Raw genomic sequence first — 50,922 nt, forward strand, 5'->3', positions numbered from 1 at the left:
CGCTATTTCCCAAACATCCCAGCGTGAGTACAAAAATTACAGCTATTTTAAAATATTTTTTCATAATATACATCAAATCAAACAATTCTGTTGCGTTAAAATACACAAAAAGCAGCAACATTATAGCGCCGCTTTAGGAACATATTTCATTACTTTTTGCAGCTTTATTTCAAGTTCTTTTATTTTTTTCTGCGTTAACCTGTTTTCTTTCTTTTCCTCTCCTCTCCTATTTCTTTAATGCCCTGGTATCTTCCCATTTTGCCACTCAGGTAGATATTAAAACCAATGATCGCAGCCAATAATCCACCTATAAACCCAAATACAGACCAAAAAGTTGTATTTAAAGTACCAACTCCCTGGTCTAACCGTTTAACTTCCAATTTCAATGTGTTTTCTAACACTGTCAATTTCTGTTCAATACCAGTCATTCTCGTTTCAATGCGAGTCATCCTCTTTTCAATGCGAGTCATCCTCGTTTCCATCTCATTCACTCCTTTATCAATCTCCAGGAGTTTCTTATAAATTTGGGCGTTACTTACCTGCTCATTCGCAGAGGCATAATCGCTATTTCCCAAACATCCCAGCGTGAGTACAAAAATTACAGCTATTTTAAAATATTTTTTCATAATATACATCAAACAATTTGTAGCAACAATTTACTTATTGATAATAATTTTCTTAACGACAATTCTTTCCCCATCATCAATTTTGAGAAAATAAATTCCATTATTGAGATTATTCAAATCCAAAGTAAAATTATTATTTTTTATTTGCTTATATTCCTGAGAATAAGCAATTTGTCCTAATATATCAATCAGCGATAATTTAAGGAGGCCATTTACCTCGAAATTAAAGCCGATGTTTACAAAGCCATTTACAGGATTAGGATAAATGTTAACAGTGTTTTGGTTATTCCATTCAGAAATACTACTACTTACCTGATCTTTCAATAGAATACTAAAACTCCCTTGATCCCCATTAAAACCATCAACCTGAAGGAAGTAAATTTGACCAGGCGTCAAACCTGTAAAAGCAATTTCAGACATATAGTTACCGGCAGCGGTATCAATATCTTCATTGCATGTAAATGGAGTGAGCAGACCTGAGCATGTATTATCCGCTGAAACATACAACGTTAGCTGAGAATTTGTCATGCTACCGGCAATAGTAGTTGCTGTAATGTTTCCGGTAGCTGTGGCTATAAAACTAAACCATACACTATTATTTACCAGGTTATCTTCCCAGCACGATCCTGGGATTTCGCCTGGAGCAGCCGTTGCATTGGTATTGTCACTACTATCAGCAATATTAAAAAGTAACGAGTCGGCATTACATATATCATCATTAATTTGTGTTATTATACAATTGATATGGTGTATATGTGCATCATTAAAAGTGATTGTATCTGTACCTCCATTGGGATTGGTAGTATAAGCCTTAAAGATATGTCCTCCAAGCGAAATAGGGATTGCAGGCAGGTTGATATTGACAGTACCATTAGTAGCTAAATTACCCGTCCATGAGTACGTGTTTACCGGATCAGCATCTATTTGGTAGTTTATCGTTACGGATGTAAGTGTGTCAGAGGCAAAATTCTTAAGTGTTACAACCGGATTAATTGAATCTGCACAACCGGTTCCATCAGGTGTAAGGATACTAATGATGCCAGCATCTAAAAGCGGTAAAGAAGGAGGTATACAACCTTGAGAAGTTTTGATACTTGCCCTGGGTCCATTTAACGTACCCATCATTCTTGTTTTCTGCCCCTGAGTAAATATATTCATACAAGCGTCATCGGTATAGTCCATAAAATTTGATGTCATATCATTCTGGTCAACAGGGGTTTCGGTGCAGGTATTTTGAGTGCCAGGGGGGCAGCCCCAATTAAACGAAGAGGTTGGGGGGGTGTCGCATACTCTGTCACCCATTGAGAAACAGTTTGTTGAAGCGGTTCCTACACATCCTCCATCAAAGGTATGATATAAGGCAAACCAGTGGCCAATTTCATGTGTAGCGGTTCTTCCTTTGTTAAATGGCGGGGAAAGCGTACCGACCCTCCCGAAATAATTATAGCCACATACAACTCCATCCTCAGCAGCAGGTCCGGAATTAGGGAATGTAGCATATCCTAATAAACTTCCCCCTAAATTACCCACCCAGATATTGAGATAATCATTTTTGGGCCAGGCATCTGCGCCTAACTGGGCTGTATATTTAATGTCATCATTGGTCCATGAATTAACCGTGGTCTGGGTTCTGGTAATTCCATTTGTAGGATTGCCTGATGGATCCCGGAGGGCAAGGCAAAATTCTATGTCACAATCAGCAGCAACACCAACGAATCCGGATGGGGTAAGCGTAGAATCTGCATTCAGTCTTCTGTAATCTTCATTTAAAACATCAATTTGTGAAATTACCTGAGCATCTGAGATGTTTTGAGTTGCGGTTTCCCAAACTACGTGAACAACTACAGGAATTGTTATAACTACGTTATTTGTTTTTGAATTTGGATGGTTTTTCTTCCATTTCTGCACCTGTGTTTCAATCAAATTCATCCTCTTTTCAAATCCAACAGGGTCTGAGGTTTTTTGCTGCTCTAAGTAAGCCATCGTACCGCAGGTTCTTTTAATTACTTTATCTTTTTTACCCTCTCCTTTTACAACAATGCCTGGGCTGGACTTTAGCATTTTATGCTGAGCAAATAAATATGTTGCTGCAAGCATAAATAAAACGATAAGAAAAGTTTTTGTTCTCATTGTGTGTTTAGTTTATTTAATTTTTTTGCAAGTTAATAAAGATTAGGAAAACAACTAAAAATATATAAATATTTGTCTGCAAGCCGACAGTAGCCGAAATGAAGGATTAAACATTTAAATCTTGAGTCCACTCTAATAAGTCCAAAAAATAAAAATGCCACTAAAACACCAAAACACCAAATCTCATCCCGCATGTGCGGGACTGAAAATCAATCAGTTAATTTTTGGTGGAATTTTGTGTTTTGGTGCTTTTGTGGCAAAAAAGACTTTTTAGAGTGGACTCAATCTTCATTTAAGAACTGTGATCATTAATAGCTACAACTGCTTTTATCTCCGGCACTGCCTGTTTTATGGTTTCTTCTATACCTGCTTTCATGGTAATTTCTGATATAGAGCACGAGCTGCAGTTGCCAAGAAGCTCTACTTTTGCTACCATATCTTTTGTTACCTCTACTAACTTTACATCTCCACCATCAATTTCGAGGTAATCCCTGATAGATTCAAGTGCGTTTTCTATCCTATTCATTAAATCTTTATCTGATATAGTCTTTTCGGTATTCATTATACATCTTCCATTATTAAAGCGTTCTTTATTGCGATCTGCTGTGCAACAGATTCAGCAAGCGCTGTAAATACCCCGGAATTTACAGTATCCCCGGTATTATCATGATCTTTGCCATCCAATATTGCAGGATGGCCATTATCACCAGATTCTCTTATATTTTGAACTAAAGGAATACAGCCTAACAAAGGAATATTATTTCTCTTTGCCAGATCCTTACCACCATCTTTTCCGAAAATATAATATTTATTATCCGGCAATTCCAGCGGTGTAAAATAAGACATATTCTCTACAATTCCCAATACCGGAACATTAATCTGTGGCATCTGAAACATAGCTATTGCTTTTTGAGCATCATCAAGGGCAACTTTTTGCGGGGTGGTGACAATAATAGCGCCTGTGAGAGGCACTGTCTGGACCAAAGTTAAATGAATATCGCTTGTACCGGGAGGCAGATCAATAAATAAGTAATCCAACCCACCCCAATTGCTATCAGAGATAAATTGCTTTAATGCCGAACTTGCCATAGGGCCCCGCCACACAACAGCATTATCCGAAGGGGCTAAAAATCCTATGGAGATCAATTTTACGCCATATTGTTCAATGGGTGTGATCATGTTTTTGCCATTTACTGCTGTTATGCCCGGTTTTTTATCTTCAACATTAAACATTCCAGGTATAGAGGGGCCAAAAATATCTGCATCAATCAATCCCACTTTAGCCCCGGATATTGCCAATGCCACTGCAAGGTTCGCAGTAATGGTAGACTTCCCTACCCCGCCCTTACCGGATGCAACTGCAACAATGTTTTTTACTTTTGGCAATACCGGCCCCTCATCTGATCTTACCGATGTTACTTCAGAAGTAAAATTAACCGTTATATCCAAATCCTTATCTACCGTTTCTTTAATAGCTTCAATACAAGAGCTTTTAAGCAGCTCTTTTAAAGGACAGGCAGGAGTGGTTAATAATATGGTAAAGCTTACCTTCTTACCCTCAATTTTAATATCTTTGATCATATCAAGCGTAACAAGGTCTTGCTTCAGGTCGGGTTCTTCTACCTTGCTTAAGGCTTTTAGTATGTCTTGCTGTTTAATATCCATATTTAAAATAATAACTGACAAAGTTAACTATTTAAAAGTTTTATTCAAAACTTATTTTTAAAAAAATATTCTATAAAATTTGTTTTTTCAAATTAATTATTTATAACTTGCAGTTTGTTTTCTATGCACTTTTTTCTATTCTCTTCAAATTGTTAGCAAAAACGCTAGATTTTCAAGTATTGTTACTCAAATATTATAAATTATGAAAAATACTACAGCTGACGACCCCAAAAGAAAACTTCATTGCAAAATACATAAGTTACTGCTTTCAGCTTTCTTAATTACGCTGTTTATCAGTTCAGGCAAAGCTCAACCCATTGTTACAGAAGAATGGGTTGAAACTTTTAGCGGGCCGGATTCTATTCTTAATATTGCTACTGCAATAGATGTTAACGGTAATGTTTATGTTACCGGCACAACTACAAATTTAGCTACTGGCGAAGATTTTGGCACGCTCAAATATGATAAGAACGGAAATTTATTATGGGCGAAAATATATGACGGCCCTGCCAGTGGTTCAGATCAGGCAACTTCGATCGTAGCTGATCATGATTGTAATGTGTATGTAACCGGGAATAGTTACGGAGGTCTTGCAACCAGAGAAGACTGGGCTACTATAAAATATGATTCATTAGGGAATGTTCAATGGATTATTCGTTTTGATGGGCCGGCAAGCGATAGAGATGAACCAAGGGCTATTACGCTTGATAGTGCCGGCAATGTATATGTAACCGGCTTTAGTAGAGGTATAGGTACTAATGATGATTATACTACCATTAAATATAATTCTAATGGCGTACAGCAATGGGCGGCATTTTTTAATGGCCCGGGCAATGAAATTGATAGAGCAAATGCCCTGGCAGTGGATAATTTGGGTAATGTATATATAACGGGAAAAAGCAGAGGGATTGGTATTGAAAGAGAATATTCAACAATAAAATATGATGCAAACGGCATACAACTCTGGGAACAGCGATATGATGGTACCGGAACAGGTGATAGCGAAACAAAGGGGATAGTATTGGATGCAAATAATAATGTATATATAACCGGTTCCAGTACAGAAAACGGATCAGGGCTGGACTATACAACTATAAAATACAGTACATCAGGCATACAACAATGGATAAGCCAATTTAACGGGCCTGGAAATGGACAGGATCAGGCAAATGCAATTGCAATAGATGCTCATGGGAATATATTTGTAACAGGCAGCAGCTTTATTAATGCCAATCAAATACTTTTTATTGGCAATTTTGATTATACAACCATCAAATACGACACAAATGGCACAGAACAATGGGTAGCAAGTTTTAGCGGACCAATTGATGGTTTTGATAGAGCGAATGCTATTACGGTTGATAAAGATGGGAATGTATATGTAACAGGAGGCATAGCATCAGACACAATAGACCTTGGATTTTTTGTAGAGACAGTGTCTGATTATGCAACCATTAAATATGACAGCATCGGTAATGAAGTATGGGTACAAACGTTTAGCGGACAAGTTAAAGGAAATGATGTGGCTAATGATATTGCTTTAGATGATGATGGCAATGTATATATTACAGGTTTTAGCTTCAATGGAAATAATTTTGATTATGCAACGATTAAATATAGTCAAGAGATAGAGAATGTTATTTATTGTGTTTTTGATGAGCTGTTAGATCAACAATTACAAAAAGATCCTTTTCTTCAGGATCAGCTTAACCAACAAGAATTAATCATCAAAGACTTCATTGAAAAATGTAAGCTTAACCCTGATAGCTGCACTGAATTTATAATACCTGTAGTTGTACATATTATACATGCCCCTGCTGATTCAATACCACAAGATGGAACAAGTAATATTACAGACGCACAAATAGAATCACAAATTGATGCATTAAACGCTGCTTTTAGCAATGCCTCTGGCGCTCCTCCACCTGCAGATAGCATGCATATAAAATTTTGTTTTGCCACGATAAAACCTAACGGAGACACAAATTGGGTTGGCAGACCCGGTATTACCAGAACGGCATCTTCATTAACAAACCATCAAATAATAGAATCAGAATTGACACAATTGGCATTAATAGGCTACCCCCAGGTAGAATATTTTAATATATGGGTAGTTAGCTCTATTAATGACCAAAATTTAACTGGTACTATATTGGGATATTCAGTGCCCCCTTTTTCTGCTCCCCTTGATGGTGTAGTAATAAGGAACGATGTTTTTGGTGATAATACCCCTGTTGGTAATAATTACAATCTCCGCCCTTTTCATGACCAGGGCAAGGTATTGGTGCATGAGACAGGTCATTATTTAAATTTACTTCACGTTTTTAACGCTGGGTGTTCTGGTACTGATTCGAGTAATTGTCTTGATTTTGGTGATAGGGTATGTGATACACCTCCTGATAGTTTAGAGACCTATGGCTGCCCAATAGATACCCCCAATACATGCTCCGAAACTCCCCTTGACCTACCAGACCAATTTGAAAATCATTTGGATTATACTGATGATGCCTGTAAAACTACGCTTACTGTTGGTCAAAGAGAGAGGATGCACGCCATACTATCAACTGTTAGAAAAACATTAGCTTCTTTTGACAATTTAGTAAGCGTAGGTGTTGAATGTTTACCCCCAGGTTTTTATGCTACTATCAATGGTTCTACAAGCCAAAAATGTATAGGAGAAACTGCTACATTTAATTCTGCACAACCTAATACTGCCGTAAGTTATGAATGGACTTTTTTTGGAGGAAACCCATATACTACAAATGGCCCTGGACCACATACGATTACCTATGACACAGTAGGGGCTTGGGGAGTTAGTCTTACGGTTACAGATTCTCTCGGTACAATTATTACTAATTTTGAACCCAGTTTAGTTTTTGTAGATTCTTGTAATCCAATAGCAAGTACACAGGGAAATTGGTATTTTGGTTTTTTTACTGGTCTTAATTTTAGTAGTGGGAAAGCAGTTTCAGTAAATGGTGCTCTATTTACAAATGAAGCATGTGCAGCTATTAGTGATTCAAATGGAACTCTATTATTTTATACTGACGGAAGAAAGGTTTATGATATAAATCATGATACTATGCCTGGTGGAACATTAAATGGTAGTATAAATTCACCTATTGCTGGAGGTCTTTATTCTACTACTTCAGCTGCGCAAGGTGCATTAATTGTGCCAAATCCCGGAGATACTAATCAATTTTATATATTCACTGTATCAGATATTGGAACTAAGAATTTTGGATTAAGTTATACAATAATTGATATGACATTAAGAGGAGGGCTTGGTGACATAGATACAAACAATTTAAATATTTCTGCACCCGGAGTAAATCCTAAAACAACAGAGCATCTTGCAGCTATACCACATTGTAATGGAACAGATTATTGGATAATCGTTCATGGCGCAGAAGACCCTTTCCGTAATAAATTGTTAACTTATCTGTTAACTTCTTCTGGATTACAATTACCAGTAGTAAGTAATTCGTTCTCTGTACCTATCACAAGCCAGCAGGCCTGGGCTGGTCAAATAGACGTAGCACCCAATGGTAGAATGGTAGCAATGCCAAGTTTTTCTGGTGGAGGATGTTCTCTTTATGATTTTGATAAAGCCACTGGCATATTTACTAATATTAAAGTGTTTTCAGGTTATCCGTATAGTGCCAGTTTTAGCCCCAATTCCAAATTGCTTTATTTACAAAAAGCTACAGGCGATCCATCTACATCGCATGTTGTCCAAATTGATCTATCATTTATTAATTTTAACCTATTTCCAATAATTAATGTTATTGGTACAGGTAATGGATTTACAAATTCACTACAATTGGGACCTGATGGAAAAATATATATGACAAGGTGGGGTGAACCAAAACTTTCTGTGATCAATTATCCAAATAATCTTAATTCTATTAACGATCCTAATGCTTGTGGATTTAACTATAATGGAATAAATTTAACTGGTGGATCATATAGGGGACTTCCAAATATGATTGATGCATTACCAAGTAGGGCTGCTGATTTTCAATTCTTTATTACTAACTGTGGTACAGTAGAATTCCATAACATGAGTTGTGGAAATTCATTTTTCTGGGATTTTGGTGATGGTAATACTGATACGGTTGAGCATCCTACACATATTTACGTTGATACAGGTACATATATTGTAACAATTACTATTGACAGTATTTTGACCCTCTCACAAACTTTAGAAATAAAAATACCTGACTCACCAATCATTGCAGGACCATCAGTTGTTTGTGAAGGTTTGGTTGGTATTTATTCTACTAATGACCTGGGATTTACCTACGATTGGTCAGTAAATGGTGGTATTCCTGACGATACCACAAATATTACCAGTATTGATGTAATTTGGGGAGGATTAGGAGGGAAGGTTATTCTTATTGTTACAGATCAAAGCACAGGCTGTATAAACGCTGATACCTTGTTAGTAACATTTGTTTCACTACCGGTCAATGCAGGAACCGATTCAAATATTTGCTTTGGTGATAGTGTTGTAATTGGACCGCAAATTGTTGATACTACTTTGACCTATAGCTGGTTGCCAACAACTGGATTAAATGATCCAAATATACCAAATCCAACTGCTTCACCAAATGATACAACTGAGTACATTTTATTAGTAACTGACACGAATGGTTGTATTGGAACTGATAGTGTAATAATAAATGTAACGGGTGAATTCTCGTTTAATATGATTGCCTTTGTATATCCAAACGGATATAATATAAGTTGTAACGGAGCTTCAGATGGATCTGTAATTGGTATTGATACCTTTGGTGGAACACCACCAATTGATTTAGTTGAGTTTAACAATATCCCGCCTCCTGTAGCTCCCACCAATTTAAGTGCAGGGATATATACAGCAATTATTTCTGATTCGAACGGTTGTATTGCAATTGACTCTATAACCATAACAGAGCCGCCAAGTTCGATCACGGCAAGTGGTCCAACCATCTTTTGCGAAGGTGATTCAGTTGTATTAACATCTAATTCACCTACAAATAATCAATGGTATTTGAATGGAAACATTCTTCCGGGAGACACCAATCAAACCCTGATCGTTGATTCTTCTGGTTTCTATACTGTAATATCGACAATTCCTGATGCTTGTGGGATCACAGTTGAGGAAGTTGTATGTGATACCATTTCACCTGATTTGTGTGTAGATATTATTGGATCACAATTGGTGGGAAACTTTGCTTGTGAGAATCCTGTTGACTCGTTATGTATTTTTTGTGGTCCAATACAATATGAAGTTACTTATCAAAATTTTGGAACAACGATGACCACACCCTGTACCCTTACTGTTACCTTACCTTCCCAGGTTAGCTATATTTCATCAGACCCGCCTGTACCACCGCCTGATACAGTAATTATAGGGCCTCCCATACAGCTTATATGGACTTCTTTATGTGATACTTCATTTGATCAAAATATAGTTGGTAACAATCTCACTATAATAACAGAGATATCTTCGCAAATACCATCTTGTATTATCATACCAGATACATTAACTGCATCAGCAGAATTCACACCATTGGATGGAGGCTGTGATAATTTAGACGTGGATACTATAATATATAATGGCCCTTTTGACCCCAATGATAAAATGTTGGTAAGCCCGCAAGGTGTGGGTATTTGCCACACTATACTTAAAACCGATGTACTTATTTACCAGGTCAATTTTCAGAATGTAGGCACTGACCTCGCACATAATGTGGTTATTGTTGATACCTTAAACCCTGCAGTTTTAGATATTTTCACTTTCAATCTGCTTCATACCAGCCATCCTGCTGCTTTTACCCTTACACCCCAGGGAATTTTAACCTTTATTTTCAATAATATCAACCTGCCTGACAGCGCTGCTGATTTAGCAGGAAGTGTCGGTTTTGTAAAGTTTAGCATTCAACCCGTTTCAAACATTGCTCCGGGTACTGTTATTGATAATAAAGCAGCCATTTATTTTGATTCCAATGACCCCGTTATTACCAATACCGTAATGAATACGATTTTGGGTGAACCGCTTCAAATAACTGCAAATGGCCCAACAACTTTCTGTGCAGGCGATAGTGTAACTTTAACCTCAAGCACTGCCAATAGCTTTTTATGGACAAACGGAGACACTACGCAATCCATTACAGTTAATACTTCAGGTAACTTTAGCGTATCGGATGCCAGCGGTTGCCTGGCAAATTCCGAACCAGTTACAGTAACAGTTATTACAGCGCCAATGGTTGATGCCGGTGATGACCAAACCGTATATATTGGTTATACGCCTCAGGGATGTGCTGTACTTTCTGCTGTTGCTTCTGGTGGTGATCCTCCCTACAGCTACTCATGGAGCACTGGTGAAACCACACAAGACATTACTGTTTGTCCTGCTATAACTACTACCTATACCGTAACATTAACGGACGCAAACGGTTGTTTTTCTTCAGATGAGGTAACCGTAAATGTGATTGATGTTCGTTGCGGTAACAACCTGAATAAAGTACTAATATGCCATATTCCACCGGGCAATCCTGATAATCCGCAGACGATATGTATCAGTTCAAATGCAGTTCCTGCTCATCTCACTAATCATGGCGATTATTTAGGGCAATGTGTAGATTCTACTTTCACAGACACTACAAATTTTAAAGCAAAATTTTCAGCTATGTTATTAAAAATTTATCCAAACCCTTTTAAACATACTACAACTATAGAATATTGCCTGCCGGAAGAAACACAAAATGCAGAGATTCGTGTTTATGATATTATTTCTGGCATGAAATTAAAATCATACTATATTGATGAACCTGGTTACGGCAAATTGATCATAAAAGCCTCTGATTTTAATACAGGTATGTATATGTATGAGCTTTATGTGGACGGAGTTCCTATTTCATTTAAGAAGTTTTTTATCATTGAATAGTTAAACAAAAAACAAAATGACAAAGAAAAAGCTAATTTTTAAAATATTGATTTTTATATTAATTAACATCTGTTCAAAGTCATTTGCTCAATGGCAGACTATTTATTATCCTGATAGTGTTTATACACTACCTGTTCTCGAATCTGTATATTTTGTTGACTATAATAATGGCATGGCAGCAGGTTCGGGTGTTTCTACCTGGGTTAAAGCAATTATAATCAGAACAAAAGATAACGGGTTAACGTGGGATACTGTATTTTATTCAGTTGATTCTTCTACATTTGAGCAAATAACCTTTTCAAATAGTAATACTGCTTTTGCTGTTGGTATAAAAGTTTTCCAGCTTGGTCAAAAAGGAATGATTGCAAGAACTAATGATTTTGGAAATAATTGGGATACTACGATAACATCAGCAAAACTACATTCGGTATCATTCCCAAGCGATAGTATTGGTTATGCTGTAGGTAGTGGTGGAACTGTATTAAAAACTACTGATGCCGGCAACAACTGGTTTACTCAGAATTCAACGGTTAATGATTATCTTTATTCTGTATATTTTCTCAATGATACTGTGGGGTTCTCATGTGGAGATACTTTTGTTTTAAAAACAATGGATGGAGGTAATAGCTGGTCAAATATTAATATCGGGGGTCTTCCTGCTAATGGATATCCTTATCAACAGGTATTCTTTTCTTCTGATAGTGTAGGATATTATATGAGAAGTTCTGATGGTTTCATTACTTACGTTTATAAAACTATTGATGGTGGTATTAATTGGAATTTACAATCCACCCTTCCTTCTTTCGAAAATTATTCTGCAATGTTTTTTATAAATGATACAACGGGTTATATTATGGGATGGTTTTCAATGCTAAAAACTATAGATGGGGGGGCGAGTTGGAATATTCAAACATCCATTCCTGGTGGATTTTGGAATGAAATGCAAGATGTTTTCTTTTTGAATAAAGATACGGGGTTTGCTGTTGGCCCAGGTATGTTTCATAAAACAACAATTGGAGGAGAATGTGTAACTCCCGCTAGTTTTAGTTTTTCAGATTCATTATTAACTGTTTCCTTTTATGATTCAATGTTTAATTCAACAAGCTGGTACTGGGCTTTTGGAGACGGTGATACGAGCACACAACAAAACCCTATCCATACTTATGATAGTGCAGAGATATATAATGTATGCTTAACAGCAACAAGTATATGTGATACGGTTACAATATGTGATTCTGTTACTGTATCTTGTCTTAAACCAATTTCATTATTCAGTTATATAGATTCTTCATTATCAGTTAGCTTTTCAGATTCATCAACAGGTGCAACGAGTTGGCTGTGGGATTTTGATGATGGAGATACAGATACAATTCAAAACCCTGCTCACATTTATCAAAATCCGGGTACATATACAGTAATATTGATTGCTGGTAATGTGTGCGGTAGTGATACTATTATGCGGTCGGTTACAGTAAATGCATTAGGTATAAGTGAGTCGGTATTTAATGATTTTAAATTATATCCCAATCCAAATAATGGCAATTTTAAAATAGATTATCAATTATCTAAAGGAAAAAAGGGGAAGTTAACTATTTTCGATATAATGGGAAAAAAAATATTTACCTATCCTCTTGTAAATGAAACGGATAACCTTAAAATCAGCAAAGATGAAGTTTTGGAAAATGGTTTGTACTTTTATCAAATCATAATTAATAATAATATTGTTAGGAGAGAAAAATTGTTAATAATAAAATAATAGCAATTATTTTTTTCATTAAGATTGTATATTAATATTACATTGCGTACTTAACGAACCTGATATGCTTTGGCATTGTTACCATCCTGCTGCTTTTACCCTTACGCCCCGGGGAATATTAACCTTTATTTTCAATAATATCAACCTGCCTGACAGCGTTGCGGATTTAGCAGGAAGTACCGGTTTTGTGAAATTTAGTATTCAACCAGTTTCAAACATTGCTCCGGGTACTGTTATTGAAAATAAGGCAGCAATATATTTTGATTCTAATGATCCTGTTATTACCAATACCGTAATGAATACAATTTTGGGTGAACCACTTCAAATAATAGTGAGTGGTCCAACGACTTTCTGTGAACCGGATAGTATCACCCTGACTTCCAGCCCTGCTAACAGCTATTTATGGTCAACCGGTGATACTACACAATCCATTACAGTTAATACTTCAGGTAACTTTAGCGTATTGGATGCCAGCGGTTGCCTGGCAAATTCCGAACCGGTTATCGTAACAGTTATTACTGCACCAACAGTTGATGCCGGTGATGACCAAACCGTATATATTGGCTATACGCTTCAGGAATGTGCCGTTCTTTCTGCTGTTGCTTCTGGTGGTGATCCTCCTTACAGCTACTCATGGAGCGCTGGTGAAACCACACAAGACATTACTGTTTGTCCTACTGTAACTACTGCCTATACCGTAACAGTAACGGACGCAAACGGTTGTTCTTCTTCAGATGAAGTAACCGTAAATGTAGTTGATGTTCGTTGCGGTAACAAACTGAATAAAGTACTAATATGCCATATTCCACCAGGCAATCCTGATAATCTGCATACTATTTGTATCAGCCCAAATGCTGTTCCTGCTCATTTGGCACAACATGGTGATTATCTGGGGCAGTGTGTGGATACTTCATTTACCGATAGTTTAAATTTTCAGGTGCAATCTTCAGCGGCACTATTAAAAATCTCACCCAATCCGTTTAAAAACAACTCAACCATAGAATACTACTTACCACAAGAAGTACAAAACGCTGAAATTATAATATACGATATTATTTCGGACAAAAAATTAAGATTGTACCGTATTGATGAAAATGGTTATGGGAAATTGATCATAAATGCGTCTGATCTAAGGGCAGGTATGTATTGGTACGGGCTTCATGTAAATGGGAGTAATATTTCAATGAGGAAGTTTATTATTATTGAATAATTTAAGAAGCTATAAAATTTTCATATACATTTTGATATAATATACTCGTATACAAAACCTAATGCTAATGAAAACTTTTAACAAGCTATACTTAATTTTTATCCTTTGTATATTATTTTCTATCCATCTCTGTATAGCTCAAACATGGCAATGGGGAGAAAAAATAGATATTATTAGTTTATGGCCTCAAGGTCCTCGCATAGCAGTAGATGATTGTGGTAATAGCTATGTTACCGGTAACGGTATTGGAGGAAGTGCTGATATATTCTTGGCAAAATATGATCCTCATGGAAATCTGATTTGGATAAAACAACCAGAAGGTTCCGGCATTGATAAAGCACTTGAAATTACCTTAGACGAATCAAACAATATTTATATTACAGGTTTTTTTAATTGGTGGATTTCTGGAACTGATAGTGGTATTGTAATATTTGAAGACGATACCTTAATAAGTAAAGGTAATGCTGATATTTTCATCGCTAAATATGATTCGGATGGTAATATGTTATTGGTTAAACAAGCCGGAGGTAAATATCAGGATCAGGGATCCGCAATTAGTGTTGATTTATTAGGTAACATTATAATCACCGGCTCTTTTAATGATACCATTATTTTTGATAACTCAGATACTTTGATTTCAGATTCATCTGATGTATTTGTGGCAAAATACGATTCAATTGGGAATGTCCTTTGGGTAAGACAATTTGGTGGTAAATACTATGATGAAAGTGTAGGAATCGCTGTAGATGACAATAACAATATTTATATAACAGGCTATTTTGAAGATACACTTATATTTGGTCCAGATACACTTTCGGCTTTTGTTACTGATGATTTATTATTTTTAGTAAAATATAATGCTTCCGGTAATGAAATTTGGGCTAAAATGGGTGTTGGAAATTACATTGGTGCTGGGAATACCGGAGAGGTAAAAGATATAACTATTGATCTCTCAAATAATATCTATATTACAGGTTATTTTGATGATTTTATTTATTTTGACTCTATCCAGTTAACCAATTTCAGTGTAAATGCTAATTTATTTTTATTCAAATTCGACACACTTGGCAATGTAATCTGGGCGAAAAAAGAAGGAGGGGTATCAGCAAGGGTAGAAGGTTATGGAATAAGCACAGATGATTCAAGTAATATTTATATTACAGGCAATTTTGGTGGTACAGTTTCTTTTGGAAATGATACATTAATTGATACCACATTTAGTAATATTTTTGTCGTTAAATATAATTCAGCCGGCAATAATATTTGGGTTAAACAAGCAGGTGGGGAATATTTTGATTCTGGATATGGAATTGATATAGATAAGAGGGGGAATGCTTATATTACAGGTATTTTTGGGTCTTTTCTTTTTCCAGGAGGAACTGCTGTTTTTGGAGATGACACTTTAGAAGTTACTGCTAGTGATTGGTCAGGTTTCATCGCAAAATTAGGCAATCCCTCTTTATCAATTAATATTATCAACAGCAGTAATGTAATTTGTAATGGTGACAGCAATGGCTATGCAATAGTAACCTCCAATGGAGGTATCATGCCTTATACTTATTTTTGGTCTAATGGAGATACAACAGATTCAATAGGAGATTTAACAGCAGGAACCTACACCGTAATTATAACGGATTCGCTGGAGTGCAGCGTAACAGGTTCAGTTACAATCACCGGGCCAACACCTTTAACTGCAAGCATTGCTCAAATCAGCAATATAAGCTGCTTTAATGAATGTGATGGTGAGGCTATAGTCTCTTATTCAGGTGGTACAACACCTTATATGATTGCCTGGGATGATTCAACAGCTTTTTCAGATACTATAATCACATTGTGTTCCAGTAATCATACTGTAATAATTTATGATAGCAATGGCTGCATAGCTTTTGATACTATCACAATCATTGAACCTGATTCCATTACAATCACATATACTATTGATTCAGCCAACCAAGGCAATAATGATGGTGTAATATATCTCACAGTAACAGGAGGCACTCAACCTTATACTTTTTCATGGTCAAATGGCGATACTACAGAAGATTTAGACAGCATACTTGCCGGTACTTATATAGTTTTGGTTACAGATTCATTGGGCTGCATTGATTCAGCAAGTATAGAAGTACAGGAAATAACAGGCATTCAACAATTTTTATCAATCATTACCGAGTTAAAAGTTTATCCCAATCCAAATGACGGCAATTTTCAAATAGATTATCAATTACCCGAAGGACAAAAGGGGGAATTAACTATTTTCAATATAATGGGTAAAAAATTATTTACCTATCCTCTTGTAAATGAAATGAACAGCCTTAAAATCAGCAAAGGCAGTGTTTTGAAGAATGGTTTGTACTTTTATCAAATCGTAATTAATAATCATATAGTCACTACAGAAAAATTATTAATAATGGCTTATTAGATATATATCTTTCTATTTTTCTTAAAAGTCGCTGGTTTAGTCAGTGACTTTTTTTATTTTTACATTTTTCCGGCAACCAGTATCCAGCAACTACCTAAAATGGGCAATATCTCTAAAAAAACAGTTGACCAGATCCACAATGCCATAGACATCGTAGATGTTATCAATGACTTTGTACCTTTAAAGAGAAAGGGTAAAGATATGAAGGCACTTTGTCCTTTCCATAACGAAAAGACCCCTTCATTTTCGGTTTCTGCTGCAAGGGGTATTTTTAAATGTTTTGGCTGTGGAAAAGGAGGCGATGCCATATCTTTTATAAAGGAATACCAGGGTTTTAGTTATTATGAAGCGCTCAAATACTTAGCCAATAAATATGGAATACAGGTTGAAGAAGATGAATTTACAGATGAAGACCTAAAGCAGCAAAGCGAAATAGAGAGCTTGTACATAGTGATGAGTTATGCTTGTAAATATTACCAGGAGCTGCTTTTTGAACATCCGGAGGGGAAATCAATAGGCATGACATATTTAAAAGAAAGGGGATATAACGAAAAAACCATCAGGGATTTTCAATTAGGCTATAGCCTGAATCAATGGGATGCCTTTAGCGTTGTGGCTCTGAAAAATGGCCATAGCGCTGATATGCTTGAGAAAGCCGGCTTAATAATTCGCAAGGAAGCAAAGCAATACGACAGGTTCAGGGAAAGGTTAATTTTTCCAATCCATAACCAGGCAGGAAAAGTGATCGCATTTGGAGCCAGGATATTGAAATCTGCCAAAGACCAACCCAAATATGTCAACTCACCTGAAACGGAAATTTATTCCAAAAGCAAGGTCTTGTATGGCATATACCAGGCAAAACAGGCAATCCGGCAGGAAGATAACTGCTATTTGGTGGAAGGCTACACTGATGTGATCTCGTTGCACCAGGCTGGGATACATCATGTTGTTGCCTCATCAGGCACTTCGCTTACAGAAGACCAAGTGAGGTTGATTGCCAGATTTTCTAAAAATATAACAATTTTATATGATGGAGACGAGGCAGGCATAAAAGCATCTATCCGGGGGGTTGATATGATCCTGGAAGCAGGACTGAATGTAAAAATAATAATGTTTCCTGAGGATGAAGACCCGGACAGCTATCTTAATAAAAAAGGCACATCGGATTTTAAAGCTTATTTGCTCAATAACCAAAAAAACTTCATCACTTTTATCACCGAATTCTATCTCAAAGATGCCGGCAATGATCCGGCTAAAAAAGCTCAAACTATTCGGGAAGTGGTTACAAGCATTTCAAAAATACCAGGACCGACTGAACGAACTATATTCTTAAAAGAATGCAGTAAACTTTTAGAAATTGATGAGAATACATTAGCCTATGAACTACATAAAAAACTGGGTGAAAAAAGAAAAGCATCTTTTCCTCATGAGTTTCCAACAAAAGAAGCAGGAAAAGATGATCCGGAGGAGGATATCTTTTTATATGAGGGGGAGCTGATAAAATTCATGATGCTTTATGCGTCTTTTAAAATAGATGAAAAAAGGAAATTTATAGAGTATGTATTAGAGCAAATAGAAGGTCTGGAATTTCTAACTCCTGTTTACTCCAAAATGCTCAATATCATAAAAAGTGAGCTTGGTAAAGGAAATATTCCTGATGAAAACTTTTTCTTAAAAAATGAAGATGAAGGTATAAAAAATGAAGCGATCAATCTGCTGTCTGAACAAGATGTGGTTAGCGAAAACTGGAAGAAGAAACATAAAATTGATGTCCCTGAAGATAAGGACATATTAGCCAGCATCACACATAAAACTATACAACGCTTAAAGATGAGGTATGTACAGAAGTGGGAACATGAAAATAAAAGCGAAATGCAAAAAACGGCAAATACAAAAGAAATTGAACAGCTCCAGAAAGTACATTTAAAACTAAAAGAAGATGAGCGGAAAATTGCTTCGGAGTTGGGTAATATTGTTGTAAGCGCATAGCGTAGAGATGCCCAAATTGGGCGTCTCTACGCTATGCGCTACGCGCCATGAACATTGCTGTAAACACCAGGCTACTACTTACAAATAAATTAGACGGAATTGGCTGGTTTACTTATGAAACTTTATTGAGAGTTACCAGGCTTCATCCCGAACATCACTTTACTTTTTTATTTGACAGGAAATATTCCGAAGAATTTATATTTTCTAAGAATATAACTCCTGTGGTGATAGCCCCCCAGGCACGCCATCCTTTTTTGTGGTATTCATGGTTTGAATGGTCTGTTCCGAGAGCATTGAAAAAATACAAAGCTGACTTATTTTTATCACAAGATGGTTATTTGTCTTTGAGTACAGATGTAAAATCATTGGCCGTGATCCATGATCTGAATTTTGAACATTTTTCCAAAGACCTGCCCTGGCTTGTAAGAAAATATCACAAGTCCTATTTCCCTGAATTTGCCAAAAAAGCAGCAAGGATTGCTACTGTCTCACAATATTCTAAAAATGATATAATCAACATATATCATGTTGATCCGGACAAAATTGATGTGGTCTATAATGGGGCAAATGAAAACTTTAAACCCATATCTAAAGAGGAAAAACAGCTTTGTAGAAAAAAATACACTCATAGTGCACCTTTCTTTTTATTTATAGGAGCTTTACATCCTCGTAAAAATCTGGCTAACTTATTTATAGCTTTTGATTCGTTTAAAAAATTTATTTCGAGCGAGAAACCCCCAAATAATACCGAAGAAGCCAAAATAAAACTGTTGATAGTGGGTAAAAAGAAATGGTGGACAAAAGAAATGCAGTTCGCTTACCAGGGAATGGAATTTAAAAATGAGGTGACTTTTATTAATAGATTATCCGGAATTGAACTTAACAACGTAATTGCATCTGCCCTTGCATTAACTTATGTATCAAATTTTGAAGGCTTTGGAATTCCTGTTTTGGAAGCAATGTATTGTGAAACCCCTGTTATTACCTCAGATGTGACTTCCATGCCTGAGATAGGAGGTGATGCTGTACTTTTGGTAGATCCTGCCTCCACAGATTCCATAACAAATGCAATGATGAAAGTTGCAAAAGATCAAAAGTTAAGGAAAAAGCTGATCAATAAAGGTAAAATACAGAGACAAAAATTTTCGTGGGATAAGACGGCAGATTTACTATGGAAATGTATAGAAAAAGTTATCGCATAGCACAAAACTTATGAATAAAAAATTCAAATTGAGGATCCTCATAATCTGTCCACGCGTACCATATCCTCCTGATGACGGTGGCGCTATTGCTATGTTTGATGTGATCAACCATCTTTCTAAGAACGGTCACAATATCACTGTTCTTGCCATTAATACGCCCAAACATTTTCAGCCGGATAATGTCTTAGATGGCATAGCATTGCTAAAAACCGTTTTTGTAAACACCAACATCTCAGTATTTAACGCGTTCTTAAATCTATTCAGAAAAATGCCATACAACATTGAACGATTTATTTCTAAAAAATTTAAAAATACTTTAATTCAGCTTTTACGATCAGAAGAATACGACCTGATACAAATAGAGGGAACTTTTGTAGCCTGGTATGTAGATATAATTAAAAAAAATATCAATATTCCGGTAATATTACGTTCACACAATTTAGAATATCAAATCTGGGCACGATTAGCATATAACGAAAAAAAAATATTTAAAAAATGGTATTTAGAAAAACTTGCCAGAGGAGTAAAAGATTTTGAAAGAGAATATCTTAATAAGTTTGATGCGATCGCTGCCATCACAGAAAATGATAAACAAAGTATGAGGCAATTAGGCTGTACTACTCCTATTGAATATATACCGGCAGGGGTAGAATTGGAAAGATTTAAAAATAATAATAATAATATTACCAAACCAAACAGTATTTTTATATTAGGCGCTTTGAACTGGATGCCAAATCTTGAAGCCCTTGAATGGTTTTTGGAACATATTTGGCCTGCGGTTCATAAAAATCTCCCGGAGATTACTTTGCATATTGCAGGAAAGGACACACCTGGTTATTTGTTCAAACTAAATCTTGAAAATGTACATGTTCACGGATTTGTGGATTCCGCTTCTGATTTTATGCAGCAGCATGACCTGATGGTAGTACCACTTCTCTCAGGAAGTGGAATGCGCATAAAAATCATAGAGGGCATGGCTCTCAGTAAATGCATTATTTCTACTTCTCTTGGAGCAGAAGGAATAGATTGCGAAAATGACAGGAATATTTTAATTTGCGACACACCGCAGGAATGGATTGACACTATCGCCAACTATTTTAAGGATACCTCTCCAGGTCTGTTAATTGGAAAAAATGCAAGACAGTTAATTAATCAAAAATACAAAAACGAAATTATTATTAAGAGATTTATCCATTTATACAATTATCTAATAGCTAATAGCTAATAGCTAATAGCTAATAGCTAATAGCTAATAGCTAATAGCTGTTAGCTTTTAGCTTTTAGCAATAGATTTGATAACACAAAATCAAAATGAAGAACTTTAGAAGATTGAAAATTTGGGAACGAGGAATGGAATCTGTTAGCTTTTAGCTATTAGCTTTTGGCTTTTAGCTAACAGCCAACAGCCAACAGCTAACAGCTTTTTGAAGGGTTGCATGAAGAGCAACGGATGATCAACAGTTTCATTATTACACTGAAATTAACAGCTATCAGCTAAAAGCTAAAAGCTAAAAGCTAACAGCTAATTCTTAATGCTTATCATACTTTTAATCTTATTCTGGCTATCCGTATTCTTAGTTTCTCACACTTACCTGCTATATCCATTACTGCTAAAGTTGTTAAGCAGCAACAAAAAACAAAATCAAATTATTTATCAACTAAAAGATAGTGATTTGCCTGAGGTAGATATATTATTGGCTGTATTCAATGAAGAAAAAGTCATTGAAGAGAAGATCCGATCTACTTTTCATACCAGTTACCCGGTTAATAAGATCAAATTTTATATTGGTACAGACGCTTCCACAGATGAAACTAATGAGATCATCAAAAAATACCAACAGCAATATTCTCAACTGCAACTGATTCGATTTTCAGGCCGCAGAGGAAAAGCAGCAATCATCAACGAACTTTCAAGCTGTTCAAAATCACCTGTAATGATCCTTACTGATGCGAATGTGTTTTTTGAACTTCATACGATATATCACTTAGTGAAACATTATAAAAACCAGGAAATAGCGCAGGTAGGTGGGAACATTTTACATAAAACCGTTAGCCTGGATCCGAAATCTGAAATTCGAAAACCGAAACTCGAAACTCGAAATCCGAAACTCGAAACTCGAAATCCAAAATCACACAAAGGTATTTCTTTCCAGGAAAAGGCTTATCAAATTCGCGAAAACAAGATGAAATACCAGGAGGGCATTGTTTGGGGATCAATGATTGGTGCTTTTGGTGGCTGTTATTCAATCCTTAGGGACTATTTTATTCCCGTCCCCCGAAATTACCTGATGGATGATTTTTACATATCAATGAATGTATTAAGTAACAACAAAAAAGCTATCAACGAACTCGAAGCGAATTGTTATGAAGATGTATCGGTTAAGCCCTCTGAAGAATTCAAGAGAAAGGTAAGAATTTCGGCAGGTAATTTCCAGAATCTGAGCGTCTATAAAGGCTTATTATGGCCACCTTTCACAGGAAAATCTTTCGCTTTTTTATCACATAAAGTGCTTAGATGGTATACTCCGTTTTTTATAATTGTTGCCCTTATTTCAAATTTACTCCTAATGAATTATTACATTTTTTATCAAATAACACTATGCGTGCTCTTAGCTGCTTTATGTATTGTTATTTTAGATATTGTATTAAAAATAATTAATATCAATTGGAAACTATTTAGGTTTATATTTCATTTCTTTTATATGAACTTAGCCTTGTTGGTAGGTTTTATAAAGTTTTCATTGGGCGTTAAAACAAATATCTGGCAGCCTACGGAACGAAATCAAGAATCAATAGACAATTGACAATAGACAGTTGACAATTCACCCCGGGCACTCGGGTACACTTACTATGAATAAACAAATAAAACTCAACACCATAGAGCAAGCCATAGACGCAGTCAAAAACGGAGAGATCATCATTGTAGTAGATGATGAAGAAAGGGAAAACGAAGGTGATCTTATTTGTGCTGCTGAATGCGTAACCCCAAAAATTATAAACTTTATGTCAAAAGAAGCACGCGGGATTATCTGTGCTTCGCTTGAAGAGGATCGCTGTGAAGAGCTGGATCTTGACCTAATGGTGGGTAAAAACACAGCGCCCAATAAAACCCAGTTTACTGTTTCGGTTGATCTGTTAACAAAAGGCTGTACCACTGGTGTTTCTGCCATCGACAGGGCAAAAACCATCAAAGCGCTCGTTGATCCTAATACCAAACCCGATGATCTGGGAAGGCCAGGACATATCTTCCCGCTGAAAGCTATGAAAGGAGGTGTGTTGAGAAGAACAGGACATACTGAAGCTGCCATAGATTTTGCAAAGTTAGCCGGCTTTGAGCCTGCAGGCGTTCTGGTAGAAATAATGAATAAAAACGGCACGATGGCACGCATGCCAGACCTGAGAAAAATAGCAGACCGTTTTAAGTTAAAATTGGTTACAATAAAGGACCTGATCAAATACAGACTTGAAAAAGAAAGCCTTATTAAAAGAGAAATAGCTGTAAAATTGCCTACCGAATGGGGAGACTTCGATCTTGTGGCTTTTAAACAATTAAATACTGACGGTATTCATCTTGCACTAATTAAAGGTAAATGGGAAAGAAATGAACCGGTGCTGGTTAGAGTACATTCATCCTGTGTTACAGGAGATGTTTTTGGCTCCTGCAGGTGCGATTGCGGCAAACAGCTCCACAATGCAATGAGTTTGGTTGACAAGGAAGGCACGGGTGTGGTATTGTATATGAACCAGGAAGGCAGAGGTATCGGACTGCTTAACAAACTTAAAGCCTATAAATTGCAGGAACAGGGACAGGACACAGTAGAAGCCAACCTTCTCCTGGGGTTTGATATGGATGCAAGAGATTACGGTGTAGGCGCCCAGATATTACGCAACCTGGGCGTTTCAAAAATGAAATTAATTACCAACAATCCTAAAAAAAGAGCCGGTATCACGGGCTATGGACTGGAGATCGTTGAAACCATCCCCCTTGAAATTGCTCCCAACAAACACAATAAGAAATACCTGACCACCAAAAGAGATAAAATGGGGCATGATATTTTGAAAAAGAAGAAAAAAAGAAGGGGGAAGAAGTAGCAGTAATTCAATAGTAATTCAATAGTAATTTAATGGTAATTCAATGGCAATTCAATGGAATTACAACTGAATTACAACCGAATTACAACCGAATTACAACCGAATTACAACCGAATTACAACTGAACACTTCGGCAGGCTTGCAAATAGCGGGATTAGCATTATATATACACCTAAAAATCTAAATCAAAAAGAGGAAAAGTACGTCCTATTGTGAATAAAGAGCTGCATTAAGACAATATGTTGCAAAAATTAATAATAATAGGGTCAACCAGCACCCAGTAACCAGCATCCAGTAACTGATAATTTGATGCATGATGTTAATAATGATTACAATTTAAGTTGTTTTTTTTAATTTAGATTTTTAGGTACAGATGAAAAAACTAATCATATTTATCATAGCAGCCAACGCAGGCAGCTTAATATTGAAGCCACCTGACAATTCTCAATTAATCGCATCACTCACTCAAACTGACACTACTTCTCAAGATCACAAATCTACCCCCCTCTTCCCGGGTACTCGGGAGGCTGGGAGTGAGGCGCTCGATTCCCTCAAAAACGCTCTCAAAAACGCAACCCACGATACCACCCGAGTAAATATTCTACTTCAAATTGTTGAAAACATATATGACGACAACGTATGGCCTGAATACAACCGGCAAGCGCTGGATATTGCCGAAAAAAACATCCCCCGCAGCAAAGGAGCAGTATTGCTCGCGTTTAAAAAAGCAAAAGCAGCCTCCCTCAACAACATAGGTTATATTCACAATGTACAGGGCAACCCAGACAAGGCGCTGGAATATTACCTGCAAAGTTTGGAGATAGGAAAAGAGATCAATGACAAACAAGGCATCGCCACCTCATTAAATAACATAGGTATGATCTATAAAAACCAGGGCAACCTTGACAAGGCGCTGGAAAATTTCCTGCAAAGCTTAGAGATACAAAAAGAGATCAATGACAAACAAGGTATCGCCACCTCATTAAATAACATAGGCCTTATCTATAAAAACCAGGGTAACCCTGACAAGGCGCTGGAATATTACCTGCAAAGCTTAAAGATACTAAAAGAGATCAATGACAAACAAGACATCGCCAGATCATTAAATAACATAGCCAATATCTATTACGACCAGGGCAACCATGATCCCGATTTAATCGGGATGAAACGCGACAGTTTGTTCAACAGGGCGCTGGAATATCACCTGCAAAGCCTGGAGATAAAAAAAGAGATCAATGACAAACAAGGCATCGCCTACTCATTAAATAACATAGGCGCTATCTATTACAACCAGGGTAACCCAGACAAGGCGCTGGAATATTACCTGCAAAGCTTAGAAATACAAAAAGAGATCAATTACAAACGTGGCATCGCCTACTCATTAAATTTCATAGGGCTCATTTATCTTGAACGTAAAGACTATACCACTGCCGCAGACTACTGCACGCGCTCACTCTTCATAGCAGAGGAGCTTGGCTATCCTGAAAACATAATGAGATCTGCCGGAAGCCTGCACAAGATATACAAAGCCATGGCAAAAAAAGCCAAAAAACAGGGCTTGTGGGAGTATGGTGAGCGCTATGCAACAGCTATAGAGTACAACGAACTCTACACACAAATGCGCGATACGGTCCACAACAACGCCATGTCAAAAGCCATTGGCAAGGTAGAAGGTAAGTTTGAGTTCAAAATGGCGCTCAAACAAAGAGAGCAGCGCGAAAAAGAGCAGGAACTAAAGAAAGCCAAAGAAACATCACACAGAAACAACCTGCAAAATGGTGCAATCGCCATCGGTATATTTGTATTACTTACAATAATTATCTTTCTCGGTAATTTTGTAATGCCCGGGTGGCTAGTCAATGCTTTGTCGTTTGTACCTTTTGTACTGCTGTTTGAGTTCATCACCGAGCTCACTGAACCCTGGACAGAAGGCTTCACAGGTGATCAGCCCATATACGAAGTGCTCATCAATACCGTGGTGGTATTAATTATATTTCCCATACAGTACATTTTTGAAAAAAAGTTGAGGGAGAGGCTGTACAGAGCAAAGAAGAAGCGGGCTGTAGCTCGGATTGGTAATCCGAGAAAGCGGAGGAAGGGGAGTAGTAGTATAGCGTTTCATAAAAAGGATAACATTTAACCTATATTATTCCTAAACTTTAAGATGAAACAAATAAAATCCCAAATCCAAAGCTCAAAATCCAAAATAAATCCCAACCCCGCACATAAATAGAGTGTGCAGAGAAAACCATTTAATCTAAAATTTATGTGCGGGGCAAAACCTAAATCCCAAAAAAAGAATTAAATGACTCAAGAAAAAAAGCCATACGATTTACAGGAAAGATTATTGCTGTTCGGGAAAAGAATGATTATAAGCAGAAAATCGTAACTTTGTGTTCTGAAATTGGGATTTTTCATTTGGGATTTATTTTGAGCTTGGGATTTTGAAATTGGGATTTTATGAATAATTGAGGATAGTAATTATTTTTTATTTGTTATTATTTTAGTGAAACGATATAATAGTGGTATATTTGTCACGCATATAACGAGTTATCATCAATTCTCTACTAAATGAATAGAACTCTTTACATATTGATAGTACTTGCGTTTTTCTATGCTTGTAATTCGGAATCAGAAAAAAAAGACCCTATAACTAAGATTAAAAGAGAAAAATTAATTACACCTGTATCGGAAAAAGAAAATCAGCGAGACTCAGTACCAAACACGTCAATTGAAAAAGATAGGTGCTTAGACAGAAAAGATATAGACGTTCCACTTGAAATAAGGCAGAGTTTAGGAAAGCTATATCCAAATTATAGAATTGCTAAAAATTCTGATTTCTTCGACAATTACTGGTGCTATTTTTATAAAGAAAGTGATTCTCCGTATTTCATAACCGGTGACTTTGATGGAGATGGTAATAATGAATTTGCATTAATGCTAACAAAAAATGAACGAACAAAAACAATTATTGTGGTTCTGGATAAAATAAGGGGACAATTTCAATCAATGGTTGTGGACAGCTTGGTTGCTCAACGAAAACCTAATATTGATATTAAGTATACAAAATTTTATAGTGGCCTTCATAAACACAAACCTGAAACTATAAAAACTATGGCAACTGATAGTACCTATATTTTCTCAAACGAATTTATATCACTTGATTTTTTCGAAAAAGGTGGATATTATTACCTCTGGACTGGAAAAGAATTCAAAAGAATCGGAGTAGGATGTTAGAGAGCAACTTAACAATGAAATTAGAGAATACTTTTAAATTAAATTAACATGAAAAAGAAAAACAAAATTTGGATTTTCCCATTAATAATAATGGGATTAGTATTAATTCTTACCAATAGCTGTAAGAAAGATGACAAAAAAGACGACACGGTACCGGCACCGACTGGACAAGTACCTGTTTTGGCAACTTCTGCTGTAAGCAATATTACACAAACCACTGCCTCTTGTGGTGGTAATATTACTTCCGATGGAGGAGATACAGTAACAGCAAGAGGCGTATGCTGGAGTATATTTCAAACTCCTACCATAGCCGACAGTAAAACCACCGATGGTACTGGCGCAGGCAGTTTTACAAGTGCTGTAATAGGTTTAATCGCCAATACTACTTATTACGTGCGAGCTTATGCCACAAATAGTGCAGGTGCAGGATATGGGGAACAAATTCAATTTATTACAACGGGAACAGTTACTGATATTGACGGAAATACATACCAAACCATAGGAATTGGAACTCAAATCTGGATGGCAGAGAATTTAAAAACCACGAAATATCGTGATGGTTCAGCAATAACCAATGTTACCGATAACACAGCATGGAGTAGCCTTACAACAGGCGCTTACTGCAATTATAATAACGATACAAATAATTCAACAATTTATGGCAGGTTATACAATTGGTATTCAGTAAACGATAGCAGAAATATAGCCCCCGCGGGCTGGCATGTGCCCACCGATGCCGAGTGGACAACACTTGAAAATTATTTAATTGCAAACGGTTATAATTACGATGGCACAACAACGGGAAATAAAATAGCAAAATCCTTAGCATCTACAACGCTGTGGTCACCCTCAACAAACACAGGAGCAATTGGCAATACCGATTATCCAACGTACAGAAATAAAACCGGTTTGACAGCCCTTCCGGGTGGCAGCCGTTACAGTAGTACGTTCCTCGGCATTGGCGACTTAGGTTACTGGTGGAGTTCTACTGAGGGCAATGCTACGAGTGGCATCGACCGGTTCATGAGCTACGCTGACGGCCGTGCGGGCAACAGGGGCATCAGCAGTAAGAAGTTGGGTTACTCTGTCCGTTGCGTGAGAGATTAATTTATTTGATAATTACCAGCTTGCGGGTCGATTTTTTTTTGAAATGGCGCTATACAATGAATTACCTGTTTACCCCGTAGGATATTTTGCTTTTAAAGCTATAAAGTTAAAATTGGCTGTTATCCAACGGGGTGAACCAGGCGAGGTTGTTGAGCAGCTTGATCTTTGTTGTATCTGTTTTGGCGTTTTCAAGGGTATGGAGGAGGGAATCAGCTTTTGGGGTTTGGGATAGGGCTGCGAAAGACAAAAGCCAAAGAGCAAAAATCAAAGGGTAAAAGTAGAGGTTTTTCATAATTGAGTGCGTTTACCTCACCCCCCAACCCCCTCTCCACGCCAGTGGAGAGGGGGTTGGGGGGTGAGGGGGGTTAGAGGGAAAGAGTCTTTTTTTGTTCTTCTGCTGTTTTGCTAATTATAGAGAGAACATTATTTATATTTTTTTCTACTTGTGTATTTGTAAAACGCAGTACGCTGTATCCCATGTTTTCCAGATCCTCCTGTCGTGCAACATCATAATCTTTTTCATCAGGAATAGTATGGATTGAACCATCTAGTTCCACTATAAGGACTACTTCTGCACAATAAAAATCAACTATATATGAAGCTATAGGATGTTGTCTTCTAAACTTAAGGTTGTTTAGTTTCCTGTTACGTAATACTTGCCATAGGATCTTTTCTGCCTCTGTAGCTTGTTTACGAAGCTGGCGTGCTTTTTCCACCTCGTTTCCTTTTATTCCACCTTTACGAGTTAGGTAAAGAGGTGAATCAGATGAGTTAAATTTTTTAGAAATACTCATATTCATTTTTAATAGTTTATCTCTCTCCACCTTTTCTCCCCTCTCCATTTTTTCTCCCCTCTCCACGTCAGTGGAGAGGGGCTGGGGGTGAGGCGACACCTTACAAAATTTGATAATTTAATAATGTGAAGGTTATTTTCAAAATTGATCCCCAATACTCGGGATAAGAAATCTCACGTCTCAAATCTGGTATTCTCTGTTATCTAATAATGAGTCTCTTCGTTCTTTTTCCATCTGTGTAATCTTTTTAAATCTGTGCCTGTGCCTTCATGCAATAGAACCTATCCTTTTTTATATATATTGCAGGTTATTTCTAATGAAATCCTTCAATCCGCAAATAGCATAAAGAGGTATATTGACTAACCAGTCCTCTTTTCTATAGTCCGACATAGATGTTCTGATTGCCAGGGTTGGTTTGAATTTCTCAACAAAAAACTTCAAACTTTTTGCCTGTAAATTTTCTTCTGCTTTTACCTCAACAGGAATCAACTTGTCCTGATATTGTAATAAAAAATCTATTTCAGCAGTTGATTTTTCAGATGACCAGTAAAACGGGTTCAATCCTGATGCTGAAATAAGTTGTTGTAATATAAACTGCTCACTTATCACTCCTTTAAATTCTTCAAAAATACCGATGCTTTTTAGTAAAATTTTTACATCTATATCACATATTGCACCTAACAATCCAATATCGGCAAAAAACAGTTTGAATGTTTTTAAGTCCTCATAAGCTTTTAGCGGAATTGCCGGCTTTGACACTTTGTGTACCTTGTGGACTAATCCGCAATCAACAAGCCACGATAAAGCATGCTCATATTCCTTAGCCCTTGCTCCTTGCCGTATTAAGCCATATATAAACTTTCTGTTTTCTTTTGCCATTTGAGCGGGTATAGAATTCCATAGCATCCTGATCCGGGGAACAATTTCATGGGGTGCATGTTTTGAAAAATCCTGTTCATAAGAAGCTAATATTCGTTTTTGAATCGCCCTTACTTCATCAAAATCATTATTCAATGTGAATTGATAAACCGGTTCGGGCATTCCTCCTATAAAATAGTATTGACGGAGTTGTTCTATATACTTTTGTTTAAATTGCCTGATAAGTTTCCAGTCCTTTTCGTGCAACAGACCCAGTAAGTTCTCCTGTCCTGCGGCTTCTAAATATTCTGTGAAGTTTAGTGGGTAAAGGTCTAAAAATTCAACTTTTCCAACAGGGAAGGATGTTTTTTTATGCAATGAAACTCCCAGCAAAGAACCGGCTGATAATATATGGTATTCAGGAGCATTTTCAACAAAATACTTCAGGGAAGTAATAGCTCCCTCTGCTTCTTGTATTTCATCAAAGATAATCAGCGTATTGGCATGATTTATTTTAATTCCTGTTTGAATTTCCAGCGCTTTAAGTATTCGTTTTATATCATAATCCTGTACAAAAAGGTCTTTAAGCAATTTATTGCTCTCAAAATTAATGTATGCGCATTGTTCATATTCCCTTTCTCCAAAATCTTTCATTAACCAGGTTTTTCCTACTTGCCTGGCGCCTCTTATAATAAGGGGCTTACGTGAACCGGAAACTTTCCATTCTAATAGTCGTTTGAGAGCCGATCTTTGCATATATTGTAAGTTTTTGACGCAAATATACACTTTTTCTTAGGACTTTTTGTAGTATCAATACATTTTTCCTAAGAACATTTTGTATTGTATAAAAGGTAATGATTTAATAATTTGAAGGTTATTTTTAAAATTGATCCCGAATATTTGTGATGAGAAATCAGTACGTCTCAAATCTCCTATTCTATGTTATCTAAGCCCCATGCGCTAATAATTCCTATAAAACTCCCTGATCTTAACAGTGATTTGATTATAGATTGGTTTTGTAAACCCAATAAAGAGGTCTTGTGGCGGAGGGGGGCGAAGTTTTTTATTTTTGATCAATTTTTTTTGTTTGGCATTCAGCGCCCTTTCATCTCCATTAAAATATCCCCATTCACATACCCATACGAACTCACCGGGGAATTTTTCATGGGTTAGCACTTTATTGGTACGATAGTCTAAAATCTGAAAATCCAGCAGCCCTTTTGATATGATAGTCTTTGTAGTATGATATAAAGTGGCTTTCACCGTACCATATACTACTTCAATTTGCTGGCTATTAGATGCACCACTTTTGTTGCATGCTCCCAGAGTATCGCCATGTTTTGAATGTGCCTCCCAGGCAGAGACCGGTATAGTCAAGGTTTTAGCATTTTCCGGTTTACCCGCTGGAATATGGCAAATAGTAACTTTATCATTCCCTGTCTTTACCTGGTTGCCTTCTCTAATTCCCATGATCACATTATCTTTACGAAGCTGGATTTCTTTTTCTTTTATCAGTGTTTGTCCGACCACAAAATCATCAAACTCGAGCTTGATGATGTGGTCAGGGTGTTCTAATCCAAGGGCTCTGGCTTCTTGCTGCGTATAAAAACGAACGAATTCACTCGCAGGCATTTGATCCAGGAATTCATTGATCTTATTGTCAAAAAATTCATTGCTGAGCTTCAAGGTCCTGGAATGCATGGGAATCGGCTCGGTCACTACTTTTAGCGTGGCGAGAGCCAATGCCTTTTTGATCTGTTCATCAACATCCCTGAAATTTGAAAAAAGCTTTTTTACGCGTAGAAGCTCGGAGTATGCCTTTTTTGCATTTTCCCTGTCGCCCTTTTCCATGAGGGCTAAGGCATGGGTATAATAATATTCTGCAGCTTTCTTTTTGGCATTGATTATCTCTTCGTCATAATTCACAAACTTGAATTGCACTTTTCTCCCCGTACTGGGAATCTCAAGAGGGGCAACTGATTTAACCAATCCCTGGCGGTTTTTCATTCTTGAATATATACTATAAACTTCATCCCACATCTCGGGACTGCCTTCTAGCTTTAAAAAGTTTATCCTGTCGTTATCACGCTCGTTAGCTTTATTGAATGCTTTTTCAAGTACTAATATCTCTTTTTCTTTGGTAGGCTTTTTCCTAAGCTTTTTAACAGCTTTTCTTATTGCCATATCATACTGCCCTTTCTGGTAACACTTTTTTGAACTGCCACATGCTGAAATAGCAAATGCGATCAGAATAATAAAAAAGTACTTTGTAGTTGGTATTGATTTTTTCATTTTTTATAAAATCTGTGCTACGCATCCCGACTTGTCGGGTCACACAGGTGTGTAATCTGTGTTTTCCCAAAAATAGAATTTATTTTACAATGAATCACAAATAAATCGTTAATATTTGTATTTACTTATATTTTTGCATTTGCATAAAATGTATGTATTACTTAGTACCAAATTTTATTAAAAAAGGTAATTATGAATTTAGAATCAAAAAAATCAGTACTCGTTAAGTGGGATTTACAGTTAAAAGATGTTTCTGTAATTCACAAATTATTTGTGACTTTGTGTCTATGTGGCAGTTTTTCAGTTCATTTTAATGCCTGGTCCCAGATTAAATTTCAAGTTACTCTCAGAGCAGACCATGTTACCACAGGGTGGGATGTAAAACAATGCAATGATAAAGGGTATATTATTATGGGAGAATCTCAAAGTTTTGGTTCTGGAAGTACCGATTTGTTTATCACTAAAACCAATGAAAGAGGGAATATATTATGGTCTGAAAATTTTGGAGGAAAAAGTAGTGATTACGGACGTAGTGTACTGCATACAAAAGAAGGCGGGTATATCATCGCAGGATACACCTTTAGTTTTGGAGCAGGAGAATCAGATATTTATATAATTAAAATAAATGATGCTGGGGATTTATTATGGTCTAAAACCTATGGAGGTATCCATAATGATTATGCTTATGATATTCTTGAGACTAAGGATCGGGGATTTTTGATCCTTGGTGAAACTAAAAGTTTTGGAGCTGGAAGCTTTGATGTTTTTTTGATTAAAATAGATACCAGGGGAAATTTGCAATGGTCAAAAACCTACGGTGGTAGAAGCACGGATGTTGGCCGCTCAATAATACCAACAAAGGAAGGTGGTTATATTATTGTAGGCGAATCGAAAAGCTTTGGAGCTGGAGATTTTGATTTCTACTTAATAAAGATAGACAAGTATGGAAAACTTAAGTGGACTAAAACCTATGGTGGTACCGGAAAAGATTACGGCCGCTCGATACAACAGACAATTACAGGTGGATATATAATCAGTGGTAGTAGTTTTAGTTTTGGCCATGGTGGAAAGGAAGAAGATGCTTACTTAATTAAAACCGATGCTTATGGAAAAGTATCGTGGTCAAAGATCATTGGTGGTAAAAACCCCGATTATGCTCTTTCTGTTCTTGCTAAAAATGACGAATATATTATTTCAGGATATACTGATAATTATGGTCATGGAGAAGCAGACGTGTTTTTATCAAAACTCAATAGTTCCGGGAGTATAATATGGTATAAAACTTATGGCGGCACAAATACTGATTATGGATTCTGTGTCCAAAAAACTGCTGATCAGGGATTTATAATTATAGGAGAAAGCAGTAATTATGGCGCTAAAGAAGCTGATGTTTACCTTATTAAAACAGATCAAGATGGAAATAGTGGCGGGTGCAATGAAAAGAAAAATCATCCCAAAAAAAACTTTGAACCTGATACGATCACTAAAAGTGGAGGCGTAGAAGGAAACGCAAATCCAATATCCAAAAAAGCCGAAACCTTAGTGAACAAGTCAGCTACCAAAAAGCTAAAAACAATTCATCTTTGTGAAAAATGACTGTTGGTTTCTTTACCACCTAATTCCAAAAATGTAAATTGTAAATCGTAAACCATAAATATGCCTAAACCATTAATCCTTATAACAAATGACGATGGTATCAACGCTAAAGGTTTGAGAGCTTTAGTAGAAATAATGACTGATCTGGGAGACATAATCGTGGTGGCTCCTGATAAAGTTCAATCCGGGATGGGGCATGCAATCACCATTAACGATACCCTCAGATTAAATCAGGTCAATACATTTGGAAATATAAAAGCCTATGAGTGTTCAGGCACATCAGCCGATTGTATAAAATTAGCCAAAACTATTGTGCTAAAAAATAAAGCCCCGGACCTGGTAGTGAGCGGTATAAACCACGGAAGTAATTCAGCCATTAGTATTTTGTATTCAGGCACTATGTCTGCTGCTATTGAAGCTGCTATAGAAGAAATGCCTGCCATCGGTTTTTCTCTATGCGACATGGACCATAATGCTGATTTCTCACATTGTAAAAGTTTTGTGAAAAAGATAGCCCTCCAGGTGCTAAAAACTTTTTTGCCAAAAGGCGTGGCGCTGAACGTAAATATACCTGCTAAGTCAAACCACCCTATAAAAGGAATAAAGATCTGCAGGCAAGCCCGGGCAAAATGGAAGGAAGAATTTATTGAACGTAAAGACCCATCAGGCAAAAGCTACTTCTGGATGACAGGTGATTTTATCAATCTGGATAAAGGCGAAGATACAGATGAATTTGCATTGACCAGCAATTACGTCTCAATTGTCCCCTGTGAATTTGACCTTACGGCCCACCATGCCATTGCTATTCTGAATGATGAATGGGAACTATCGTCCGATCACTAAGTTTACCCCGTTGAATTTTTACCCAGTGAAATTTCTTCTATTTAACTGGGTCTTTTATTCAACGGGGGGCCGCAATTTGTATTGGAAAGTGGTCAGACGAATAGTGATGGGATGGATAAGTGGGAAAAATGACAAATGACAAACAAATAACCAATGACATTCGGATTTCAAGTTTCGAGTTTCGGATTTCGAGTTTCGAGTTTCGGATTTCGAGTTTCGGATTTCGAGTTTCGAGTTTCGGATTTCGAGTTTCGAGTTAACGATCACAATGAAAAAACTTATCATCATATTGCTATCAATTGCCTACTGCCTATTGCCTACTGCCAACTGCCTTTCCCAGGATCCACAGTTTTCACAATTCTACGCTGCCCCGCTGTATTTGAACCCGGCTTTTACAGGTAAAACTATTAAAGCAAGATTTATTACTAATGCCAGGATGCAATGGTTAGGTCTTTCGAAGGCATATAATACTTATGCATTTTCACTTGACCAGAATTATGACAATTATAATAGTGGAGCAGGATTTATGTTTGTTACCGACAGGGCCGGAGGAGGGAGCTTAGTTTCAAATGAGGTGAATTTCTTGTATGCTTATACGTTAAAACTTTCTAAAAAGATCATTCTCAAACCGGGGATTCAGCTTGGATACAATTTTCGCAAGATTAGCTTGAATGACCTTACTTTTGGCGATCAGTTAGATGAATTTGGTAATACGTATAATGGTACGTCAGAAACTTTCAGCAATACAAATGTAAGCTATGCCGATATTTCAACTGGTGTTTTGTTATATTCTCAAAAATCATGGTTGGGCATCGCTTTGCATCACTTAAACAGGCCGGATCAATCATTTACAGATGATGTAATAAGCAGAAACCCTGTTAAAATTTCAATACACGCAGGAACTATGATACCTGTCGAAAACGAGTCTTTTGGTGAGAAAGCGCTGAATATTGCCCCTGCCATATTGTATAAAAAACAGGGGAAATTTGACCAGTTGGATGTGGGAGTGCATTTTCATTATGAACCACTCGTACTGGGATTCTGGTACAGGGGAAACCCATTAAAACTATATGACAATAACTATGCAAATCACGATGCTGTGGTTGTTTTGGCCGGGTATAAGCAAAATAATTTCAGCTTTGGATATAGCTATGACATCACTATTTCAAAAATAAGAACAGTTGCAATGGGTTCGCATGAAATATCCTTGATTTATGAGTTTGAATACGATATAAAAAAGATCATTAAAAGAGATAAAGGAACTTTTCCTGTGCCGGGGATTTAGTAAATTCGATTTGAAAAAAGAAAGCAGCAAAAATTGAAATTTACTTCAACACTACCAATCTTTTGGTTATGGAATAATCTTTGGTTTTAAGCGTGTAGAGGTAAATGCCCGGTTTCAAATGCGAGGCATAATACAGAAACAAATGCCTGCCGGCAGGTTTGTTTGTTTCGTTTACAAGCGCTTCTATTTTTTTGCCTTGTATATTTGATACGAAAAGTTCTACAGGACCATCCTGCTCAAGTTCATATTCAAAAATAACGTTAACCTTGAAAGGGTTTGGGAGAGCGGCTATGACGGGGCGGGCGATTGTGTTTTTTTCAAGGATTGTATTTTTATTCTCGATAAATATATTTTGATCTTCATTTTTGTTATTTACCGAATCCGCATTGTTAGAAAACCTACAATTTCCACATGGTTGAATTGTAGCAGTAACATCAGCACCAACTTGAACTGTTATTCCCGGTAAACCAATTATTTCAGTTCCAGCTGTGAATTGCACCACCGAAGATGAAGATATAGTTACATTTGGGCCTAATGTAATAGAATTTTTTGCTACATATTCAAGTTCACCTATTAAAGTTTGGTTACTTATTTCAATCTCTTCTAAGCAACAAGGTATAGGAGTAACATTCCAGGTACTTAGAATAATTTTATCAGAGTAATCAATGGGATCTATTGTGATACCTCCTGAATAGGAAAGTTTGCCAGTATATTGTTGAGTTTTACAGTCGTTGCTTAATATTAATCTATAATCGTAAAGAGCGGCTGCAACAATATTCCCTCCACTTGTTCTGCCATCCCAGCATATATCAAAATCAATACCATTTGGAATAGTAAGTTCATATACTCTGATTATAGTACCATTAAGGGCTATTATTTCTAATTTAGCAAAACTTACATTATTGATACTGGAAACACAAAAAGGCTCATTATCTGCCATCAAAGTGCTTTTAAAAATAGGGGAAATATTTCCAAAAGTTCTGCTGCATTCTTTTCCAATTGGACAACTTTCAACAAGAGATACATCATCGATTACAAGATATGTACCACAAGCGACAGCAGGTATTTCAAAACCTATCCAGTTAAAGTCACTACTTGGTGCTACGAATGAAAATGAAACAAGATGCCATTGTCCAGATGGGTATAAATTATTTGTTATTGGAATCGTGCCAATTTTTGTGAATGAATGTAGAGTTTTAAAGTCATCATATTCGTCATCACACGTAAAATCACTAATTTTGTTATTTTTATATTTAATTTTTCCCTTTGACAAATAAAAATCTAGTGATCCTACAACTCTATCCCAATCACTATCAAAAGCACTAATACCAAAACAACAAATGGTACCATCAAATATTCTAATAAACATAGATAATGTATAATCTGTTCCTTCTTTTAACTCATTATTAACAAAAAACTTTTGTTCTATAAGTTCAGCACTACCCATTCCAATAAATCCTGAACCAGAGTGTGGAGTAACATTTATAGACGCACCTCCTATACCAATTGATTCTCTCAATCCATAATGCGACATTTTATAATAATCAGGGGAATGTAACCAATGGGTGGTTGGTCCAAAAGTAGGCCTTTTAGCTAAATCATCTGTCCAAACCTCTAATCTGTCTACTTGTGAATCACTATCAGGATTAGACGTGTTATCCTCAAATCCAGCATTATGTATTAAATTTTGGGAATATATATCAATATTAAAAATAAATATAATTAAGATATATTGCAATAATATTCTTGATTTTGTACAAGCTTTATAATTCATAATTTATTTAATTATTAATGGTAAACTTATTTTAATACCCAACTGAGCAGAAGGTAAAAATTTAGATTGCCTCTCGGTATAAGGATAGGGCCCAGCATCAAGAATATTTTCGGAATTATATATGACAATTATATATTTATTATAAGATATCCCAATTCCAATAAAATACTCAAATACAACCCTTTTTAAAAATTCATATTCTTTCCCAAATATAAAATCTATTCCTGATCTTTTTCTAATTTCAGATTGATTAACAGTAAAATTACTAAACCCATAGGAGTATTTGACCTCTTTAGTATCGTACATTGAATAAGAATAATATATTGCTGATGAGATAAAAACTCGTTTTTTAGGTGAGCTACATTTATCTAATATTAATTTATAATTCAGCTTAAATGCTAATTTTTTATCATACTCAGAAAGATGATTTTTTATATAAAAATTGTCATTAATAAATATTTGATCTAAACTATAACCAAAGGATAATTCTATAGCTTTATTATTACTTATATTATATTCATAACCCAAAGCAATTTCGTTAACAATGAATTGAGTAGGATAGATTTTTATTCTATGTTTGTGATCAAAAAATAAACTATCTTGTGCATATGAATTAATAAAACTATTAATACAGATAAGAATTAGTATTAATGTATATCTTTTCATAACATGAAAAATTAAAAATCATTTTAAACAATTGAGTTTTATATAAATTTTTTCAATTGTTCAATTTGTAATTCACTCCAAGTCCAATTCCGTAATTCATAAATCTTTTCTTGAAAGTTGGACTCACATACAATTCCCAACTAATACTTAATTTGTCGTTTATCTCTTTTTCTATCCCTAATTTTAATAGTATCCCAACTAAAAATTTAGTTACTAAATAATCGGGTGATTCTGTACTAATAACTACTTTATTCACGATAAATTTTCTCTTGATAAAATAATTGAAAGTTATTCCAATTCCCCCGTAAAATAACCTGTATTTAACAATAAATGATATAGGAATACCTAAATAATACTGAACTTCAGAGCTTTTTAACTCTCCCGCTGGTATTCCACTTGAATCTGTATATACAAAATTAATTTTATATCCCCTGTCAAATAAGAAAACTCCGGATTGTAAATAAAATCTATCTTCTTTTAATTCTGTTTTGATTTCTAAACCTCCGTTAAAAGAAATCCTTGAATAATTGTCTTTAACAAATGGTTTATATTTTGTTGCGATTCTATTTATTGTTGAAATTCCTGGCAAAAAATAAAATCCCAAAGTTAATTTCTTTTTATAAGCAATTAAACTATCAATTTTTTGGGCATATATTTTAAATGAAAAAAGTGCCAAAACAATGAATATGAAAGTCGATTTTTTTGCATTCATTTTCTCAAATTAACAATTGATAACGAGCAAGTTTAATTAGAAATAACCTTAAGCATATCAAAAACGAATTTCAATAAAACCAATCTTTATTATTTTAACCTTTTTATTTCTTTTCTTCAATAAATCATTTTCTTCATGTAATTCCTGATTTTCTTTTTCTAGAGTTAATACTCTTTTATCCATATCAATAATATCCAAAGAGTTTTCCTCAACGTTTGTTGTAAGGCCAACCAATGTATTGCCTACATCAAGTCCATCCTCTACAATTTTTTCAGCAGGTTCTAAACCAGGGAGGTGTCTGTATTTTTTGAAGTACAAGGCTTTCTGAGCAAAAGTCATTCTTTTGTAAGAATCACTGAAAACATAATCAGGGAAGCTGCCTAATTTTATTCTATAACTTCTTGCAAAGAATCTGCCATCCCCAGTTATACGAAAATTCTCTGTACTGCCTTTATAAACAGCAAATGCTATGTCGTTATCATTGTTTACCTTAATATGAAGTTTAGCTTGTGGATTTGTTTCTTCTATACCAACACGGCCGTCATCTGTTATCCTCATTTTCTCTGTAAAATTATCAGATGCGTCTGTAGTATAAAACTTAATGGCTCCCTCAGGATGATGTGATCTCAATTCCGCGTGACCGAATGCCGACATACCTATCCTGAAACCCTGCCCGTTTCCTGTTATTTCAGTGTGTTCATTAGTGAAATAAGCATATACTGGAGTTTCGCCTTGCCGATGCAGATGTAAAATATTTTGAGCAGTAGTAGTACCAACAGCAAGCTTATCACTAAAGTATCCGCTGCCAGATACACCAAATCTAAAACCAATAGGAACTACTAAATTTTCTCCAATCCCAATCTGTCCATTGCCTTTGATCCGCATTAATTCCACACCATCACCATTTTTTCCACCTGCATAAAAAACGTGAGCGCCTAAAACGTCACCGATATGGTAATTTAATTTCCTTATTATAAGGATTGGCACAGGTTCGCCTATTGCTTTGTTACTGATACCAAACCCATAATGGTCAGTTAAAGAACCTCCATCCCATAGCGTAATTTTTGCACCTAAATCTGATGGGGTTATTGATAAGCTGGTTTTTGGATCGGTCTCTCGAATTCCTGCGTAGCCGTTTTCATTAATAGTAAAGAAAGGATTCCCTGGCATGCCTAAATGGAATTTCTTTTCAAAAGTAATGGGATCAACAAATGGTTCTAAATCCCATTTAGAGACTGCGGTAAGATTTAAATCAAAATCTTTATAAATGTGCTCTAATCTCATCCCTTGATGAGAAGATATGTCACCTGGCACGCCTTTAGAATGAACACTAACGATATGGAGCGATTTTTCCGGATTTTGAGTTCGAATACCGAGGAAATGATATTTATTACATAAGAAAAGTTTTTTCACATCAGACGGACTTTCCCGCCATGCATTGCCGGCAATACATGCGCCTCCTGCACCAGCAAAAACCGGAGGACCGGCAAAACCAGACGGCCCGCCAGGTACAAATTTCTCTTTTGACTGGAAAAAATTTCCTTCTCTGTCAAGTAACACGTAGCTGAACTCTTTTATCAATCCTATTCCACCACCCTGCCCATGTCCCTGTCCTGAACCAGGCATACTATCTTGTGCCACCGGTATACCTTTTACTCTCAACATTGATTTTGCATTGATAGAATCACCGATTACAAACTTTTTTGTTAAGTCCGCAACGTAAACTGTTGTCCCATTTTCTTTAATGGGCGCAGTATTCTGGCTTTGGGCTATCCAACCAAAGCTCATAGCAAGTGCGAAAAGTAATAATTTTTTTGTGTTCATAATTTTGTAAGGGGTTTATGTCAAAAAATGGACCAAATCCCTGGTTAAAAGTAAGTATTTAACGGCATAAATATAAACAACTTTTATTAACAAAAAACAAATTGATATTTTTTTTATTTTTTTTGTAATGTTTATATCTTTGATTTCAAACGAGCATAACCAACACTATCTTTGCCTTTATATAACAGTTCCTGAGCTTGCTCATCGGTAAAATGATCTTTACTTATAACAATTTTAAGAAATGTAGTGCATTTGGTACTATTATCGGATATATATTGTTCCTCAAGAAGCCTGATTTCCTGATCATTTAAAGTGCTGGCTATAATTTTTAAAACATCCATGATGGTAAAACGATTCAAAAAAAATTCTTTAACTTTGTAACTGAATTCGTAATAAAGATGAATAAGGAAATAATAAAGATTTGCGGTTTTCTAAAGCAAGGCAAAACCATTCTTTATCCTTCTGATACGGTGTGGGGTATTGGCTGTGACGCGGAAAATGATCATGCTGTCAGGCGGATCTATGAGATCAAAAAGCGTGAAGATAGCAAGGGGTTGATAGTTTTAGTGTCAGGTTTAGCTATGCTGACTACCTATGTTGCTAAAGTTCCTTCAAAAGCTGTTGATCTTATAGAAAATACACAATCTCCATTGACAATTATTTACCCAGTGGAATTCCACAGGGTGAACTCCCAGGCAAGAAATTTACCTGAAAATGTGACTGCCAAAGACGGGAGCCTGGCTTTAAGGATAGTTAAAGATTCATTTTTAATGGCTTTAATAAATTGTCACGGGCGTGGGATTATTTCTACTTCAGCAAATTTAAGCGGTAATCCCGAACCGAAAAACTTCAGGAAAATAGATGACAGAATTTTGAATCAGGTTGATTATGTGGTAAATTGGCAACAAAACAGGCAAAGCAACATGAAACCGTCTAAAATTATTAGGATTGAATTGGATGGAAAAATTGAAATTATTAGGGAATGAATACATGAACACATAAAGCTATGAGTCAGGAAATAATCAACAAAGTAAAATCAGGGGTAAAAGGCTTTTATATCGGTAATAGAATAAAAGATTAAAGAAATATGAACTGTTCGAAAGAGTTAAAGAAAAATGGAATTTTCCAGCTTATATCCAAATGTGCTTCTGATCTCAATTATGACACCTATGTTGTAGGTGGATTTGTGAGAGATATGTTGTTGAAAAAAAACTCAAAAGATATTGATATCGTCTGTGTAGGAAGTGGCATTAAATTAGCTCATAATGTAGCAAATAAACTTTCCCTCCTCAATAATCTAAAAAATTCCAAATCCCTGCCTGCTCAAGGGCTTCGGCAAGCAGGCCAAATCTCAAGTCCGAAATTCAATAGGGAAGTCAAGGTTGCCGTTTTTAAGAATTTCGGCACTGCCAGGATAAGTTTTAATGGACTTGAATTAGAATTTGTAGGCGCCAGAAAGGAATCATATCAACGTAATTCCCGTAAGCCCATCGTTGAAAACGGCACGTTAGAAGATGACCAGAACAGACGGGATTTTACCATTAACGCTTTGGCATTAAGCCTGGATGCTAAAAATTATGGGAACTTACACGACCCTTTTGACGGACTTAAAGACCTTGAAGATAAAATAATACGAACGCCATTAGACCCCGATATTACCTTTTCTGATGATCCTTTAAGAATGATGCGGGCTATCCGGTTTGCCGCTCAACTGAGTTTTGATATTGAACCGGAAACATTTCAAGCGATCAGTAAAAATAAACAACGCACAGAGATTGTTTCACAAGAACGCGTTGCAGATGAGTTGAACAAGATCATTCTTACTACCAAACCATCTTATGGATTTAAATTATTATTTCATTGCGGGTTATTAGAGCAACTATTCCCTGAATTGATTAAGCTTCGCGGGGTTGAAACCATCAACAACAGGTCTCATAAAGATAATTTTTATCATACATTACAAGTGCTTGATAATGTTGCTGAAAAATCTGATGATCTCTGGTTAAGATGGGCTGCGCTGCTTCATGATATTGCAAAACCTCTGACTAAACGCTTTGATGAAAAGGTTGGATGGACTTTCCATGGTCATGATGATAGGGGCGCTAAAATGGTACCCCATATCTTCAGAAAGCTGAAGCTGCCGCTCAACGAAAAGATGCGTTTCGTACAAAAACTGGTACGCTTACACCTCAGGCCCATTGCATTAGTTAAAGATAATATTAGCGATTCTGCAATCAGGCGTTTGCTATTTGAAACAGGAGATGCGCTTGAAGCTTTGATGGTATTGTGCAGGGCAGATATTACATCCAAAAATGATCTCAAAGTAAAACAATTTCTTAATAATTTTGACAAGGTTGAGCAGAAACTGTGCGAAGTAGAAAAAAAGGATAAGCTCAGAAACTTTCAGCCTCCGGTGAGAGGTGAGCATATCATAGAAGCTTTTGACCTTGAACCATGCAAACTAATAGGTGATATAAAGATTGCGGTGCGGGAGGCTATTTTGGATGGAAAAATTAATAATGATTTTCACGAAGCTTATGATTATATGCTGAAAGTGGGCAGGGGAATGGGGTTGGAGCGTAAGAAGCAAACGAAGTAGTAGTAAATTGCAGTGGCAGTCTACCGGGTATTCGGGATGGTAATTCAATGGTAATTCAATGGTAATTACAACCGAATTACAATCGTATGACAATAGATCATCCCCCATTCCTAAACGGATTACCCGTCCGTACTACTTCCAATCTTGTAAATATAGATCGTCTGACTTTTATTTACCGGGTTAAGCCAATATATAACCTTGTCTATAAAGCCGGGCTCTATGGTTGTTTTGTATTGTAGAACAGGGAAAATAGATTGAACCGCTTCAATACGTTGTTTAAGGTTTGTCTCTTCAAAGAATAGTGCGAATTTGGGATATTCGGTTTTGTTAACATTTCTAAAATACTCCTGCCAATTGGGGAGGGGATTACTTTTGGTTAATTCATAAAAACCGACTTCCCACTTCCGAAGATAAAACTTAGGCAGCATTTTTATACTGTTATGGTTGGTGTCTTCCAGCAGTATGTGCCTGATGTTGCCGTATCGGGATAGATAAACCATAGATTCTACTCTCGATCTTTTGGAATATGCTGTTGAAATAAAGGGTAGTACTAACAGGTTGATTACCCAGAAAAATGTCATACACCAGGTTAATATTTTTTTCCTTGCCTGCCAGAATTTTGCTCCCTTCACAAATTCATTCCAGCCAATAAATCCAAGGATCACAATAAAGGGAATTACAGGAAAAATAAACCTTTCCTGTTTATTAGGAAAATAGGAATGAAAAACAAGAAACAAAAATGCAGGCAGGAATAATAGCAGATGTTTTTTCCATGTACGCAAAAAACCAAAAAATAAGAAAATACTCAAGGGCGGAATCAATATTCCACAGATCAACAAAATATAAAGATACCAAGGTCCGATGATATAGCTGTATTTGTGCGTAAAGTTGTAGGTGATATACTCGGCAAGCTCAGCAAAAGGATAGCCCCATATTACATAATCTGTAACACCTTGAATAATTACGATTGATAATAAAGCGCCTAACCCGAAGAAAACAGCGCCTTTCCATTTTTGTTGTATCAACATTGCTAACCCTACTCCACCGATAAATATTAAGGTTTGAAACCTCACTGAAAAGGCTAAGCCCATTATGAGGCCTGCTAAAAAATATTGCAAAATCATATTTTTCCATTTCTCAGAAGTAATTATTATCCATATACCCAACATCAGGAACGGGATACACACGATCTCAACCAGGTTACGAACACTTAAAAAAGGCATAAACCAGAGTAACGCCAAAAACAAGCCTACTTGTTTGGCGGTATCCCGATTGTATAGTTTTTCAGTTATACGAAACCCGGTAATAACTACAATCAATGAAAACAATGCGTGTAAAAACCTTATGATATACATTTTAATTCCCGGGTCAAATATTCCTGTGTATTCCAGCAGCGAAAAGAACAAATAGTGCAGGCCGACATAAAAAAAGCTATGCCCTTCCGGTTTCGGGTCTTGCTGGTTCCATGGCAGCCAGTTATTATAATCCTCCCCGTCAACCCATGACTGTGACGCTTCAATGACCAGGAAATGATCATCATGCATTCCATAGCCCTGAGAAAATACAACAGCCAGCAGCCTGAAAAATAGTGCCGCAGATACAATTAATAGTAAAGGGTTTTGTTGCCAGTATTGCCTGATTAATTTCATTATCGGTGATTGTTATATTGTTCCACGAAATAAATTTCGTGCTACAAAAAAAATCGTTTTACTTGTAGCGCGATATTTATATCGCTGTTTCCCGAAAACATGATAGGTTGTGGAATCCCCTTGTATTTTTTAAGAAATTGCTCTAATAGTTCCGGTGCATTTTCTTTGATGATGATCTTTCGTTCAAAATCAAGGCCGGCACTAAAGCCCCAATACTGGTGAGAGTTTCGTGCATAACAATAAATACATCCATGCTCACATCCATGGTATGGATTCATAGCTCAAAAGTATGAAAAAAAATTTATTATTCTGGTTTTATGTTCAAAGTTAAGTATTTTTAAAAAATATAAAACGGAAATGTTGAAAATGTGCGGTATGTTTGGAATGATTGGAATGTTTGGAACAACCGGCATGACCGGAATGACCGGCACGTAGAGACGCCCAATTTGGGCGTCTCTACGTGCCAAACAATACGTGCCAAACCCAATTAACATACCAAACCAACACCACAACATATTTTAATGGAAAAATTCAGAAACAAATACCGGATACAATCCAATCGTATGCCAGGGTGGGATTATGCAAGAGGCGGCAAATATTATGTGACCATTTGCACCCGTAACCGGTTGTGTTATTTCGGGGATATTGTGAATGGAAAAATGATTTTAAATGAAATGGGTGAAATTGCCAATAAATATTGGCGTGAAATACCCGAACATTTCCATGATACATGGTTGGACGAATTTGTTGTGATGCCGAATCATATTCACGGGATTGTGGTGATGAAACGGTTGCATTTGAAAAATGTCGGGAATGATATGTACGGGAATGGTGATTTTGACCGGAATGATGGAAATGACCGGAATGTTGGGAATGACCGGAATGTAGAGACGCCCAAATTGGGCGTCTCTACATTCCCATCGCACGAACCATTCCAATCATACATACACCTGAAAACAAAAATCCCAAATTGGGAACCGGGTGCATTAGGTGTTATTATCAATCAATTCAAACGGATTTGCACCATACAATTCAATGAACAAGGAAAGGATTGGTATGGTTGGCAACCCCGTTTCTATGACGAGATCATCCGCAATGATGAACGGTTAGCCGAAATTCTTAAATACATACGCAATAATCCCAAAAATTGGGATACAGACGATAAAAACCCGAAGACATAAAACCATGAAACCATGAAATAAAATTCGTATCATTCGTATCCCGAGTAGAGACGCCCAAATTGGGCGTCTCTACATGCCAAATTGGGCGTCTCTACTTCGGGATTATTCGTTGATTTAATGACCAATGACCAATTTCAAAGCCTCATAATTCGCCTCCAGAATTTTCTCCACATGCTCATCTTCAATGGCGGCAGATACAAACAAACTTTCAAATTGCGAAGGCGCTAAATAGACGCCTCTTTTTAACATTTCGTGAAAATACCTGCCAAATAATTCCAGGTCTGATGTTTTTGCTGACTGGAAGTCTGTAACTTCTTTGTTTGTGAAGAATAAACTGAACATGGAGCCGATATGATTGATTTGGAAATTGGCATCGGGTAGCAGTTTTTGCAAATTTTCTTTAATACCATTGACTAACTTGTCTGTTGTAGCCTGCAGCTTTGTATAAATATCAGGATTTGAATTCAGGGTATTCAGCATAGTTAGTCCGGCAGCCATTGCTACGGGATTTCCTGACAAAGTACCTGCCTGGTAAACCGGGCCTTCAGGTGCAATGTGATCCATGATCTCTTTTTTTCCACCAAAAGCGCCAACAGGCATGCCGCCACCAATGATCTTGCCCAGGGTAGTAAGATCCGGTTTTATACCAAACAATTCCTGTGCACCACCTTTTGACAATCTGAAACCTGTCATCACCTCATCAAATATTAACAAAATACTGTTTTTATTACAAATGGCACGCAAACCCTGTAAAAAGCCAGACTTATCATAGTCATTGTCAGTAGGCGGGAGGGTTGGCAAAACGCACCCCATATTACCGGCAACAGGCTCAACAATAATTGCAGCAACTTTGTCCTGGTTGGCTGAAATAAGTTCTTCCACTGCTTTAAGGTCGTTGTAAGGAGCTATGAGTGTATCATTGGCTGTTCCCCGGGTTATACCAGCACTATCAGGAATACTTTTACTGCTGCTACTACTAATCGCCCCACTACCTGCCGCAATTAAAAAAGAGTCTCCATGGCCGTGATAGCAACCCTCAAATTTTATGATCTTTTCTTTTCCGGAAAAACCCCTTGCCAAACGTATTGCTGACATCGTGGCTTCTGTTCCCGAATTAACCATCCGCAATTTTTCAATGGAGGGAACCATGGAACAAATGAGCTCTGCAATTTCTGATTCTTTTTTTGTAGGTGTGCCAAAGGATAATGATCCTGAAACTGCTTTGTTCACAGCTTCTTCAATCAATTCGTGAGCATGGCCAAGTATCATCGGCCCCCAGGAGTTGATAAGGTCAATGTAGCGGTTATTATCCTCATCAATAAGGTATGCTCCTTTTGCTGATTTGATAAAAACAGGAATACCTCCTACAGCTTTGAATGCCCTGACCGGAGAATTTACTCCGCCAGGAATAGTTTTTTTTGCTTTATCAAATAGCGATTTACTGGTATTCGAGTTCAAGTTTTCAAGTGTTTAAGTTTTCAAGTGTTCATGTGTTAACTGAATTCTCCTGAACATACGAACACATGAACACTTGAGCACAATTATAATTCACCCTCTCCCCGATTCACCCATATTAGTGAAATTCTTAATTAGTGTAATTCGTGTAATTAGTGGTTTCAAATCATTCTTCAGAGGCTGGATTGAGAAGCTCCAACCGAAATTCATCATCAAACTTTAATATGGGTACGTATTGGTTATCATTTACCCATGAATAATCAAAACCCGGTAACAGAGCGCCTTTTGTATAGCCGGCAGTGTATAAAGAATCCTGGAAGTAATTGCCGTAATCGTACAAAAGTTTGCCAAAGTTTAACATCAGCTCATAGCCCTTAAAGGCATATTTTGAGGGGTATCTATTGTTCTTGTTCAAATATTTATAGGTAAAAGTCTTTGTTTTATCATCATGAAGTCCCACATAATCAGGATAAATGAAATGGGTATTTCTGAGCTTTAGCTGGTCGTAGGATATTACTTCATGATCAAGCCAGTCTGACAGGGTGAATAAGGTAATTTGCGTATTACTTATTTCAAGAGCGCTCATGACAGATGCAGCAATTATCTGGTCTGCAGATGCTACAAAAATGTGTCCTCCATTGTTGTGGTTAATGTTTCCGATTATTTCTCTGATCTTCATTGCACTTTTGTTATTTACTTTTTCGAAGACGTTAATTACTACAGAGTCTTGTTCTAATAGTTCTTTATAAGTGTATGCCATAATGGAATCATTATTTGTGCTTCCATATATGATCACTGCAGTATCAGACATAAAATTATCAGAAGCATAATCTGCAGCAACCCTCGCTTGAGTTTCCGATGATGGTTCAAATAGAAAAGCATAAGGATTATTTTCTATAAGTATTGGATTATTTGACAAGGGATTAATAATGTTTATCTGGTATTGTTGCGCAAAATTCATAGCAGCCTGGCTTGTTGATCTATACAGCGGGCCAATGATCAAATCCATCACTTTTATTTCATCCAGATTTAAAATTTCCACTAATTTATTTATGTCCTTCTCTGTATCATAAGCAAAAACATTAATATTTATCCCACTTTTGGCTAATGTATTAACAGCAAACAAGACGCCATCAAACAGGTCATATACGAATTGATTATTCGGATGCGGGTTATCATGATCAAGATTCGATAACTTAAAAGGGAACATCACAGCCACATTGTAGGATTCTTTATGAGCGCCTTTGCCAGATTCCCATAAATTAAAGTCTTGCCTGTCGAAATCATATTCCTGGATGAGGTACTCTAATAATATTTTATCCTCTCTATGTACAATAGACCAGGATAATTTATTGGCAAGAACACGTGCGAGTATCCGGTCGTCCATGTATTTTGCCTGTAGGGATTTAAGAAAGTAGAGACGCCCAAATTGGGCGTCTCTACTTTCAACCTGATCCAAATAAAACCATTTCATTGAATTGATATCTTCAAGCAAATCTGATTTAAAATCACATTTATTAATAAATCTAATTGCTTTTTCGTATTGTTTCGTCTCTAAAAATACATTTGCTAAAAGATAATGTACTTCCCCGATCTTATTCCAGCGAGGATATTTTTTTATTAACATTGTAAGCTTTTGACTGGCCGTATCATATTTTTCTAATTTAAATGCAGAAAGCGCATAAAAATAATGAGCGTACGGAACAAAAGGATTATCCTTAACATCCCTTGTCAGGAAATCAAATACTGCCATTGCAGGTTTATACTTCTCTGTTTTTAGCAACTGCTTACCGATGAGGTATTCATCCTGTAATTCTCTGAGACTTTGAGAGAAACAGTTGACAGTAGGCAGTTGACAGTAGGCAATGAAGAAAAAAAATGCAATCCCGACTTGTAGAGACGTTGCATGCAACGTCTCTACAAGTCGGGATCTCCGTTGCACTCCGCCAGGCAGTTTGCAGTGAGCAATATGATAAATAATCTTTTTCATAATTGATAGAACCGGCAAAAGTACAAGAAGACTTTGAAAAATATGAAATTTATACCACAAAATCTCTAAAACCCACTAAAGAAATTGGCAGTAGGCAGTAGGCAGTGGGCAATATTGCCTACCTATTTGCCTACTGCCTACTGCCTACTGCCTACTGCAAACTGCTTTCGTGTTTTAGTGGCGATATTTTTTTCTTTTAATAAAAATGATTTAACTTTGTGCCCTAAAAAAAACCTTGCCACAAAGACACGAAGACACAAAGTTTATTTTAAAAAAATCCCCGCCTGCTATACTAAAGCCTTACAGGTGGCGGGCAGGTGTGCAATCTGTGTAATCTGTGCAACTAAATTATTACAATTATGAAAACTATTAAAAAAACTCAAAAAATGGTTTACCCTGTGAAATCTCTTTTATTTAACAGGGCAAAATCTGCAATAGTTGCAGTATCTATTATTGCCTACTGCCTACTGCATACTGCCAACTGTTTTTCCCAGGCTCCCCAGGGCTTCAATTACCAGGGCGTGGCACGAGACTCTGCCGGGAATCTTTTAACTGCTCAAAATCTCGGACTACAGATCAGTATTCTTCAAACAACCCCTGCAGGTACGGTAGTTTACAAAGAAACACACAACACCACCTCAGACGCCCACGGGGTATTTGACCTTGTGATAGGCAGCGGCACAGTGGTGTCCGGCACTTTTTCAGTCATTGACTGGGGCATCGACAGCTATTTTGCAAAAATAGAGATGGACGAAACAGGCGGTACCAGCTACCAGCTCATGGGCACGATGCAGCTCATCTCAGTGCCGTATGCTTTGTATGCAGAAAAAACCGGCAATATTAACGATGCCGATGCCGACAGCACCAATGAATTGCAGGCTTTATCAATATCAAACGACACTTTATCTATAAGCAATGGCAATGCTGTTGTTCTAACTGATAATGTAAATGATGCCGATGCCGACCCGACCAATGAATTACAAAATTTTTCAATATCAGGGGATACATTATTTATTAGTAATTCAAATTTTGTGATA

Annotated in this window: 35 protein-coding genes and 2 pseudogenes; 20 read left to right on the forward strand and 17 right to left on the reverse strand. The window is 36.5% G+C overall.

Going from position 1 to position 50,922, the window contains the following annotated elements:
• Positions 1-194 precede the first annotated feature (194 nt).
• The 4 genes from FVQ77_01845 to FVQ77_01860 all read right to left on the reverse strand — a co-directional run bounded on the left by FVQ77_01845 (position 195) and on the right by FVQ77_01860 (position 4,421).
• Positions 195-626 (reverse strand): hypothetical protein, encoded by a 432-nt coding sequence (locus FVQ77_01845; GenBank protein ID MBW8049085.1) that lies wholly within the window; start codon positions 624-626, stop codon positions 195-197.
• Positions 627-656: 30 nt separating this feature from the next.
• Positions 657-2,756, reverse strand: a complete 2,100-nt coding sequence (locus FVQ77_01850; GenBank protein MBW8049086.1) for a T9SS type A sorting domain-containing protein — start codon at positions 2,754-2,756, stop codon at positions 657-659.
• Positions 2,757-3,048: 292 nt separating this feature from the next.
• Entirely contained in the window at positions 3,049-3,318 is a 270-nt protein-coding gene (locus FVQ77_01855) for a NifU family protein (GenBank protein ID MBW8049087.1), read from the reverse strand.
• Positions 3,318-4,421, reverse strand: coding sequence for an Mrp/NBP35 family ATP-binding protein (locus tag FVQ77_01860; GenBank protein ID MBW8049088.1), 1,104 nt, complete (start codon positions 4,419-4,421; stop codon positions 3,318-3,320). Before FVQ77_01860 ends, FVQ77_01855 begins: the two co-directional genes overlap by 1 nt.
• Before the next feature lie 202 nt (positions 4,422-4,623).
• Between FVQ77_01860 and FVQ77_01865 the strand changes: the two genes are divergently transcribed.
• The 13 genes from FVQ77_01865 to FVQ77_01925 all read left to right on the forward strand — a co-directional run bounded on the left by FVQ77_01865 (position 4,624) and on the right by FVQ77_01925 (position 28,599).
• A complete protein-coding gene (locus FVQ77_01865) occupies positions 4,624-11,355 on the forward strand; it encodes a hypothetical protein (GenBank protein MBW8049089.1) in 6,732 nt (2,243 codons plus the stop codon).
• A gap of 16 nt (positions 11,356-11,371) precedes the next feature.
• Complete coding sequence (locus FVQ77_01870; protein MBW8049090.1) at positions 11,372-13,111, forward strand: PKD domain-containing protein; 1,740 nt, start codon at positions 11,372-11,374, stop codon at positions 13,109-13,111.
• 64 nt (positions 13,112-13,175) lie between these two features.
• Complete coding sequence (locus tag FVQ77_01875; protein ID MBW8049091.1) at positions 13,176-14,321, forward strand: hypothetical protein; 1,146 nt, start codon at positions 13,176-13,178, stop codon at positions 14,319-14,321.
• 61 nt (positions 14,322-14,382) lie between these two features.
• Entirely contained in the window at positions 14,383-16,740 is a 2,358-nt protein-coding gene (locus FVQ77_01880) for a T9SS type A sorting domain-containing protein (protein MBW8049092.1), read from the forward strand.
• Positions 16,741-16,839: 99 nt separating this feature from the next.
• On the forward strand, positions 16,840-18,729 hold the full coding sequence (gene dnaG / locus FVQ77_01885) for a DNA primase (GenBank protein MBW8049093.1): 1,890 nt from the start codon (positions 16,840-16,842) through the stop codon (positions 18,727-18,729).
• A gap of 47 nt (positions 18,730-18,776) precedes the next feature.
• Positions 18,777-19,931, forward strand: coding sequence for a glycosyltransferase family 4 protein (locus tag FVQ77_01890; GenBank protein ID MBW8049094.1), 1,155 nt, complete (start codon positions 18,777-18,779; stop codon positions 19,929-19,931).
• Positions 19,932-19,941: 10 nt separating this feature from the next.
• Entirely contained in the window at positions 19,942-21,156 is a 1,215-nt protein-coding gene (locus FVQ77_01895) for a glycosyltransferase family 4 protein (protein MBW8049095.1), read from the forward strand.
• Positions 21,157-21,463: 307 nt separating this feature from the next.
• Positions 21,464-22,735 carry a glycosyltransferase gene (locus FVQ77_01900; protein MBW8049096.1) on the forward strand — a complete coding sequence of 424 codons (1,272 nt, stop codon included), beginning with the start codon at positions 21,464-21,466 and terminating at the stop codon, positions 22,733-22,735.
• 46 nt (positions 22,736-22,781) lie between these two features.
• A complete protein-coding gene (locus FVQ77_01905) occupies positions 22,782-24,023 on the forward strand; it encodes a bifunctional 3,4-dihydroxy-2-butanone-4-phosphate synthase/GTP cyclohydrolase II (GenBank protein ID MBW8049097.1) in 1,242 nt (413 codons plus the stop codon).
• Positions 24,024-24,396: 373 nt separating this feature from the next.
• Complete coding sequence (locus tag FVQ77_01910) at positions 24,397-26,163, forward strand: tetratricopeptide repeat protein (GenBank protein ID MBW8049098.1); 1,767 nt, start codon at positions 24,397-24,399, stop codon at positions 26,161-26,163.
• Positions 26,164-26,594: 431 nt separating this feature from the next.
• Positions 26,595-27,260, forward strand: a complete 666-nt coding sequence (locus FVQ77_01915; protein MBW8049099.1) for a hypothetical protein — start codon at positions 26,595-26,597, stop codon at positions 27,258-27,260.
• 48 nt (positions 27,261-27,308) lie between these two features.
• Positions 27,309-28,367 carry a hypothetical protein gene (locus tag FVQ77_01920; protein MBW8049100.1) on the forward strand — a complete coding sequence of 353 codons (1,059 nt, stop codon included), beginning with the start codon at positions 27,309-27,311 and terminating at the stop codon, positions 28,365-28,367.
• Between the two features lie 43 nt (positions 28,368-28,410).
• Positions 28,411-28,599, forward strand: a complete 189-nt coding sequence (locus FVQ77_01925; GenBank protein ID MBW8049101.1) for a hypothetical protein — start codon at positions 28,411-28,413, stop codon at positions 28,597-28,599.
• Between the two features lie 133 nt (positions 28,600-28,732).
• On the opposite strand, the gene FVQ77_01930 is transcribed toward FVQ77_01925, so the two are convergent.
• The 3 genes from FVQ77_01930 to FVQ77_01940 form a co-directional block, all read right to left on the reverse strand.
• The gene (locus FVQ77_01930) at positions 28,733-29,161 is read right to left on the reverse strand and encodes an endonuclease domain-containing protein (protein ID MBW8049102.1); all 429 of its coding nucleotides are present in this window, start codon (positions 29,159-29,161) and stop codon (positions 28,733-28,735) included.
• 291 nt (positions 29,162-29,452) lie between these two features.
• Positions 29,453-30,775 (reverse strand): ATP-binding protein, encoded by a 1,323-nt coding sequence (locus tag FVQ77_01935; GenBank protein ID MBW8049103.1) that lies wholly within the window; start codon positions 30,773-30,775, stop codon positions 29,453-29,455.
• 204 nt (positions 30,776-30,979) lie between these two features.
• The gene (locus tag FVQ77_01940) at positions 30,980-32,311 is read right to left on the reverse strand and encodes a hypothetical protein (protein ID MBW8049104.1); all 1,332 of its coding nucleotides are present in this window, start codon (positions 32,309-32,311) and stop codon (positions 30,980-30,982) included.
• A 192-nt stretch (positions 32,312-32,503) separates the two neighbouring features.
• On the opposite strand from FVQ77_01940, the gene FVQ77_01945 reads away from it, so the two are divergent.
• Both FVQ77_01945 and surE read left to right on the forward strand, forming a co-directional pair.
• Complete coding sequence (locus FVQ77_01945) at positions 32,504-33,907, forward strand: hypothetical protein (protein ID MBW8049105.1); 1,404 nt, start codon at positions 32,504-32,506, stop codon at positions 33,905-33,907.
• Between the two features lie 60 nt (positions 33,908-33,967).
• Positions 33,968-34,750, forward strand: a complete 783-nt coding sequence (gene surE, locus FVQ77_01950; GenBank protein ID MBW8049106.1) for a 5'/3'-nucleotidase SurE — start codon at positions 33,968-33,970, stop codon at positions 34,748-34,750.
• Positions 34,751-34,918: 168 nt separating this feature from the next.
• Here the strand turns inward: surE and FVQ77_01955 are convergent.
• Positions 34,919-35,035, reverse strand: a pseudogene (locus tag FVQ77_01955) (nucleoside triphosphate pyrophosphohydrolase).
• Here FVQ77_01955 and FVQ77_01960 point away from each other — a divergent pair.
• Positions 35,019-36,035, forward strand: a complete 1,017-nt coding sequence (locus FVQ77_01960) for a type IX secretion system membrane protein PorP/SprF (protein ID MBW8049107.1) — start codon at positions 35,019-35,021, stop codon at positions 36,033-36,035. The pseudogene FVQ77_01955 and the gene FVQ77_01960 overlap by 17 nt on opposite strands.
• A 40-nt stretch (positions 36,036-36,075) precedes the next feature.
• Here the strand turns inward: FVQ77_01960 and FVQ77_01965 are convergent, their stop codons facing one another.
• From FVQ77_01965 to FVQ77_01985, 5 genes are all read right to left on the reverse strand, one after another.
• Positions 36,076-37,809, reverse strand: coding sequence for a T9SS type A sorting domain-containing protein (locus FVQ77_01965; GenBank protein MBW8049108.1), 1,734 nt, complete (start codon positions 37,807-37,809; stop codon positions 36,076-36,078).
• Between the two features lie 3 nt (positions 37,810-37,812).
• The gene (locus FVQ77_01970; protein ID MBW8049109.1) at positions 37,813-38,475 is read right to left on the reverse strand and encodes a hypothetical protein; all 663 of its coding nucleotides are present in this window, start codon (positions 38,473-38,475) and stop codon (positions 37,813-37,815) included.
• A 52-nt stretch (positions 38,476-38,527) separates the two neighbouring features.
• The gene (locus tag FVQ77_01975) at positions 38,528-39,187 is read right to left on the reverse strand and encodes a hypothetical protein (protein MBW8049110.1); all 660 of its coding nucleotides are present in this window, start codon (positions 39,185-39,187) and stop codon (positions 38,528-38,530) included.
• Positions 39,188-39,244: 57 nt separating this feature from the next.
• On the reverse strand, positions 39,245-41,011 hold the full coding sequence (locus FVQ77_01980) for a hypothetical protein (protein MBW8049111.1): 1,767 nt from the start codon (positions 41,009-41,011) through the stop codon (positions 39,245-39,247).
• Between the two features lie 131 nt (positions 41,012-41,142).
• Positions 41,143-41,370 (reverse strand): hypothetical protein, encoded by a 228-nt coding sequence (locus tag FVQ77_01985; GenBank protein MBW8049112.1) that lies wholly within the window; start codon positions 41,368-41,370, stop codon positions 41,143-41,145.
• Positions 41,371-41,409: 39 nt separating this feature from the next.
• On the opposite strand from FVQ77_01985, the gene FVQ77_01990 reads away from it, so the two are divergent.
• On the forward strand, positions 41,410-41,997 hold the full coding sequence (locus FVQ77_01990; GenBank protein ID MBW8049113.1) for a threonylcarbamoyl-AMP synthase: 588 nt from the start codon (positions 41,410-41,412) through the stop codon (positions 41,995-41,997).
• 101 nt (positions 41,998-42,098) lie between these two features.
• Positions 42,099-43,610: an HD domain-containing protein gene (locus tag FVQ77_01995; protein ID MBW8049114.1), complete on the forward strand. Its 1,512-nt coding sequence runs from the start codon at positions 42,099-42,101 to the stop codon at positions 43,608-43,610.
• 119 nt (positions 43,611-43,729) lie between these two features.
• Here the strand turns inward: FVQ77_01995 and FVQ77_02000 are convergent, their stop codons facing one another.
• Together FVQ77_02000 and FVQ77_02005 are read right to left on the reverse strand one after the other, a co-directional pair.
• Positions 43,730-45,259, reverse strand: a complete 1,530-nt coding sequence (locus tag FVQ77_02000) for a mannosyltransferase (protein MBW8049115.1) — start codon at positions 45,257-45,259, stop codon at positions 43,730-43,732.
• A 137-nt stretch (positions 45,260-45,396) separates the two neighbouring features.
• Positions 45,397-45,537 (reverse strand): annotated as a pseudogene (locus FVQ77_02005) (radical SAM protein).
• Positions 45,538-45,780: 243 nt separating this feature from the next.
• Here FVQ77_02005 and FVQ77_02010 point away from each other — a divergent pair.
• Entirely contained in the window at positions 45,781-46,440 is a 660-nt protein-coding gene (locus tag FVQ77_02010) for a transposase (GenBank protein ID MBW8049116.1), read from the forward strand.
• 114 nt (positions 46,441-46,554) lie between these two features.
• Here the strand turns inward: FVQ77_02010 and hemL are convergent, their stop codons facing one another.
• Together hemL and FVQ77_02020 are read right to left on the reverse strand one after the other, a co-directional pair.
• A complete protein-coding gene (hemL, locus tag FVQ77_02015) occupies positions 46,555-47,898 on the reverse strand; it encodes a glutamate-1-semialdehyde-2,1-aminomutase (protein MBW8049117.1) in 1,344 nt (447 codons plus the stop codon).
• A gap of 163 nt (positions 47,899-48,061) precedes the next feature.
• Positions 48,062-49,885 carry a hypothetical protein gene (locus tag FVQ77_02020; GenBank protein MBW8049118.1) on the reverse strand — a complete coding sequence of 608 codons (1,824 nt, stop codon included), beginning with the start codon at positions 49,883-49,885 and terminating at the stop codon, positions 48,062-48,064.
• Between the two features lie 359 nt (positions 49,886-50,244).
• Between FVQ77_02020 and FVQ77_02025 the strand changes: the two genes are divergently transcribed.
• A partial coding sequence (locus FVQ77_02025; protein ID MBW8049119.1) for a hypothetical protein occupies positions 50,245-50,922 on the forward strand: 678 nt, incomplete at its 3' end.

The organism is Cytophagales bacterium (assembly GCA_019456305.1).
Lineage (GTDB): Bacteria > Bacteroidota > Bacteroidia > Cytophagales > VRUD01 > VRUD01.

Coding starts and splice junctions, on each gene's coding strand:
- FVQ77_01845 (MBW8049085.1), bottom strand. CDS start 626: ATGAAAAAATATTTTAAAATAGCTGTAATTTTTGTACTCACGCTGGGA.
- FVQ77_01850 (MBW8049086.1), bottom strand. CDS start 2,756: ATGAGAACAAAAACTTTTCTTATCGTTTTATTTATGCTTGCAGCAACA.
- FVQ77_01855 (MBW8049087.1), bottom strand. CDS start 3,318: ATGAATACCGAAAAGACTATATCAGATAAAGATTTAATGAATAGGATA.
- FVQ77_01860 (MBW8049088.1), bottom strand. CDS start 4,421: ATGGATATTAAACAGCAAGACATACTAAAAGCCTTAAGCAAGGTAGAA.
- FVQ77_01865 (MBW8049089.1), top strand. CDS start 4,624: ATGAAAAATACTACAGCTGACGACCCCAAAAGAAAACTTCATTGCAAA.
- FVQ77_01870 (MBW8049090.1), top strand. CDS start 11,372: ATGACAAAGAAAAAGCTAATTTTTAAAATATTGATTTTTATATTAATT.
- FVQ77_01875 (MBW8049091.1), top strand. CDS start 13,176: ATGCTTTGGCATTGTTACCATCCTGCTGCTTTTACCCTTACGCCCCGG.
- FVQ77_01880 (MBW8049092.1), top strand. CDS start 14,383: ATGCTAATGAAAACTTTTAACAAGCTATACTTAATTTTTATCCTTTGT.
- dnaG (MBW8049093.1), top strand. CDS start 16,840: ATGGGCAATATCTCTAAAAAAACAGTTGACCAGATCCACAATGCCATA.
- FVQ77_01890 (MBW8049094.1), top strand. CDS start 18,777: ATGAACATTGCTGTAAACACCAGGCTACTACTTACAAATAAATTAGAC.
- FVQ77_01895 (MBW8049095.1), top strand. CDS start 19,942: ATGAATAAAAAATTCAAATTGAGGATCCTCATAATCTGTCCACGCGTA.
- FVQ77_01900 (MBW8049096.1), top strand. CDS start 21,464: ATGCTTATCATACTTTTAATCTTATTCTGGCTATCCGTATTCTTAGTT.
- FVQ77_01905 (MBW8049097.1), top strand. CDS start 22,782: ATGAATAAACAAATAAAACTCAACACCATAGAGCAAGCCATAGACGCA.
- FVQ77_01910 (MBW8049098.1), top strand. CDS start 24,397: ATGAAAAAACTAATCATATTTATCATAGCAGCCAACGCAGGCAGCTTA.
- FVQ77_01915 (MBW8049099.1), top strand. CDS start 26,595: ATGAATAGAACTCTTTACATATTGATAGTACTTGCGTTTTTCTATGCT.
- FVQ77_01920 (MBW8049100.1), top strand. CDS start 27,309: ATGAAAAAGAAAAACAAAATTTGGATTTTCCCATTAATAATAATGGGA.
- FVQ77_01925 (MBW8049101.1), top strand. CDS start 28,411: ATGGCGCTATACAATGAATTACCTGTTTACCCCGTAGGATATTTTGCT.
- FVQ77_01930 (MBW8049102.1), bottom strand. CDS start 29,161: ATGAGTATTTCTAAAAAATTTAACTCATCTGATTCACCTCTTTACCTA.
- FVQ77_01935 (MBW8049103.1), bottom strand. CDS start 30,775: ATGCAAAGATCGGCTCTCAAACGACTATTAGAATGGAAAGTTTCCGGT.
- FVQ77_01940 (MBW8049104.1), bottom strand. CDS start 32,311: ATGAAAAAATCAATACCAACTACAAAGTACTTTTTTATTATTCTGATC.
- FVQ77_01945 (MBW8049105.1), top strand. CDS start 32,504: ATGAATTTAGAATCAAAAAAATCAGTACTCGTTAAGTGGGATTTACAG.
- surE (MBW8049106.1), top strand. CDS start 33,968: ATGCCTAAACCATTAATCCTTATAACAAATGACGATGGTATCAACGCT.
- FVQ77_01960 (MBW8049107.1), top strand. CDS start 35,019: ATGAAAAAACTTATCATCATATTGCTATCAATTGCCTACTGCCTATTG.
- FVQ77_01965 (MBW8049108.1), bottom strand. CDS start 37,809: ATGAATTATAAAGCTTGTACAAAATCAAGAATATTATTGCAATATATC.
- FVQ77_01970 (MBW8049109.1), bottom strand. CDS start 38,475: ATGAAAAGATATACATTAATACTAATTCTTATCTGTATTAATAGTTTT.
- FVQ77_01975 (MBW8049110.1), bottom strand. CDS start 39,187: ATGAATGCAAAAAAATCGACTTTCATATTCATTGTTTTGGCACTTTTT.
- FVQ77_01980 (MBW8049111.1), bottom strand. CDS start 41,011: ATGAACACAAAAAAATTATTACTTTTCGCACTTGCTATGAGCTTTGGT.
- FVQ77_01990 (MBW8049113.1), top strand. CDS start 41,410: ATGAATAAGGAAATAATAAAGATTTGCGGTTTTCTAAAGCAAGGCAAA.
- FVQ77_01995 (MBW8049114.1), top strand. CDS start 42,099: ATGAACTGTTCGAAAGAGTTAAAGAAAAATGGAATTTTCCAGCTTATA.
- FVQ77_02000 (MBW8049115.1), bottom strand. CDS start 45,259: ATGAAATTAATCAGGCAATACTGGCAACAAAACCCTTTACTATTAATT.
- FVQ77_02010 (MBW8049116.1), top strand. CDS start 45,781: ATGGAAAAATTCAGAAACAAATACCGGATACAATCCAATCGTATGCCA.
- FVQ77_02020 (MBW8049118.1), bottom strand. CDS start 49,885: ATGAAAAAGATTATTTATCATATTGCTCACTGCAAACTGCCTGGCGGA.